General features: G+C 71.8%; 47 protein-coding genes, 2 tRNA genes and 1 pseudogene (1 of these 50 cut by a window edge). 21 read left to right on the top strand and 29 right to left on the bottom strand.

Annotated elements, in window-relative coordinates; translation table 11 throughout:
• Window positions 1-425: the 3' portion of a YoaK family protein gene (locus N5D62_RS08355; RefSeq protein ID WP_279757233.1), read on the top strand. The gene continues 337 nt to the left of window position 1, outside the view; 425 of the gene's 762 nt are visible here — the last part of the coding sequence; its start codon lies off the left edge, out of view; its stop codon occupies window positions 423-425.
• An 82-nt stretch (window positions 426-507) separates the two neighbouring features.
• Here the strand turns inward: N5D62_RS08355 and N5D62_RS08350 are convergent, their stop codons facing one another.
• Both N5D62_RS08350 and N5D62_RS08345 read right to left on the bottom strand, forming a co-directional pair.
• Window positions 508-1,134: a DUF4124 domain-containing protein gene (locus tag N5D62_RS08350; protein WP_279757232.1), complete on the bottom strand. Its 627-nt coding sequence runs from the start codon at window positions 1,132-1,134 to the stop codon at window positions 508-510.
• Window positions 1,135-1,249: 115 nt separating this feature from the next.
• On the bottom strand, window positions 1,250-1,738 hold the full coding sequence (locus N5D62_RS08345; protein WP_279757231.1) for a spore coat protein U domain-containing protein: 489 nt from the start codon (window positions 1,736-1,738) through the stop codon (window positions 1,250-1,252).
• A 153-nt stretch (window positions 1,739-1,891) separates the two neighbouring features.
• Here N5D62_RS08345 and N5D62_RS08340 point away from each other — a divergent pair, with 153 nt between their 5' ends.
• Window positions 1,892-3,535 carry a hypothetical protein gene (locus N5D62_RS08340; RefSeq protein ID WP_279757230.1) on the top strand — a complete coding sequence of 548 codons (1,644 nt, stop codon included), beginning with the start codon at window positions 1,892-1,894 and terminating at the stop codon, window positions 3,533-3,535.
• A 112-nt stretch (window positions 3,536-3,647) separates the two neighbouring features.
• Here N5D62_RS08340 and N5D62_RS08335 read toward each other — a convergent pair whose 3' ends face one another.
• From N5D62_RS08335 to N5D62_RS08315, 5 genes are all read right to left on the bottom strand, one after another.
• Window positions 3,648-4,199 carry a PEP-CTERM sorting domain-containing protein gene (locus N5D62_RS08335; RefSeq protein WP_279757229.1) on the bottom strand — a complete coding sequence of 184 codons (552 nt, stop codon included), beginning with the start codon at window positions 4,197-4,199 and terminating at the stop codon, window positions 3,648-3,650.
• A 254-nt stretch (window positions 4,200-4,453) separates the two neighbouring features.
• Window positions 4,454-4,529: transfer RNA gene (locus N5D62_RS08330), tRNA-Asn, on the bottom strand.
• A gap of 103 nt (window positions 4,530-4,632) precedes the next feature.
• Window positions 4,633-4,708, bottom strand: a tRNA-Asn gene (locus N5D62_RS08325).
• A gap of 36 nt (window positions 4,709-4,744) precedes the next feature.
• A complete protein-coding gene (locus N5D62_RS08320; RefSeq protein ID WP_279757228.1) occupies window positions 4,745-6,940 on the bottom strand; it encodes a TonB-dependent siderophore receptor in 2,196 nt (731 codons plus the stop codon).
• Between the two features lie 311 nt (window positions 6,941-7,251).
• On the bottom strand, window positions 7,252-7,587 hold the full coding sequence (locus N5D62_RS08315; RefSeq protein ID WP_279757227.1) for an SMR family transporter: 336 nt from the start codon (window positions 7,585-7,587) through the stop codon (window positions 7,252-7,254).
• 211 nt (window positions 7,588-7,798) lie between these two features.
• On the opposite strand from N5D62_RS08315, the gene N5D62_RS08310 reads away from it, so the two are divergent.
• The 6 genes from N5D62_RS08310 to N5D62_RS08285 all read left to right on the top strand — a co-directional run bounded on the left by N5D62_RS08310 (window position 7,799) and on the right by N5D62_RS08285 (window position 15,871).
• Window positions 7,799-7,951, top strand: a complete 153-nt coding sequence (locus N5D62_RS08310) for a hypothetical protein (RefSeq protein ID WP_279757226.1) — start codon at window positions 7,799-7,801, stop codon at window positions 7,949-7,951.
• Window positions 7,952-8,165: 214 nt separating this feature from the next.
• Window positions 8,166-11,126, top strand: coding sequence for an AAA family ATPase (locus tag N5D62_RS08305; RefSeq protein WP_279757224.1), 2,961 nt, complete (start codon window positions 8,166-8,168; stop codon window positions 11,124-11,126).
• Window positions 11,127-11,279: 153 nt separating this feature from the next.
• The gene (locus tag N5D62_RS08300; RefSeq protein WP_279757223.1) at window positions 11,280-12,719 is read left to right on the top strand and encodes an efflux transporter outer membrane subunit; all 1,440 of its coding nucleotides are present in this window, start codon (window positions 11,280-11,282) and stop codon (window positions 12,717-12,719) included.
• Between the two features lie 49 nt (window positions 12,720-12,768).
• Window positions 12,769-14,088, top strand: coding sequence for an HlyD family secretion protein (locus tag N5D62_RS08295; RefSeq protein ID WP_279757222.1), 1,320 nt, complete (start codon window positions 12,769-12,771; stop codon window positions 14,086-14,088).
• Between the two features lie 22 nt (window positions 14,089-14,110).
• Entirely contained in the window at window positions 14,111-15,649 is a 1,539-nt protein-coding gene (locus N5D62_RS08290) for a DHA2 family efflux MFS transporter permease subunit (protein ID WP_279757221.1), read from the top strand.
• Window positions 15,650-15,664: 15 nt separating this feature from the next.
• Complete coding sequence (locus N5D62_RS08285; protein WP_279757219.1) at window positions 15,665-15,871, top strand: hypothetical protein; 207 nt, start codon at window positions 15,665-15,667, stop codon at window positions 15,869-15,871.
• Between the two features lie 33 nt (window positions 15,872-15,904).
• Here N5D62_RS08285 and N5D62_RS08280 read toward each other — a convergent pair whose 3' ends face one another.
• The 10 genes from N5D62_RS08280 to N5D62_RS08235 all read right to left on the bottom strand — a co-directional run bounded on the left by N5D62_RS08280 (window position 15,905) and on the right by N5D62_RS08235 (window position 25,947).
• The gene (locus N5D62_RS08280; protein WP_279757218.1) at window positions 15,905-17,008 is read right to left on the bottom strand and encodes an NAD(P)/FAD-dependent oxidoreductase; all 1,104 of its coding nucleotides are present in this window, start codon (window positions 17,006-17,008) and stop codon (window positions 15,905-15,907) included.
• A 27-nt stretch (window positions 17,009-17,035) separates the two neighbouring features.
• Entirely contained in the window at window positions 17,036-17,359 is a 324-nt protein-coding gene (gene fdxA / locus N5D62_RS08275; protein ID WP_279757217.1) for a ferredoxin FdxA, read from the bottom strand.
• Between the two features lie 107 nt (window positions 17,360-17,466).
• Complete coding sequence (gene cobA, locus N5D62_RS08270; RefSeq protein ID WP_279757216.1) at window positions 17,467-18,315, bottom strand: uroporphyrinogen-III C-methyltransferase; 849 nt, start codon at window positions 18,313-18,315, stop codon at window positions 17,467-17,469.
• Between the two features lie 20 nt (window positions 18,316-18,335).
• On the bottom strand, window positions 18,336-19,676 hold the full coding sequence (locus tag N5D62_RS08265) for a GTP-binding protein (RefSeq protein WP_279757215.1): 1,341 nt from the start codon (window positions 19,674-19,676) through the stop codon (window positions 18,336-18,338).
• Window positions 19,676-20,635 (bottom strand): sulfate adenylyltransferase subunit CysD, encoded by a 960-nt coding sequence (gene cysD / locus N5D62_RS08260; protein WP_279757214.1) that lies wholly within the window; start codon window positions 20,633-20,635, stop codon window positions 19,676-19,678. Before cysD ends, N5D62_RS08265 begins: the two co-directional genes overlap by 1 nt.
• Window positions 20,632-21,474, bottom strand: coding sequence for a phosphoadenylyl-sulfate reductase (locus N5D62_RS08255; protein WP_279757213.1), 843 nt, complete (start codon window positions 21,472-21,474; stop codon window positions 20,632-20,634). The genes cysD and N5D62_RS08255 overlap by 4 nt, the downstream gene beginning before the upstream one ends.
• A 1-nt stretch (window position 21,475) precedes the next feature.
• The gene (locus tag N5D62_RS08250; protein ID WP_279757212.1) at window positions 21,476-21,967 is read right to left on the bottom strand and encodes a DUF934 domain-containing protein; all 492 of its coding nucleotides are present in this window, start codon (window positions 21,965-21,967) and stop codon (window positions 21,476-21,478) included.
• 11 nt (window positions 21,968-21,978) lie between these two features.
• The gene (locus N5D62_RS08245) at window positions 21,979-23,670 is read right to left on the bottom strand and encodes a nitrite/sulfite reductase (protein ID WP_279757211.1); all 1,692 of its coding nucleotides are present in this window, start codon (window positions 23,668-23,670) and stop codon (window positions 21,979-21,981) included.
• Between the two features lie 198 nt (window positions 23,671-23,868).
• On the bottom strand, window positions 23,869-24,789 hold the full coding sequence (gene ybiB / locus N5D62_RS08240) for a DNA-binding protein YbiB (protein WP_279757210.1): 921 nt from the start codon (window positions 24,787-24,789) through the stop codon (window positions 23,869-23,871).
• A gap of 93 nt (window positions 24,790-24,882) precedes the next feature.
• A complete protein-coding gene (locus N5D62_RS08235; RefSeq protein ID WP_279757209.1) occupies window positions 24,883-25,947 on the bottom strand; it encodes an ornithine cyclodeaminase in 1,065 nt (354 codons plus the stop codon).
• A gap of 204 nt (window positions 25,948-26,151) precedes the next feature.
• On the opposite strand from N5D62_RS08235, the gene N5D62_RS08230 reads away from it, so the two are divergent.
• Window positions 26,152-26,577 (top strand): Lrp/AsnC family transcriptional regulator, encoded by a 426-nt coding sequence (locus N5D62_RS08230; RefSeq protein WP_279757207.1) that lies wholly within the window; start codon window positions 26,152-26,154, stop codon window positions 26,575-26,577.
• A 70-nt stretch (window positions 26,578-26,647) separates the two neighbouring features.
• On the opposite strand, the gene N5D62_RS08225 is transcribed toward N5D62_RS08230, so the two are convergent.
• The gene (locus tag N5D62_RS08225; protein ID WP_279757206.1) at window positions 26,648-27,475 is read right to left on the bottom strand and encodes a hypothetical protein; all 828 of its coding nucleotides are present in this window, start codon (window positions 27,473-27,475) and stop codon (window positions 26,648-26,650) included.
• Between the two features lie 59 nt (window positions 27,476-27,534).
• Between N5D62_RS08225 and pncB the strand changes: the two genes are divergently transcribed.
• Complete coding sequence (pncB, locus tag N5D62_RS08220; protein WP_279757204.1) at window positions 27,535-28,749, top strand: nicotinate phosphoribosyltransferase; 1,215 nt, start codon at window positions 27,535-27,537, stop codon at window positions 28,747-28,749.
• 11 nt (window positions 28,750-28,760) lie between these two features.
• On the opposite strand, the gene N5D62_RS08215 is transcribed toward pncB, so the two are convergent.
• Complete coding sequence (locus tag N5D62_RS08215) at window positions 28,761-31,220, bottom strand: penicillin acylase family protein (RefSeq protein WP_279757203.1); 2,460 nt, start codon at window positions 31,218-31,220, stop codon at window positions 28,761-28,763.
• Between the two features lie 132 nt (window positions 31,221-31,352).
• On the opposite strand from N5D62_RS08215, the gene N5D62_RS08210 reads away from it, so the two are divergent.
• Window positions 31,353-32,297, top strand: a complete 945-nt coding sequence (locus N5D62_RS08210; protein WP_279757202.1) for a patatin-like phospholipase family protein — start codon at window positions 31,353-31,355, stop codon at window positions 32,295-32,297.
• A 13-nt stretch (window positions 32,298-32,310) separates the two neighbouring features.
• On the opposite strand, the gene N5D62_RS08205 is transcribed toward N5D62_RS08210, so the two are convergent.
• The 3 genes from N5D62_RS08205 to N5D62_RS08195 form a co-directional block, all read right to left on the bottom strand.
• Window positions 32,311-33,606 (bottom strand): hypothetical protein, encoded by a 1,296-nt coding sequence (locus N5D62_RS08205; RefSeq protein ID WP_279757201.1) that lies wholly within the window; start codon window positions 33,604-33,606, stop codon window positions 32,311-32,313.
• A 125-nt stretch (window positions 33,607-33,731) separates the two neighbouring features.
• Entirely contained in the window at window positions 33,732-34,301 is a 570-nt protein-coding gene (locus N5D62_RS08200) for a YdeI/OmpD-associated family protein (RefSeq protein ID WP_279757200.1), read from the bottom strand.
• Between the two features lie 25 nt (window positions 34,302-34,326).
• Window positions 34,327-35,865: a methyl-accepting chemotaxis protein gene (locus N5D62_RS08195; protein WP_279757199.1), complete on the bottom strand. Its 1,539-nt coding sequence runs from the start codon at window positions 35,863-35,865 to the stop codon at window positions 34,327-34,329.
• A gap of 175 nt (window positions 35,866-36,040) precedes the next feature.
• On the opposite strand from N5D62_RS08195, the gene N5D62_RS08190 reads away from it, so the two are divergent.
• Window positions 36,041-36,781, top strand: a complete 741-nt coding sequence (locus N5D62_RS08190) for a TetR/AcrR family transcriptional regulator (protein WP_279757198.1) — start codon at window positions 36,041-36,043, stop codon at window positions 36,779-36,781.
• Window positions 36,782-37,105: 324 nt separating this feature from the next.
• Here N5D62_RS08190 and phaP read toward each other — a convergent pair whose 3' ends face one another.
• Complete coding sequence (phaP, locus tag N5D62_RS08185; protein WP_279757197.1) at window positions 37,106-37,666, bottom strand: TIGR01841 family phasin; 561 nt, start codon at window positions 37,664-37,666, stop codon at window positions 37,106-37,108.
• Window positions 37,653-37,868 (bottom strand): hypothetical protein, encoded by a 216-nt coding sequence (locus tag N5D62_RS08180; RefSeq protein ID WP_279757196.1) that lies wholly within the window; start codon window positions 37,866-37,868, stop codon window positions 37,653-37,655. The genes phaP and N5D62_RS08180 overlap by 14 nt, the downstream gene beginning before the upstream one ends.
• Between N5D62_RS08180 and N5D62_RS08175 the strand changes: the two genes are divergently transcribed.
• From N5D62_RS08175 to N5D62_RS08150, 6 genes are all read left to right on the top strand, one after another.
• Complete coding sequence (locus tag N5D62_RS08175; RefSeq protein WP_279757195.1) at window positions 37,867-38,814, top strand: histone deacetylase; 948 nt, start codon at window positions 37,867-37,869, stop codon at window positions 38,812-38,814. The genes N5D62_RS08180 and N5D62_RS08175 overlap by 2 nt on opposite strands.
• Before the next feature lie 45 nt (window positions 38,815-38,859).
• Complete coding sequence (locus N5D62_RS08170; RefSeq protein WP_279757193.1) at window positions 38,860-39,339, top strand: thioesterase family protein; 480 nt, start codon at window positions 38,860-38,862, stop codon at window positions 39,337-39,339.
• On the top strand, window positions 39,336-40,055 hold the full coding sequence (locus N5D62_RS08165) for a nitroreductase (protein WP_279757192.1): 720 nt from the start codon (window positions 39,336-39,338) through the stop codon (window positions 40,053-40,055). Before N5D62_RS08170 ends, N5D62_RS08165 begins: the two co-directional genes overlap by 4 nt.
• 131 nt (window positions 40,056-40,186) lie before the next feature.
• Window positions 40,187-41,170 carry a D-glycerate dehydrogenase gene (locus N5D62_RS08160; protein ID WP_279757191.1) on the top strand — a complete coding sequence of 328 codons (984 nt, stop codon included), beginning with the start codon at window positions 40,187-40,189 and terminating at the stop codon, window positions 41,168-41,170.
• A 12-nt stretch (window positions 41,171-41,182) separates the two neighbouring features.
• A complete protein-coding gene (gene rmuC, locus N5D62_RS08155; protein WP_279757190.1) occupies window positions 41,183-42,619 on the top strand; it encodes a DNA recombination protein RmuC in 1,437 nt (478 codons plus the stop codon).
• Window positions 42,616-43,818, top strand: coding sequence for an MFS transporter (locus tag N5D62_RS08150; protein WP_279757189.1), 1,203 nt, complete (start codon window positions 42,616-42,618; stop codon window positions 43,816-43,818). Before rmuC ends, N5D62_RS08150 begins: the two co-directional genes overlap by 4 nt.
• A gap of 42 nt (window positions 43,819-43,860) precedes the next feature.
• Here the strand turns inward: N5D62_RS08150 and N5D62_RS08145 are convergent, their stop codons facing one another.
• The gene (locus tag N5D62_RS08145) at window positions 43,861-44,796 is read right to left on the bottom strand and encodes a hypothetical protein (RefSeq protein ID WP_279757188.1); all 936 of its coding nucleotides are present in this window, start codon (window positions 44,794-44,796) and stop codon (window positions 43,861-43,863) included.
• A 387-nt stretch (window positions 44,797-45,183) separates the two neighbouring features.
• On the opposite strand from N5D62_RS08145, the gene N5D62_RS08140 reads away from it, so the two are divergent.
• From N5D62_RS08140 to N5D62_RS08130, 3 genes are read left to right on the top strand one after another with little or no spacing between them, the layout of a single operon-like run.
• Entirely contained in the window at window positions 45,184-48,219 is a 3,036-nt protein-coding gene (locus N5D62_RS08140; protein WP_279757187.1) for a CHAT domain-containing protein, read from the top strand.
• A gap of 50 nt (window positions 48,220-48,269) precedes the next feature.
• Window positions 48,270-48,965 carry a FecR family protein gene (locus N5D62_RS08135; protein ID WP_279757186.1) on the top strand — a complete coding sequence of 232 codons (696 nt, stop codon included), beginning with the start codon at window positions 48,270-48,272 and terminating at the stop codon, window positions 48,963-48,965.
• Window positions 48,965-52,345 carry an EAL domain-containing protein gene (locus N5D62_RS08130; RefSeq protein WP_279757185.1) on the top strand — a complete coding sequence of 1,127 codons (3,381 nt, stop codon included), beginning with the start codon at window positions 48,965-48,967 and terminating at the stop codon, window positions 52,343-52,345. Before N5D62_RS08135 ends, N5D62_RS08130 begins: the two co-directional genes overlap by 1 nt.
• 19 nt (window positions 52,346-52,364) lie before the next feature.
• Here N5D62_RS08130 and N5D62_RS08125 read toward each other — a convergent pair whose 3' ends face one another.
• From N5D62_RS08125 to N5D62_RS08110, 4 genes and pseudogenes are all read right to left on the bottom strand, one after another.
• Window positions 52,365-52,742, bottom strand: coding sequence for a hypothetical protein (locus N5D62_RS08125; RefSeq protein ID WP_279757184.1), 378 nt, complete (start codon window positions 52,740-52,742; stop codon window positions 52,365-52,367).
• A gap of 40 nt (window positions 52,743-52,782) precedes the next feature.
• The gene (locus tag N5D62_RS08120) at window positions 52,783-53,685 is read right to left on the bottom strand and encodes an endonuclease/exonuclease/phosphatase family protein (protein WP_279757182.1); all 903 of its coding nucleotides are present in this window, start codon (window positions 53,683-53,685) and stop codon (window positions 52,783-52,785) included.
• 117 nt (window positions 53,686-53,802) lie between these two features.
• The gene (locus N5D62_RS08115) at window positions 53,803-55,863 is read right to left on the bottom strand and encodes a M3 family metallopeptidase (RefSeq protein ID WP_279757181.1); all 2,061 of its coding nucleotides are present in this window, start codon (window positions 55,861-55,863) and stop codon (window positions 53,803-53,805) included.
• Window positions 55,864-56,017: 154 nt separating this feature from the next.
• Window positions 56,018-56,260: pseudogene (locus N5D62_RS08110) on the bottom strand (hypothetical protein); the annotation flags it as partial.

Raw genomic sequence — 56,260 nt, 5'->3', positions numbered from 1 at the left:
GGCTGATGGGCGCGATCACGCTGACCTGGCACACGCCGTTCGCGGTCCCGCTGACGGTGCTGCTGCTGGCCTTCATCATGGGCCTGCAGAACGCGGTCGGGTCGAAGACCTCGGGCGGCAGCATCCGCACGACCCACATGACGGGCAACATCACCGACCTCGGGATGGAGCTGGGCAAGCTGCTGTACTGGAATCGCCGGTCAGGCGCGCCGCGGCCCGCCGTGCGGCATGACCGCCAACGCGCGCTGCGCGCCGGCGGGCTGCTGGCGGCGTTCGTGCTCGGCGGCGTCGCGGGCGCGCTCGGGTTCAAGCACCTGGGCTTCGTCTGCGTGGTGCCGCTGGCGGCGGTGCTGTTCGTGCTGGCGCTGCCGCCGGTGTCGAAGGACTGGGGACGCTGGCGGGCCGCGTGGGCCCGGCCGCGATGAGCGCCGGGCCCCGAGGCGATGCGCCTGAGCGGGTCGCGCCGGAGGCGGCCGGGATGAGTCCGGGAGACGCTGCCGGCGCGCCTCAGCGCGCGGCGCCGCGCTGCAGCCGGCGCTGTGCCTCGCGGTCCTCGACCTCGCGTTGACGCGCGATGCGGTCGCCCTCGTTGGCGTTGGCGGCGCTGTGCATCGCCTCGGCGCGGCGTCGCGCGTCGGCGCCGCCGGTCAGGCTGCTCTGCGCGTCGACGGCCTGCTTGCTGACGTTCCAGTCCGCGGCCGAGTAGTTGCCCTGGCCCTTCTGGCATTGCCGCGCGCGGCGGATCTCGTCCTGGACGAAGCGCTTGGCCTCCGGGCTCAGCGAGATCGAGCTCGCCTTGGTCTCCATGCCGGCGATGTCGCGGTCGCTCGGGCAGACGTTGCTGGAAGCCGCCGGCGCGTTGGGAGCGGCCGGCGCGCCGTTGGGCGGGGTCGCGGCCTGCTGGTCCGCGGCCGCCTTGGCGCGCTCGGCGGCGGCGCGGTCGGCCGAGGTGTCGATCACGTTGCCCTGCAGCGCGCTGGATTTCAGCGGTTCGCCCTTGGTGGGGCAGGGCTGGTCCGAGTAGTGGGTCTTGCCGTCGACGACGCATTTCCAGACTTGGGCGTGCGCGGCGGTGAAGCCCGTCGCGCCGGCGACGAGCAGGCAGGCGAGGGCGGCTTGGCGGATCGCAGGCATGTGTGTTCTCCCTGAAAGCCCATCGAACGCGCTGACTTTCGCATGTGTTGACCGCGTGAACGCTTTCGCGGGGACAGGGCGGCACGCGATCGCCGCTGCTCGCCCACGGGCGGGGTCAGTAGAACTCGAGCGTCACCGGGATCGCGTCCGCGTAGACGCCGGGCGGCGTGGTGACCTGGCGGGACGGGATGCGGCCGAACATCGTGTATTCCAGGCCGGGGGACAGCCCGAGCAGGTCGAGGTCGACGTTCCCCGCGATCGTCACCGTGCCTTGCGTGCCGTCGCCCAGCGGCACGGTGAAGGTCGGATCGGCGTACAGGCCGTACTGGAGCCGGTTGGCACCGGAGGCCATCAACCGGGACGCCACCGTGCCGTTGCCCGGGCCGAGGTAGACGGTGAGCGGGATCGCCAGGCCGACGACGCCGCCGCACTTCACCAGGACCTTGGCGGTGCTGACGACGTCGGCATGGGCGAGCGGGTTGTAGGTGCCGAACTGCAGCGAGGTCGTCGTGACCGTGCAGGTGCACAGCAAGGTGCACAGCGCGAAGGCGGACGGACTCGCGATCAGGCCCGCGGCGGCCACGCACCATGACAGCTTTCTCACTCGACACCTCGCTCTTCCGGGGGATGGGTCCCGGGAGCGGCAAGGCCGATGCCGGGTCAAGTCCCATTCGAGCGCTTCACCGTTCGGGCTGTGGCTGGATCCGAAGGAAACGGGGAGGATGCGAAGCTCCCAAGGCGCGGCAAGGCAGGTGTCATGCGTTCGACTTCCTTTGGCGCGGCGATGGCCGCATGGATCGCAGTGGCGCTCGCCACGAACGCGCTGGCGGCGGGGGATGCCCGCTCGATCGCGACCGACCCCGCGGCGATGAAGCAACTGGTCGAGGCGGTCAGCCTGGACGTGATGTCGGAAGCCGCGCTGGGCACCTGCCAGGACCTCGGCGTCGGCGCGGCCGCCCAGATGCGCGAGGGCTGGGTCGCGTGGCGGGGCCGTCACCAGATCGCGCCGTTGCGGGTCGTACTGACTCGCGTGATGCAGCGCCGCAGCAGCGATCCACCGTGGGAAACCATCACCGAGTCCACGCGCAAGCGGCTGCTGAGCGAGCCCTCGCCCGAGCAGGCTTGCGCCGAACTGGCGCGCGCCTGGCAAGGGCCCGGGATGGACATCGGCGCCAAGTACCCGCAGGCCGGCGCCGTGGCGCGCGCGTTGGTGCAGGCCAACCTCGTGATGCCGACGACACCGCTGCCCGTGGCCGTGGAGCCGGCGCGGGGCCAGGTCCTGCTGCCCAGCCAGGTGATCGCGCTCACGACGCAGCGCGGCAACTGGCTGGTGATCTCCGAGGAGGCCGCGCGGCGAAAGCTCGGCACGGTGTACGTGCGAGGGCTCGTGGCGCGTGACCTGCGCCGGCCGGAGCAGTTCTTCCTCGTCCAGGAGCAGGGCGACCGGCGCGGTGAGCAGGTCATCTTCCTGAAGTTCAACGCCGAGCCCTGGGTGGGACGCGAGGTGGTGCTGCGCGGCGTGGTCACGTCGCTGAGCCGCCTGTCGATGGACCTGGCCGACGCGGCGCTGGTCAACGATGCGTCGGGGCTGACGGTGTCACCGCTGGCCCAGGCGCCGCTGGCGCGCCGGGAGGTGATGCTGCAGCGTGTCTCGACCGCGCCCGGCAAGGGGCTCGGCGACAAGGACCTGGCGGCGGTGGTGGTCCATGGCCATGCCAACAACAACTTCGGCACTCGCTGGGAGGAGGACGTGCGTTTCCTGCTGCGCGATGGCAGCGTCTACCGCCGCACCGAGATGCCGCCGGATGAACTGGACGTCTCGGCGTCGCGCCGGCTGGAGCCGCAGCAGTGGGGGCGGTGGCGCAGCGCGGGCAAGGGCTACGAGATGCAGGCGCAGGACGACGATGGCCGGCCCGCCGGCGAATGGGCCTCGGAGCAACACCAGGCGGTGCGCCCCTGGCCCAAGGACACGCGGCTGGAAGGCAGCTTCACGCGCAGCGCGTTCACCGGGAGCATGGTGACCGGCGGCACGTCGTCGACGCGCGGGATCCGCTTCACCAAGGACGGCCGCTTCGAGCGCAGCTTCAGCGCCCTGTCGAGCACCGGAAGCCTGCAGGCGATCACGGGCACGGTGATCGCGGGGTCGTCGCATGGCGATGGGAAGGGCAGCAGCCGCACCGGCGGCGGCACAGTGGGCACGGGGCTCGGCACGGTGGGCGCGACCAGCGGCACGCGCACCGCCGATGACGGCGCCAGCCGCAGAGGCCGTTATCAGCTCGAGGGCTATGTGATCTCGCTTGAGTACGACGACGGGCACAAGGAGCGGCTGCTCAGCTTCCCGGTGGATGGGGACGCGAAGAGCGTCTACATCGGGAGCGGGAGCTACGACCGCGAGAAGTGAAGTCCGCGGCGTGAGCCCGCGAGCGTCGCGGCCAAAGAAAAAGCCTCACCCGCGATGGCGAATGAGGCGTTGACGGTCCTTCCGCCTGGACAGGACCGGATGCCGGTGTGGCTCAGGCGTGCTTGCGACGCGAGGCGGCGATGCCGAGCAGTCCCAAGCCGACCAGCGCCAGCGACAGCGGCTCGGGCACGTCGTTCACCAGCAGGTTGTTGGCGCGCTCGATCGCGGGGCCAGTCGTGAAGCCGACCTGGAAGCCGAGGCCGTCGACGTGGAAGTTCGCGAGGTTGAAATCGCCGACCAGGTTGTAGTGCAGGGCGATCACGTCGCCGATGACCCAGCCGCTGGCCGAGCTGGTCCACACGCTTTCGCCGAAGGTGCCGGTCAGGTCGTAGATGGACGAGACGGGCTGCTTGGTGGCGCCGCTGACGGTGACCGACGAGGCGCTGTCATTGAAGTTGTTGATCCAGTCCAGGCTCGGATCCGAGACGTGGCCGAAGCCGAACTGGTGCTGGAAACCGCTGCCCAGCTTGGTGACCGTTCCGACGATGTCGAACGAGATGTTGGTCGACGTCGCCGACAGGTTTTGCAGCACGACATCCGCCTGCGCCGCCAGCGAAGCGCCGGCCAGGACGAGTCCGGCGACGACCTTTTGAAGCTTGCTCATTTCCCTTGCTCCCCGTTGTGAGATTCCGGGACGGCATTCGCATGAAGCGTGCCAGCGCGAAAGATGGGTTGCGCGACAGGGAGTTGCGGCGATCCGGTCGGCGTCCGACGCGTACGGTGTAAGAAGCGGCGACAACGAGACAACAACGCGCCGACAACGCGGCGATAGCGGCCCGCGCGGCCATGGCCCGCTTGAAGGGAGGCCCAGAGGACAAAGAAAAAGCCCCACTCGCTTGCACGAATGGGGCTTCAATTTGGCTCCTCGACCTGGGCTCGAACCAGGGACCTACGGATTAACAGTCCGGCGCTCTACCGACTGAGCTATCGAGGAAAAGTCTGCTCAGATCCAATCGATCTGAATTCTTGGGCCAGCACCTTCGGTAGGGCACTGGCTAAAAAAGAACGAAGGTCCGAAGACCTTCGTTATCTGATCTTGGCTCCCCGACCTGGGCTCGAACCAGGGACCTACGGATTAACAGTCCGGCGCTCTACCGACTGAGCTATCGGGGATCAGAGCCTAAGAGTATACACAGAAAAACCAGTGCCTCACAAGACCCACTCCACCGAGGCCCGCCATGTGCGATTGGCGAGCGGGTAGAGGTACACATGGTTGTACTGGTAAGGCGACTCGCGCCACGCGCGGCGGTCGGTCACGTTGTCGATCCCGACACGCCAGATCAGCAGCTGCCGGCCGATGCCCTGCTCGTACCGCGCGCCCAGGTCCAGCCGCGTCCAGCTCGGAATCGACAGCGAGTTGTCAGGCAGCACCATGCGCTTGCCCTCGTAGACCACGCCCGCCTGCAGCTCCAGGCCTGGCAGCCACAAGGCCTGGCGCGCCTGCAGCTTCAGCACCGTCTCCGGCACGTTGGTCGGCTTCAGGCCATTGAGCGTCGCGTCGCTGCTGCCCTCGCGGCGCGCATGCAGCTTCATCGCGCTGGCCATCAGGCCGCCGCCGGTCCACTTCAGGTCCGCCTGCGCCTCGAGGCCGCGATGGTTCTGCTCGCCGTCGATGCGGCTGTCCAGCCGGTCCTCGCCGCCCACCACCAGCGCCACGTCGCGCGTGGCCGGCTTGCTGATGTCGAAGTAGTTGATCGACCAGTCCACCGTGCGGCTGCCCGACTTCAGGCCGATCTCCCATTGCTTGCTGCGGATCGCCGGCAGCGCGCGGCCGCCGTTCAGGTAGATCGGCAGGTTGGGCGTGACCGAGGACTCGATGCCCTGGCCCCAGCTCGCATAGGCCAGCAGCTGCGGATCGATCGCATAGCTCAGGCCGAGCCACGGCGTGGTGAACGACTGGTCGTACGACGTGGGCGTGCCGATCTGGCCGGCCTCGGGACCGACCGCGACGCTGTCGCGATGCAGCCGCGTGTGGCGCAGGCCGAGCCAGCCTTGCCAGCGCGCGTTGAACTGCACCGCGTCGCGCAGGTAGAGCTCGGTGCTGCGTTCGGTGCGATTCGTGTTGGTGCCGGTGAGCGTCGGATCGGCGACCGTCGGCGACGTGCCCCAGATGTTGCCGGTGCCGGCCCAGTTGTAGGCCTGGCCCTGGAAGCGGCTCTTGAAGCGCGAGAACAGCACGCCGGTGCTCAGCTCGTGCGTCAGGCCGGCGACGGTCAGCTTGCCTTGCGCCGACAGGTCGAGCGCGTCGCTGTTGCGGTGCTCGTTCTCGCTGCGGAAGTCGTACTGGTCGAAGGTGCCGTCGGGGCAGTAGGTGCTCGCGTAATAGGTTCCGTCGGCGGCGGTGCAGCCGAAGGGGTAGGCGAGGCGGTCATCGGTGGTCAGGCGCTGGATCGCGGCATGAGCCTGCAGCTTCCAGTCGGCGTTGAGCCGATGCTGCACGCGCAGCGAGGCGGTGCGGCCCTCGAAGACGACCGGCTGGCTCCACGACTGGTTGTTCAGGTTGGTGCGCGGGTCGATGGCCTTCGCGTCCGGGAGCCGGTCGCCGAGCAGACTGAAGCCCGGCTGGCTGGGCTGGCTGCGGCGGCTGAGCTCGACCTCGGCCTCGACCAGCGTGTCGCGGGTGACGCGCCAGTCGCCCGCGACGGCCATCATCCAGCGGTTGCCGTCGGCGTCGCGCAGTTGGGGACGCATCTTGGCGGCCTCGACGTTGACGCGCAGGCCGAAGGCCTTGTCGTTGCCGTGGCCGTCGCCGAAGCGGTGGCTCCAGTCCATCGCGGAGTCGACGGTGCCGCGCTCGCCGACGCCCAGCCGCACGCTGGTGAGCTCGACGGTCGGCCGCTTGATGACCAGGTTGACCAGGCCGCCCGGGGCGCTGGTGCCGGCCTGGATGCCGCTGGTGCCCTTGAGCACTTCCAGGCTGCTCTTGTTGGAGAGCGGGAGGTAGGTCTCGGCGTTGATCGGCAGGCCGTCGCGGCGGAAGTTGAAGCGGTTGTCGAGGTCGTAGCCGCGGATCTTCAGGTAGGAGACGTAGCCGGCGGAGTTGTAGGAGTCGCCCACGCTCGCGTCGAGCAGCGTCAGCCCGGCCAGGCTGAGCAGGCCGCGGTCGGTGAGTTGCTCGGCGGTGACGACGCTGGCCTGCAGCGGCAGCTTGGCCACGGGCGTGTCGCCGAAGCCGCCGACGGTGACGGCGGCTTCCGAGTTGCCCTTGACGACGACGCTGGGGAGTTCGGGGCCGGTGGTGGACTGGGCGGCGGCCAGCAGCGGGAGGCCGCCGGCGACGAGCGCGGCCGCGGCGATCGCGAGGCGATGCGGCGGGAAGGGAGTCAGAGGGGACGAAGTTGCCATCGATGTGCCGAAGCCAGAAGGACGATGGCAGGTCGGCAAACCGGACACGCCGATGAGAAGGCGGCGTGCGAGGACACGAGGTGTCGAAGGCATGCTTCCCTGCGCGAGGATTACCTCGGGCCGCGGTGGTCGCCGCGGCCTGACGGCCGGAGCCGTCGATCAGGTTCAAAGGGACTTTCTCAGCCGGTCCGGGAGGACCAGCACCCCTAGCGAGGCTCGCCGGACAGGCCGGCGAGCGGGTGGGATTCTAGTTCCGTCCGGAAAGCCGCTGGCCACAAGGCCCTGCGATGCCATCGGCGGACCAGTCCCCCTCAATGCGCCGACGACTTCGACAGCAGATTGATCACCAGCACCCCGGCCAGGATCAAACCGATGCCGACCAGCGCCGGCAGGTCGAGCTTCTGGTCGAAGAGGAACAACCCCAACACCGAGATCAGCACGATGCCGACGCCCGACCAGATCGCATAGGCGATACCCGTCGGGATGGATCCGAGCGTCTGGGACAGGCAGTAGAACGCCGCGCCGTAGCCCAGCACCGTGAGCGCGCCCGGCACGAGGCGGGTGAAGCCTTCGGAGTACTTGAGGCAGGTGGTCGCGAAGACTTCGCAGACGATGGCGATGGCCAGGTAGAGGTAAGGCTTGCTCATCCGCGGATTCTGATGCGGCGCGCTGGCGGGGTCATGTCCCGCGTCGCCGCTGGAACCTGAAGAACTTGCCTGCCGGTGGCGCCAATCCCTGTTCGAGCTCCCTCCGCGATCGCGGTAGAGTGCCGCATTCGCCGCGGAGGTCCGGCCATCGAAGCCGATGAGCGACCCGCGGCGATGACCGAATCACATTGAACGCTGAGGAGTTTTCGACATGCCCAAGGGTGAACAACGCAACGACAAGGCCAAGATGAAGCCGAAGAAGGACAGCGGCAACTCGAAGGAGTCGTCCTTCGTCTCCGACCGGCCCGTCGCCCCGACGACTTCCGTGATGCCGAAGGGCAAGCTGAAGAACAAGCCGGGCTGAGCCCCGCGCGCCGCGAGGCGCCCGACGATCGACGGCCCCTGGCCCGATCGTCGACGCTGAAATGAAGAAGCCCGCTGCCGAAAGCCAGCGGGCTTCGTGCTTCCGGGCGAGGTCGAGCCCGAAGGGCACTGTCTTGTACCGGCGCAAGCGCCATGTTTCCGTGTCCATCGACCTCCAGCGCCGTCCCCCACCCCGGCCGATAATTCCGGCCGCCATGGACGATCCCCGAGCTCCCCTGTCGTTGCGCTTCGGTCCGTTCGCCTTCGATGAGGCGAATGCGCGGCTCATGCTCGACGGCCGGGCGCTCGCGCTGGCGCCCAAGGCGTTCGGGGTGCTCGCCGAGCTGCTGCGGCATGCCGGGCAGCTCGTCACCAAGGACGCGCTCCTAGACAGCGTCTGGGGCCATCGCCACGTCAGCGAATCCGTCCTCAAGACCACCATCAGCGAACTCCGCGCCGTCCTCGGCGACGACGCCAAGAGTCCCCGTTGGGTCGAGACCGCCTCGCGTCGAGGCTATCGCTTCATCGGTCCGATCGACGGCCAGGCGGCTTCGGCGGCGGTCGGTGCCGCGCCGACCGCCGCGTGGGCCTCCGTTGTCGCGCCGCGCGCTGCGGAACCCGAAGCCGCGACCGCGGCGACCAGGGCCCCGCCGGCTTTCCTGCCCGCCGCCGACGACGGCCTGATCGGCCGCCAGACCGAGCTCGACCGCCTGCGCGGCGCCTGGTCGCGCGCCGCCGGCGGCCAGCGGCAGCTGTGCTGCGTCGCCGGCGAGGCCGGCATCGGCAAGACCGCCCTCATCGATGCCTTCGTCGCGTCGCTCGGCGACGCCGCGACCGCGCACGGCCAGTGCATCGAGCAGGTCGGCGAGGGCGAGCCCTATCTCCCGGTGCTGGATGCGCTCGCCGGCCTGGCGCGCAGCGACGCCACGCTCGTCGCGCAACTGCGCCGCGTCGCGCCCACCTGGCTGCTGCAGCTCCCCTGGCTGATCGACCGCGACGAGCAGGAACGCCTGCAGGCCGGCCTCGCCAGCTCGACCCAGGACCGCATGCTCCGCGAGTTCTCCGAGCTCGTCGAACAGCTCACCGCCGCGCGGCCGCTGCTGCTGATCACCGAGGACCTGCACTGGTGCGACGAAGCCACCGTGCGGCTCATCGACCACGTCGCCCGCCGCCGCCCGCCGGCGCGGCTGATGTGGCTCGCGACCTACCGCACGCCGGAGCTCGTCGCCAACGACCACCCGCTCAACGGCCTGCGTCACGAGTTGCGCGCCCGTCGCCTGTGCGAGGAACTGCTGCTCGATCCGTTCAGCGAGACCGAGCTCGCCGCCTACCTCGCGCGCCATCGCCCGGGCCTGGTGGCCGACGAGGCCCATGTCCGCCGCCTCCATCGCCAGACCGACGGCCTGCCGCTGTTCGTCGCCAACGCGGTCGACGAACTCTCCTCCTCGACGGGCGCCGCGGCCGGCGAGGCGCCCTCCGACGACTGGGCGGTGCCGGACTCGCTGGCCGGCGTCATCGAGCGCCAGCGCGCGCGCCTGGCGCCGGAGGCCGTGACCCTCCTCGAAGCGGCCGCCGTCTGCGGCGTGGAGTTCGAATGCTCCGTCGTCGCCGGCATGCTCGGCCACGACGCGGCCGCCGTCGCGGCGGATTGCGAGGAGCTGGCGCGGCGTCAGGCCTGGCTGGCCCCCTCGACGCTGGAGACCCTCGCCGACGGCTCGCTGGAGGCGCGATTCACCTTCCGCCACGCGCTGTACCGGCAGGCGCTTTACCAGCGCATCGCGCCGTCCGCCCGCGTGGGACTGCACCGCCGCGCGGCCGCCGCGCTCGGCCAGCTCCGCGCCGACCGGATCGAGACGATCGCCGCGGCGCTCGCGCTGCACCATGAGCGCGGACTGGACGCGCTCGCCGCCATGGGCGCCTACGCCGCCGCCGGCGAACGCGCGCTCGGCCGCTTCGCGCCGCGCGAGGCGCTGTTGCTCGTGACGCGCGGGCTGGCGTTGCTGGAGCGCTGTCCGGACGGCGAGGCGCGCTGCGAGGCCGAGCTCGCGTTGCAGCAGCTGCGCGGCGCGGCGCTCGCGCAGTCCACCGGCGTGACGACGCCGGGAGGCCGCGCGGCCTACCTCCGCTGCGCCGAGCTGTGCGAGCTGCTCCCGCCGACCCAGCCGCGCGCCTGGGTGATGACGGGGCTGGTCTGGATGTTCACCGCCTCCGGCGAGTACCAACAGGCCGAGGCGATCGCGCTGCGGCTGTGCGCCGCGGCCGACGCCTTCGACGACGACCTGCTGCGCGCCGCCGGCGCCGTGTCGCTGGCCGTGACGCTGCTGCAGCGCGGGCGGATTCAGGAGGTGATGCCGCTCGTGCGCCGGGCCCGCGCGCTGACCGAGGCGCTCGGCCATCCGCGCCTGCCGCCGATGGTGCTGCATGACCCGTCCTCGCTGGCGCTCGGCGTCGGCGCCGTTTCGCATGCCTACGCGGGCGAGGTCGACATCGCCCGGTCCTGGGCCGAGGCGGGCACCGCGCGCGCCACCCAGATCGGCCTGCCGGTGATGCGTGGGTTCGCGGCGCGCTGCGCCAACCTCGTCGACGTGCGCTTCGAGCGCGCGGAGGCGGTGCTCGCGCGGACGCAGCGGATGCGCGAGCTGGTGCGGGAGCATCAGCTGGGCCAGGGCGAAGGCCCGAGCCGCGCGATGCTGGGCTGGGCCCGCGCCCGGACCGGCGACGCGACCGGCCTGCGCGAGGTCGAGGAGGGCTGCGCCGCCCATGCGGCGACCGGCGCCTGGTTCGAGGCCTCGGGCCTGCGGTGGATGGCGGCGGACGCGGCGTTGGCCGTCGGCGACCTCGCGGAGGCCCGGCGTCACCTCGACGACGGCTTCGCGATGGCGGAGCGGTTCGGCGAGACGCTGCACCTGCCCGACCTGTGGACCGCCCGCGCCGCGCTGGCCGCGCGCGAGGGCGATTCCGCCGGCGCGCGCGAGGCCGCCGGGACCGCCGCGCGGCTGGCGCGGGAGCAGGGCGCGCTGACGGCGGAACTGGTCGCCCGCCTGGCGCTATGCGAGTTGCCGGGAGCCTCGCCCGCGGACGTCGACGCCCTGCGAGCGCTGCGCGCCCGCTGGCATGACACGACGCCCTGGCCGGCCCTCGCGCGCGTTGACGCGTTGCTCTCCGCCGACGCCTGACGCCGGCTTCCGTGGACCGGACGGATCCGGCGCCGACCGCGATCCCGACCGTTTCCCGACCGTTCCCGAACGACTTCCCGGATCCTCGTCCCTACGCTTCAGTCCATGGCCGATGCGCCCTCCGCGCCGGCCGCCACGACTGGAGAAAAGACGATGTCCCCCTGCCCACGCCGCTTCGCCCGCCTCGCGCTGGTCTCGGCCGTCGCGCTCGCCCTGGCCGCTTGCGCGGCGCTGCCCGACACCGGCCCGCTGGCCACCCCGCGCCCCGTCGACGGCTACGCCGCGACCCGGGCCCTCGAGGCCGCCCGCGCCGACTGGCCGGCCGACGCCTGGTGGCGCGCCTACGGCGACGCGCAGCTCGACCAGCTGGTCGACGAGGCGCTCGCCGGCTCGCCCTCGATCGCGACCGCCCAGGCCCGCCTGGCTCGGGCCGAATCGGTGGTGCAGACCTCGCGCGCCGCCACCCGCCCGCAGCTCAAGGCCAATGCCTCGATCACCGGGCAGAAGCAGAGCTACGAGTACCTGACGCCGCGCGCCGTGACGCCCGACGGCTGGAAGGACTACGGCCGCGCGACGCTGGACTTCTCCTGGGACCTCGACTTCTGGGGCCGCAACCGCGCCGCGCTCGCCGCCGCGCTCTCCGACGCCGAGGCCGCCCGCGCCGACGCCGCGCAGGCACGGCTGATGCTCGCCGCGTCGATCGCCTCGGGGTATGCCGAGTTCGCCCGCCTGTGGGCGCTGCAGGACACCGCCGAGGCCGCGCTCGCCGTGCGCGCCAAGACGGTCGACCTGTTCCGGATGCGCCGCGAGAACGGCCTGGAGACGCTCGGCAGCGTGCGCCAGGTCGAGGCCCGCGCCGCGATGGCCGAAGCCGATTTGCTGTCGGCCCGCGAGCAGCTGCAATTGCAGCGGCATCGGCTGGCGGCGCTGGCCGGCGCCGGTCCCGACCGTGGCCTGGCGCTGGCCCGGCCGCAGCTGGACATCGCCCGCGACTTCGGCCTGCCGGAGCAGCTCCCCGCCCAGCTGCTCGGCCGCCGGCCCGACATCGTCGCCGCCCGGCTGCGCGTCGAGGCGGCGCTCGGCCGGGTCGACTCGGCCACGGCCGCCTTCTATCCGGACGTCAACCTGACCGCCTTCGCCGGCATGCAGTCGCTGGGCCTGTCCAAGCTGACCGATGGCGGCGCCTTCACCGGCAGCATCGGCCCGGCGATCTCGCTGCCGATCTTCGACGGCGGCCGGCTGCGCGGCCAGTTGCGCGGCGCGCGCGCCGACGCCGATGCCGCCGTCGCCAGCTATGACCAGGCGGTCGTGCAGGCGCTGCAGGAGGTCGCCGACATCGCGGCGAGCGAGCGCGCCCTCGGCGGCGAGCTGACCAGCACCGATGCCGGCGTCGACGCCGCGCGCGAAGCCTGGCAGATCCAGCAGCGCCGCTACGCCGGCGGCCTGTCCACCTACCTCGAGGTGCTGACGGCCGAGGACGCCTGGCTCGCCAACCGCCGCACCCAGACCGATCTGCGCTCGCGCGCCTTCACCCTCGACGTCGCATTGAAGCGCGCATTGGGCGGTGGCTACGGCGCCGCGCCGCGTTCCTGATTCCGCCCCGACCGACCCGACAAGAACCCCGAGAGAAAGCGAGTTCCCCATGTCCGAAGCCACCCTGCCGCGCGCCGCGGCCACGCCGTCCGCGAAGTCCGCCCTGCATCCCGCCGATCCGGCGCATGACCTGCCGGCGCCAGCCCCGGCGCGTCCCGAGGCGCGCAAGAAGCTGTTCACGGTGCTGGCGCTGACCGTCGTCGCCGCGGCGGCCGGCGTCTTCGTCTACGAACACTTCTTCGCCTCGCACTACGTCACGACCGAGAACGCCTACACCGCCGCCGAGACCGCGCAGGTCACGCCCTTCGTCGGCGGCATCGTCCGCGAGGTGAAGGTCTCCGACACCCAGGCCGTGCGCCGCGGCGACGTGCTGGTCGTGCTCGACGACACCGACGCCCGCCTCGCGCTGGAACAGGCCGAGGCGGAGCTCGGCCGCGCGCAGCGGCGCGTGCGCGGCTACGTCGCCAACGACGCCAGCCTGGCCGCGCAGATCGCCGCGCGCGACTCCGACCGCAGCCGCGCCGACGCGCAACTCGCCTCGGCCGCCTCGGACCTCGAGCGCGCCAAGGTCGACCTGCAGCGCCGCGAGGCGCTGGCCGACTCCGGCTCCGTCTCCGCCGACGAGGTCACCCGCGCCCGCAACGCCTTCCAGACCGCCAGCGCCGCGCTGGCCGCCGCCAAGGCCGCCGCCGCCCAGAGCAGCGCCAACCGCGTCGCCGCCGTCGGCCAGCGCGAGGCCAACGCCACGCTGATCGCCGGCACCACCGAGGCCGCCAACCCCGAGGTCGCCCTGGCCCGCGCCAAGCGCGACCAGGCTCGCGTGAACCTGGAGCGCATGGTCGTGCGCGCCCCGGTGGACGGCGTCGTCGCCAAGCGCGCCGTGCAGCTGGGCCAGCAGGTCGCCGCCGGCGCGCCGCTGCTGGCCATCGTCCCGCTCGGCCAGGTCCACGTCGACGCCAACTTCAAGGAAGGCCAGCTCGACAAGGTCCGCATCGGCCAGCCGGTCGAGGTCGAGTCCGACCTCTACGGCCGCGCCGTCGTCTACCACGGCACCGTCCAGGGCCTGTCCGGCGGCACCGGCTCCGCCTTCGCCGCGATCCCGGCGCAGAACGCGACCGGCAACTGGATCAAGGTCGTGCAGCGCGTGCCGGTGCGCATCGCGCTGGACCCCAAGGAACTCGCCGCGCGCCCGCTCCAGGTCGGCCTGTCGATGACCGCCACCGTCGATACCCGCGCCGACAGCCGCGCCAAAGCCCGCGCCGACGGGGAGGCTCGTGCCGACAACAACGCCGACGACAACGCCGACAAGAGCGCCGACAAGAGCGCCGACAAGAGCGCCGATATCCGGGCCACGGGCGCCGGCCAGTGACCCGCCGACAAGGAACCTCGCCATGAACGCCGCCGTCCCCGACGACCAGCGCCCGCTCGAAGGCGGGCAGCTGTGGCTCGCCGCGATCGTGCTCGCCGCCGCGAACTTCATCGCGGTGCTGGACATGACGATCGCCAACGTCTCCGTCCCCGACATCGCCGGCAGCCTGGGCATCAGCTCGAGCCAGGGCACCTGGGTCATCACCTCCTACGCGGTGGCCGAGGCCTGCATCGTGCCGCTGACCGGCTGGATCGCCGGCCGCTTCGGCGCGGTCCGCGTCTTCGCCACCGCGATGGTGCTCTTCGGCCTGTGCTCGATGCTGTGCGGCCTCTCGCCGACGCTCGGCATGCTGGTCACCGGCCGCGTGCTGCAGGGCCTGTCCGGCGGCTCGCTGATGCCGCTGTCGCAGACGTTGCTGCTGCGCATCTTCCCCAAGGAGAAGGCCGGCGGCGCGATGGCGCTGTGGGCGATGACGACGCTGGTCGCGCCCATCCTCGGCCCGATCCTCGGCGGCTGGCTCTGCGACGCCTTCGCCTGGCCGCTGATCTTCTTCATCAACGTGCCGATCGCGCTGATCGTCGCGCCGGTGGCCTGGCGCATGCTGCGCCGCTACGAGACGCCGCTGGAGCGCAAGCCGATCGACCGCGTCGGGCTGGTGCTGCTGATCGTCTTCGTCGGCGCGCTGCAGCTGATGCTGGACCTGGGCAAGGAGAAGGACTGGTTCGAATCCACCGAGATCATCGCGCTGGCCGTCGTCGCCGCCGTCGGTTTCGTCGCCTTCCTGATCTGGGAGCTCACCGAGCCGTATCCGATCGTCGACCTGCGGGTGTTCCGGCACCGGGGCTTCGCCGTCGGCGTGCTGACGATCGCGCTGGGCTTCGGCGCGATGTTCGGCGCCAACGTGCTGACGCCGCTCTGGCTGCAGAGCTACATGGGCTACACGTCGACCTGGGCGGGCCTGGCCACGGCCTGGTCCGGCGTGCTCGCGGTCGCCGCCGCGCCGATCGCCGGCAAGCTCGCCGGCAAGATCGATCCGCGGCCGCTGGTGTTCTTCGGCCTGGCCTGGCTGGGCGCCGTCATGGTGCTGCGCACGGTGGGCACCACGCAGATGGGCTACTGGCAGGTCTCGATCCCGCTGCTGCTGATGGGCGTGGGCATGCCCTTCTTCTTCGTGCCGCTGACGGCGCTGTCGCTGGGCAGCGTGGAGCCCCAGGAGACCGCCTCCGCCGCCGGCCTGCAGAACTTCGTGCGCACGCTGTCGGGCGCGGTCGCGACCTCGCTGGTCACCACCAGCTGGGAGAACCGCACCACCGCGATCCACGCCGACCTGGTCGGCGACCTGGACCGCTCGGGCGAGGTGATGCGCTCGCTGACCGGCCTGGGCCTGGCGCCGGACGCCCGCAACGGGATGCTCGACAGCCTGCTGACCGGCCAGAGCGTGATGCTGGCGACCAACCAGATCCTGTGGATCGTGGCGGCGCTGTTCCTGGTCTCCGCCTTCGCGATCTGGCTCGCGCCGCGGCCCACGCGCACGGTGGAGATGAGCGAGGCCGGTCACTGAGCGCGCGGGGACGCGATGACCCTCGACCCCGATGTCCCGCATCCCGCCCGCCGGCAGTACGTGCTCAAGCTCGACCGCGACGCCGCGCCGGGGCAGGGCGCCGTCAGCGGGCGGCTCGAGAACCTGGCCACCGGCCGGGCCTTCGAGTTCCGCGACGTGGCCTCGCTGCTCCAGGGCCTGGCCAGCGAGCTCGAGGAGCAGCAAGAAAGCCCGCCGGCGTGAGCCTGGCGGGCTTTTGTCCTTGGGTCGCGAGGTTCAGTCGAAGACCGGCGTCTCCACGCCCAGCACCTTGTGCAGCTTCGGGCTGGTGGTCGTGTACTGCAGGTGGACGCGCTTCTCGGGGTTGATGATCGGCATCGCGCCGAACGCGGCCAGCGCGGCCTCGTGGAAGCCCGACAGGATCAGCTTCTTCTTGCCCGGGTAGGTGTTGATGTCACCCACCGCGAAGATGCCGGGCACGCTGGTCTGGAACTTCTCGGTGTCGACCTGGATCTGCTTCTTCTCCAGCGCCAGGCCCCATTCGGCGATCGGGCCGAGCTTGGGCGACAGGCCGAAGAACACCAGCACCTGGTCCGCCGGCACGACGCGCGTGACGCCGTCGCCGCCGGTGATCTTCAGGCCCTTGAGCGCGTCCTCGCCCTCGTCCACGTCCGCCACCTGGCCGACCATGAACTGCATCTCGTAGGCCTCGCACAGCTCCTTCATCTTGGCCACCGAGGCCGGCGCGGCGCGGAAGCCGTCGCGGCGGTGCACCAGGATCACGCTCTCGGCCTTGTGCGGGTTGCCGTCGGCATTGCCGGCGCAGAAGTTCAGCGCCCAGTCCAGCGCCGAGTCGCCGCCGCCGATGATCACCAGGTTCTTGCCGGCGAACTGCGCCGGGTTGCGCACCCGGTAATGGACCTGCGAGCCCTCGTACTTGTCGATGCCCTCGACCTTCAGCGTGCGCGGCTGGAACGAGCCCACGCCGCCGGCGATGAAGATGGTCTTGGTCAGGAACTGCGTGCCCTTGCTCGTGGCGACGAAGAAGCGGCCGTCCTCCTGCTTCTCGACGGTCGTGACCTCCTGGCCCAGATGGAAGGTCGCGCCGAAGGGCTCGATCTGCTTCATCAGGTTGTCGGTCAGTTCCTTGCCGGTCACCACCGGCAGCGCCGGGATGTCGTAGATCGGCTTGTCGGGATAGAGCTCGATGCACTGGCCGCCGGGATAGGCCAGCGAGTCGATGATGTGGGCCTTGATCTCGAGCAGGCCCAGTTCGAACACCTGGAACAGGCCCACCGGGCCGGCGCCGACGATGACGGCATCGGTTTCGATCACGCCCGCGTGCGGGGCCGAGGTCGCTTCAGTCACTTGCGTTTCCATTCTTTTTCGAGAGGAGGGGAAGATCGGTCAGCGCACCAGCTGGTCGATCTTGCCCGTCTTGTCCTTCCACTCGTCGGCGTCGGGCAGGGGCGTCTTGCGCTTGGTGATGCTGGGCCACTTCTTGGCCAGGTCCGCGTTCAGCTTGATCATGATCTGCTGGTCGCCGGGCACGTCTTCCTCCGGCACGATCGCGTTCACCGGGCACTCCGGAATGCAGACCGCGCAGTCGATGCATTCATCGGGATCGATGGCCAGGAAGTTCGGGCCCTCGCGGAAGCAGTCGACGGGGCAGACATCGACGCAGTCGGTGTATTTGCAGCGAATGCAGGCTTCGGTGACGACGTGGGTCATAGCGGCTCTTCTAGTGGCGGGGCCGGCTCGGGGCCCTGGAAAATCAGCGATCCCCGGGCGATCCCCTGACGACGGGACCGGTCGGCGCTGACGGAAAACGGGAGATTTTAATCGTTCGGGCTTTGCGCCCGGGCTGACGGCCCCTTGGCGCCAAGGTCTTGGGCCGAGGCCTCGGTCGCGTATTCGCCCACCGCGTCCCCGGCGCCCTGGGCGCCCGCCGCGTCGGTGAGGCCGGCCGCGGCCAGGCCTCGCGCCGGCGTCGACCCGGTCGGCGCGGCGCCGGCGCCCACGATCACGACCGTCGGCCGCCCCCGGTGCAGCATCGACGCGGCGCCCAGCGAGGCGACGTCATGCTCGCTGGCCAGCGCGTCCGCGCAGCCGGCCCGCGACACGACGCTCACCGGCGTGCCGGCGTCCCAGCCGGCGGCGACCAGCCGGCGCGACAGCGCGGCCAGCTGCTGCCCGGCCATGTAGAACACCTCGGTGTCGGCCGACTTGCCGGCCTGGAGCTCGCCTTCGCGCGTCATCGCGGTGGTCAGCGCGACGCTGCGGCCCGCGCCGCGGCGCGTCAGCGGCCGGCCGGTCTGCGCCGCCGCGGCGATCGCGGCGGTCACGCCGGGCACGACCTCGTAGGCGATGCCGGCCTCGGCCAGCGCCTGCAGTTCCTCTTCCAGCCGGCCGAAGATGCTGGCGTCGCCGCCCTTGAGCCGCACGACGACCGCATGCGCCCGCGCCTCGCGGACCAGCGCCGCGTTGATCGCCGTCTGCTTGGTCGAGTGGCAGAAGCCGCGCTTGCCCACGTCGATCCAGGTGGCCCGCGGCGCCATCTCGCGCAGCGCCGGATCGGTCAGCGCGTCGTACAGCACGACGTCCGCCGCGGCGAGCGCGCGCGCGCCGCGCAGCGTGATCAGGTCGGCGGCGCCGGGTCCGGCGCTGACGAAGAGGACGCGTCCCATGGCGGTCTCCGGGCTCCGGCTCAGCGCACCAGCAGCGCGCCGCTGGTGCGGTTGCTGGTGGGGTCGACGACGATCAGCGCGCCGCCGACGCGGTTGTCCGCGTAGGGCTGCAGCGGCAGCTCGGCCTGCAGCTCGACGGTGACATGGCCGATCTCGTTGACGGACAGCTCATGCGCCTCGGTCTCGGCCAGCGTCTGGATGTCGACGCGGTGATCGATCGCGGCGATGCGGGCCTGGACCCAGCGGTTGCCGTGACGCACCCAGTACTTGCGGCCGATGACGGCCGGTTCGGTGTCCAGCCAGGCCAGCGTGGCCTCGAACGCGCGGCGCGGCGTGGCCGCGCCCGGCGCGACGACCCAGTCGCCGCGCGACACGTCGATCTGGCGGTCCAACAGCAGGCCGGCCGATTCGCCGGCCACGCTCGCGGCCACCGCCTCGCCGGCGCGGCGCAGCTCGGCCACGATCGCGGTCTGGCCGTTGGGCAGGACCTGCACCTCGTCGCCGACCTGCACCTGGCCCTGCGCGATCCGTCCCCACAGCACGCGCGGGTTGTTGCCGGTGCCGTCGCCGTCCTTGGCCACGTACTGGATCGGCAGCGCCAGCGGCGCCTCGACGGTTTCCTGCACGGTGGGCAGCGACTCCAGCACCTGCAGCAGCGACGGGCCGTCGTACCAGTCCGCCTCGAGCGGCTGGGTCACGTTGTCGCCGCGCAGCGCGGACACCGGCACCACCGCGGTGACGCGGATGCCGGCGGCCTGGGCGAACTTCTCCAGCGCGGCCGAGACCTTGCGGAAGGCGTCGCCGGGATTCGCCGCCGCGTCGATCTTGTTGATCGCGAAGACGATGCTCGGCACGCGCAGCAGGTGCGCCAGCAGGCTGTGGCGGCGCGTCTGCGGCAGCAGCGGCACGTCCTCGACCGACAGGTCCAGCTTGGTCACGTCCACCAGCACGACCGCGGCGTCGCTGCCGGCGGCGGCGGTGACCATGTTGCGGGTGTACTGCTCATGGCCGGGGGCGTCGGCGATGATGAACTTGCGCTGCTTGGTCGCGAAGTAGCGGTAGGCCACGTCGATGGTGATGCCCTGCTCGCGCTCGGCCTCCAGGCCGTCGGTCAGCAGGCTCAGGTCGATCGGCTGGCCCGCGGCGCGCTTGGCCAGCGTGTCGAGCTGGTCCGCCAGGATCGCGCGGCTGTCGAAGAGCAGGCGCCCGATCAGCGTGCTCTTGCCGTCGTCGACGCTGCCGGCGGTCAGGAAGCGCAGCGCGCGGTGCGTCGTGTCGACGTCGGATTGATGGATCTTGTTCACGGTGCTGGCGGGGCTCGGAGTGCTCGCGGTGCTCGGGGCGTTCAGGACGGCGCTCATCAGAAATAACCTTCCTTCTTGCGGCGCTCCATCGAGGCGTCGGAGGTGCGGTCGTCCATGCGGGTCGCGCCGCGCTCGGAGACCGTGACCGTCAGCGTCTCGGCCACGATGTCCGCAGCGTTGGCGGCCGGGCTCTCCACCGGGCAGGTGCAGGTCATGTCGCCGACGGTGCGGAAGCGCACCTGCGCCGTCTCGACGGTCTCGCCCGCTTCCGGCGGGGTCACCTCGGTCAGCGGCACCAGCAGGCCCTTGCGGCGGATGACCTGGCGGTCATGCGCGAAGTACAGCGACGGCAGCGGGATGTTCTCGCGGGCGATGTAGAGCCACACGTCCAGCTCGGTCCAGTTGCTGATCGGGAAGGCGCGGAAATGCTCGCCCGGGCGGATGCGGGTGTTGAACAGGTTCCACAGCTCGGGCCGCTGCTCCTTGGGCTGCCACTGACCGAAGCTGTCGCGGTGGCTGAAGATGCGTTCCTTGGCGCGCGCCTTCTCCTCGTCGCGGCGGGCGCCGCCGATGAGCACGTCGAAGCGGTGCTCCTCGATCGTCTCCAGCAGCGTCACCGTCTGGTGGCCGTTGCGCGACTCCAGCGGATGCGACAGGCGGATCGTGCCCTTCCTGATCGAGTCCTCCAGGTGGCCGACGACCAGGCGCTCGCCCATTTCCTCGACGCGGCGGTCGCGGAACTCGATCACCTCGGGGAAATTGTGGCCGGTGTCGACGTGCACCAGCGGGAAGGGCAGTTTGCCGCTGAAGTCGTTGCCGGCGATTCGGCGCTTGAAGGCCTTCTCGGCCAGGCGCAGCACGACGCACGAGTCCTTGCCGCCGGAGAACAGCAGGGCGGGGCGCTCGAAGGCGGCGGCGACCTCGCGCAGGATGAAGATGGCCTCTTCCTCGAGGTGGTCGAGGTGGCGGTGGTCCGCCAGCGGCAGCAGTTGTTCGAGGTTCACGGGGGCGTTCATGCCGGAGCTCCGGAGGTCTCTGGGGATTCGGGGGTGTGGGTCGCGTGGAGACCGCATTCCTTCGAGCTATCTTCCCACCACCACCGGCCGGCGCGGAAATCCTCGCCGACGGCGATCGCGCGGGTGCAGGGGGCGCAGCCGATGCTGGGCATGAACTGGTCATGCAGCGGGTTGTAGGGCACGTCGTGCTGCTGGACGTAGTGCCAGACGTCGGCCCAGGTCCATTCGGCCAGCGGATTGACCTTGACGCGGCCCGGGCCGTCGGCGGTCGTCTCCGTCTCGCGGAAGGGCACCTCGGCGCGGTTGGCGCTCTGCTCGCGGCGCAGGCCGGTGATCCAGGCGGTGCGGCCTTGCAGCATGCGCGCCAGCGGCTCGAGCTTGCGCACGCCGCAGCAGGCCTTGCGCAGCTCGACGCTGCGGAACATCGGCTCCTCGCCGTTGGCGCGGACGAAGTGGACGACCTGCTCGGCCACCGGCGCGAAGACCTCGACCGCCAGGCCGTAGCGCTCCTGGATGCGGGGGATCAGCGCCAGCGTCTCGCCGTGCAGCTTGCCGGTGTCCAGCGTCGCCAGCGCGATCGGCAGGCCGTGGCGGGCGATCAGGTCGGTGATGACCATGTCCTCCACGCCCAGCGAGGTCGACTGCAGCGCGCCCGGGCCGAAGTCGGCCGCGGCCTGCCGCAGCACCTCGACCGTGCGCGCCAGGCGCTCGTCGAAGCCCGCGGTCTTGCGCGCGTAGAGGCCGATCGCCGAGCCGGCGCCGCCCGCGCCGGGCAGGGCCGAGACCGCGTCCGGGCCGGCGATCGGCGTGACGTCCAGCGACGACACCTCGCCGCTCATCTCAGGCCTCCGCCTTGCGGGCGAACAGCGGGCGCGTCTCGTTGACGTCCGCCTGGTAATGGCCGGGGAAGAAGCCCAGCGCGCGCTCGGCCGCTGCCTGGTTCTGGTCGCCGCGCAGCTGGACCGCGTCGACGCCGCAGCGCTGCAGCAGCGGGAGCATGTCGACCAGCACCTCGCCGATCGCGCGGACCTCGCCGGCGAAGCGCAGCCGCGAGCGCAGCACGTGCGCCTGGCTGTAGGCGCGGCCGTCGACCCACTTCGGGAACTGCAGCACCACCAGCGCCAGGCGCGGCAGGTCGGCCTTGAGCTCCATCACGTCGAGGTCGTTGGGCAGGATCACGCCGGTGGCCAGGCCGTCGGGCCAGGTGTCGCGCACGGCATGCCACTGCTCGAGCGTCAGCAGCTTGTGGTCGGCGGCGGCCGGATGCGGTTGCGGGCCGTCCTCGCCGGCGCAGGTGTGCCAGGGGTCTTGGGCCTTGGAGACGAACTTCATGATGACGGCGCTCAGTGTTGGACAGCGGTGGAGCGGCGGATCGCGTTGGTCGCCTGCTTGAAGGCGTCCAGCCCGATGCGGCGGACCGTCTGGAGGAAACGCTCGCCGGCCTCGCGCTCGCGGCGGTAGGTGGCGATCACGGCCTCGACCGCGTCGGCGGCCTCGTCGGCGGCGAAGGACGGGCCGATCACCTTGCCCGGCACCGCGGTGCCCGACAGCGTCGAGCCGTCCGAGCCGCCCAACGTGATCTGGTACCACTCGCTGCCGTCCTTGTCGACGCCGAGCACGCCGATGTGGCCGCTGTGGTGGTGGCCGCAGCTGTTGATGCAGCCGCTGATGTGCAGGTCGATGTCGCCGATGTCCCAGAGCTCGTCCAGGTCCTGGAAGCGCTCGGTGATCTCGGTCGCCACCGGGATCGAGCGCGCGTTGGCCAGCGCGCAGAAGTCGCCGCCGGGGCAGACGATCATGTCGGTCAGCAGGCCGATGTTCGGGGTCGCGAAACCGTGTTCCTTCGCGGCCTCGAACAGCGCGGGCAGGTCGCTCTCGCGGACCCAGGGCAGCAGCAGGTTCTGGTCGTGGGACACGCGCAGCTCGCCGTGGCTGTAGCGGTCGGACAGCGCGGCGGCGGCGTCCATCTGCGCGTCGGTGATGTCGCCCGGCGGCAGGCCGACGCGCTTGAGCGACAGCGTCACCGAGCGGTAGCCGCCGACGCGGTGCGCGTGGACGTTGCGCTCGAGCCAGCGGCGGTAGGCCGGGGACGCGCCTTCGAGGATGTCGATCGAGGCGGCCGGCGCGACGCCGGCCGGCTCGACGAAGCTCGCGGCGACGCGCGCCAGCTCGGCCTCGGGGATGCGCTGCTCATGGCTGCCGGCGTCGTCGCTCAGGATCGCCTGGTACTCGGCGTTGACGGCGTCGAAGAAGGCCTGGCCCTCGGCCTTCACCAGGATCTTGATGCGCGCCTTGTACATGTTGTCGCGGCGGCCGAAGCGGTTGTACGTGCGCACGATCGCCTCGAGGTACAGCAGGATGTCCTGCCACGGCACGAAGGCGTGGATCTCCTGGCCGACGATCGGCGTGCGGCCCATGCCGCCGCCGACGAAGACCTGGAAACCGACCTGGCCGGCGTCGTCCTGGCGCAGCTGCAGGCCGATGTCGTGCCAGGCGATGGCGGCGCGGTCTTCCTTCGCGCCGGAGATCGCGATCTTGAACTTGCGCGGCAGGAAGGCGAATTCCGGATGCAGCGTCGACCACTGGCGCAGCACCTCGGCATAGGGGCGCGGGTCGATCAGCTCGTCGGCGGCCACGCCGGCGGTGACGTCGCTGGTGATGTTGCGGATGCAGTTGCCGCTGGTCTGGATGCCGTGCATGTCGACATCGGCCAGCAGGTCCATCACGTCGGCCGACTGCGGCAGCGGGATCCAGTTGAACTGCAGGTTCTGGCGCGTGGTGAAGTGGCCGTAGCCGCGGTCGTGCTCGCGGGCGATGCGGGCCAGCTGGCGCAGTTGCGTCGACGACAGCACGCCGTAGGGCACGGCGATGCGCAGCATCGGCGCGTGGCGCTGGATGTACCAGCCGTTCTGCAGGCGCAGCGCGCGGAAGTCGTCGTCTGGGAGCTGGCCGGCCAGGTGGCGTTCGAGCTGGTCGCGGAATTGCGCGGCGCGGGCGTGGACGAACTGGCGGTCGAAATCGGTGTAGGCGTACATGGCGTCAGCGGGTCCGGCGGGGTTTCATGAAGGGCCCGCCGCGTCATCTGACACCGCGGCTGGCGCCCTGGGCTGGCCGGGAGTCTGGACTCTATGAACGCTTTATATATATGAGAACTACAAATTCGTAGATTGCTTATGGGTGAATAAGCATATGAGCGGGGTTGCAAAGCGCCTCATCCCGCCCGCTTTCGCCCCTCAGCCGGTGGCCAGCCGACGCAGCGCCGCGATCTGATCGGCGATGCGGGGCGGCAACGGCTCAATCCCGTCGAGGATCGCCCGGATCAACGCCGCGTTCGCCGCGGGCTCGCAGGCGGGGGAGAGCGGCCAGTCCAGGTCCTCGTTGCTTGCCGGGTTGAGATCGAGCGCTTGCCCGTTCGCGAAGCCTTGCAGGTGGGCCTTGCGGCGCAGGTGCAGGTAGGCCTCGCCCTCGCTGGCGCGCATCAGCAACGCGCTGCCGCCGTCGGCGCTGAGCGCCGGAAGCGCCTCGCCCATGCTGTCGACGTACTCGGGATGGGTGACCGCGACCACGCGCACGCTGCGGCCGGGCAGCGGATCGAGCAGCTTGGCCACGCTGTGGCTGCTGTTGCGCAGGCCCAGGCGAGGGCGCAGCGCCATCATGGCGTCCAGGCCGGGGTGGATCGCGGCGGTCGGCAGGATGGCCAGGCGATCGGCGGCCAGCCGCCGGCCCGCTTCGGCGACGTCCGCCGCCACCGGCAACCCGAGCGCCTCGAACAGTTCGAAGGGGCTGATGCGGCTGTCGAAGTCGTGCCGGCCATGGATCAGCACCGGGATGCCGTCGCGCGCCAGCAGCATCGCCACCAGCGGCATCAGGTTGGCCTGCTTGCGGGCGCCGTTGAAGGTCGGCAGCACGACGGTCCGGGGACCCGCCGGGGCTTCGACGCGGGCCGCGCCGGCCTGCATCGCCTCGACGAAGCCGAGCAGCTCCTCGAGGCTTTCGCCCTTGATGCGCATCGCGATGAGGATCGCGCCGCGCTCCAGGTCCGGCACCGTGCCGTCGAGCAACTGGCCGAACAACTCGCGGGCTTGGTCGCGCGTCAGGTCGCGGGCGCCTCGGGCGCCGCGGCCGATTTCCTTGAGGAGAGGGGCATAAAGCATGAGGCGCGCATCTTACGAGCGCGCCTCATGGGGTGGGTGCCGTCCGGGGCTCGTCAGCGGAGCCTCCCGATCACGGCGCGGGTCGCCGCGACCTCAGGCGGCGACGGCCGCCGGGCGGGCTTCCGCGGCCGCCGGCGCGGTCGGCAGGCCGAGCTCGCCGAACAGGTCCTTCGGATCGGCCATGTCCGGCACCAGCGCCAGCTGACGGCCCAGTCCCAGCGCCTGGGCGCGGTCGCCCAGCCAGCGCAGCGTCGCGAAGTCCTCCAGCGCGAAGCCGACCGAGTCGAACACGGTGACCTCCTCGGCCGAGCGGCGCGCCGGGGCCTCGCCGCGCAGCACGCGCCAGAACTCGGTGACCGGGAAATCGGCCGGCATCTGCTGCACGTCGCCCTCGATGCGCGACTGCGGCTCGTACTCGACGAACACGCTGGCGCGCTCCAGCACGCCGCGGTGCAGCTCGGTCTTGCCCGGGCAGTCGCCGCCGACGCCGTTGATGTGCATGCCGGGCTCGACCATCTCCGGCGTCAGGATCGTCGCGTTGCGCTTGTCGGCGGTGACGGTGGTGACGATGTCGGCGCCGCGCACCGCCTCGGCGGTGTCGCGGGCGCGGACCAGCGTCAGGCCGTCGATGCGCGACAGGTGGCGGACCAGCTTGTCGGTCGCGGCCGGGTCGACGTCGAACAGGCGGATCTCGGTGATGCCGAGCAGGTAATGGAAGGCCAGCGCCTGGAACTCGGCCTGCGCGCCGTTGCCGATCAGCGCCATCGAGCGCGATCCCTGGCGGGCCAGCGAACGCGCCGCCAGCGCCGAGGTGGCCGCGGTGCGCAGCGCCGTGCTGAGCGTCAGTTCCGACAGCAGCGTCGGCGTGCCGGTGGCGACATCCGCGAGCACGCCGAAAGCCATGACGGTGGGCAGGCCCACGCGGTGGTTTTTGGGGTGACCGTTGACGTACTTGAAGCTGAACTGCGAGGTGTCGGAGATCGGCATCAGCTCGATCACGCCGTCCTCGGAGTGGTTGGCGGTGCGGGCGCTCTTGTCGAATTCGCTCCACCGGACGTAGTCGTCGGCGATGTAGCGGGCGAGGGTCTCGAACGTGGTGGCCAGGCCGTCGTGGCGGACGACGCGGGCGACGTCGAGGGTGAGCAGGAGGGTCGTCATCGGCGATCTCATCGCAGTGGGAATGCCTCCATTCTTCGGATCCGCCTGTCAGCAGGAAGCCAAAGAACTGATCAATAATCGAAGACGCCTGTGCATTTCGTCAGAGTCGATTGACGTTTTGACGTGAAATCCGGGTTAACCCTGGGCGCTGTGCGCGCGATGCGCCATCGTGGTGCATCCAGCGAACAGCGTGGACGGAGCCCCATGGACACCCTCGACCATCAACTGATCGCGCTGCTGCGCCAGGACGCGCGGGCCAGCATCGCCACGCTGGCGCACAAGCTCAAGGTGTCGCGCGGGACGGTGACCAACCGGCTCACCCGGCTGGAGGACAGCGGACAGATCGTCGGCTACACGGTCAAGCTGCGCGCGGACGTGGCCCAGCCGCACATCGCCGCGTGGATGAGCATCGCCGTGGAGGGCAACCGCACCCGCGAAGTCGTCGGCATCCTGCTGGGCGAGCCCGGCGTGGCGGGCCTGTTCGACACGAATGGACGCTGGGACCTGCTGGCCGAGTTGCGCGCCGACAACCTCCAGGAGCTGGCGGAGATCCTGGAGCGGGTGCGCCTGATCAAGGGCATCGGCGCGACCGAGACCAGCATCCACCTGCAGACCTACAAGCTGGGATGACGGGCATGAGCCCGCGGGCGCCAGAGAGGCAGCCGAGGGGCGCCGCGATCGACGTGTGATCAGCGCGGGATCAGGGCGGGGGCGCCGACGCGGCGGGGCCGGGGTCGTCGTCCGGCTCCGGGGCGTCCGGCACGAGTTGGAAGCGGTCGTCGATCAACTCGATCCGCGTGCGCTGCACCACCGGCCGCGGCGACGGGCAGTCGCCCTCGTTGAAGCGCAGCACGATCTCCACGCGCGGCCCGCGGCCCGGACTCAGCACGCTGACGCCCGAGGTCTGCGGCGCCGCGCCCGCGCCGCAGGCCAGCGGGCCGGGCTTGTCGTCGAAGCCGAGCTCGGCCGCGAGCTGCACCTCGCCGCCGCGTTCCAGCAGCAGCCGCTCGCCGCGCGATTCGCGGCCGCGGTCGATGTCGTGCCGGCGGCTGCGCAGCGCCCAGCGCTGGTCGTCGAGCTGCAGCAGCTGCAGGTCCTCGTCGCCCGAGCCCGGCGCGCCCGGCATCAGCAGCAGTCCCTTGGCGCGCAGCTGCCAGCGGCCCTGCGCGTCGGCGGCCAGCACCGCCGCGCCGAGCGCCGGCACGCACGCGGCGCAGCGGAACTGCTCGCGCGGCCCCGGCGTGAGTTGGTAGACCAGCATCAGCTTGTCGACGTCGCGTTCCACGTAGCGGGCGCGGAAGACCTCGCGCACCTCGGCGCGCAGCGTCGGCGAGCGGCCGCCGAAGAAGGCGGCGACCTTCGCGTCGCGCCAGGCGTTGCCGCCGTAGACCATCTTCATCGCGACGTCCGGCTTGGGCGGCGAGTCGATGGCGATGGGCACCTGGGCCTGCGCGGCGGCGGCGGCCAGCGGCGCGAGTGCGCGCAGGAGCCGCGCGGCGCGGCGGGCGAGGGCAGGGGGAGGCGGCACGAGGGTCTCGTCGGTCGGGCGAAGGCGCCATCATCGCCGAGCCGCTACATTCCCCGCCCATGAGCCGTCCCTCGACCGATGCCCCGGTGATCCGCAGCCTGCTGGAGACCGACCTCTACAAGTTCACGATGTGGCAGGCGATGCTGCATCGCCATCCGCAGGCGCAGGCCGAGTACCGCTTCGCCTGCCGCAACACGCCGCAGTACCCGCTCGCGGAGCTGGTGCCGGACCTGGAGCGCGAGATCGACCACCTGTGCGGGCTGAGCTTGCGCGCCGACGAGCTCGACTACCTGCGCGGCCTGCGCTTCATGCGGCCCGACTTCATCGACCTGCTGCGCATCTTCCGGTTCCAGCGCGACTTCATCTCGGTGCGCGCCGACGGCGAGCGGCTCGAGATCGTCGTGCGCGGGCCGCAGGTGCACGTGATGGGGTTCGAGATCTTCGTGCTGGCGATGGTCAACGAGCTGTACTTCCGGCGCTTCGACCACGGCGCCGCGATCGAGGAGGGCCGCCGCCGGCTGGCGCGCAAGATCGAGACGATCCGCGCCTTCGAGCGCGACGAGGCGCCGCGCCGCCACCCGTTCCTGTTCTTCGACTTCGGCCTGCGCCGGCGCTTCTCCGGCGCCTGGCACGAGGAGGTGTTGCGCACGTTGCGCGACGAGCTGCCGCAGACCTTCCGCGGCACGTCCAACGTGCTGCTGGCCAAGGAGCTGGGCCTGATCCCGATCGGCACGATGGCGCACGAGTACCTGCAGGCCTACCAGGCCACCGGCGTGCGGCTGCGCGACCACCAGAAGGCCGCGCTCGAGGACTGGGTGCAGGAGTACCGCGGCGACCTGGGCATCGCGCTGACCGACGTGATCGGCATGGACGCGTTCCTGGCCGACTTCGACCTGTACTTCGCCAAGCTGTTCGACGGGCTGCGCCACGACTCGGGCGATCCCGTCGAATGGGGCGAGAAGGCGCTGGCGCACTACGACAAGCTGCGCATCGACGCCAACACCAAGCGCCTGGTCTTCTCCGACGCGCTGGACATGCCCAAGGCGCTGTCGCTGTACCGGCACTTCGCGGACCGGGTGCAGCTCGGCTTCGGCATCGGCACGCAGCTCAGCAACGACGTCGGGCTGCCGACGCTGAACATCGTCATCAAGCTGACCCACGTCAACGGGCAGCCGGTGGCCAAGCTGTCCGACAGCCCCGGCAAGACGATGTGCGAGGACCAGACCTTCCTGGCCTACCTGCGGCAGGTGTTCAACGTGCCGACGCCGACCTAGCGCGGTCCCCTTCAGTCCCGGTGCGCCGTGATCCGATGGACGATCGGCCCGGCCAGCAGCGGCGTCGGCTTGCCCTCGACCCAATCCTGGTGTCCCGCGCCGTAGAACGGCGACATCGGATGGCCGCTCTGCCCGCCGGGCATCGACAGCCTGCCGTGTTCCTCGCGCCCGGGCGACACCACCAGCCGCTCCGACTGCCCGAACGCCGGGCCCGCCACGTGCGGCAGGTTGCTGTCGCCCGACTGCGGCACCGACGGCATGTCCAGCCAGCGCGACAGCAGCGGGATCGCCTTGGCCAGCGGATGCTGGATGCGGCTGGCGTTCTGCGCGCCCCAGGTCGCGGCGCCGAGGTTGCCGTCCGGCGCGATCTCCCGGGCCGCGCCGTCCAGCTGCGCCAGCAGCAGCGCGTTCCAGTCCGCGAAGGCGCCCGGCAGCAGGTGGGCGGGCCGCTCGTCGACAGCGCGCGCGGCGCTGTACTCGAACTGCCCGCGCCATCGGATGTGGCGCTTCGGATCGAGCTGCCGTTCGCCCAGCGCCGGCAGCGTCCAGGCGTCCCACAGCGTGTCCAGCACCCGCAGCCGCGCCTGGCGCACCAGCCGGTAGGCGGCGGAATCGGCATCGGCGCGGCCGTTCCAGTTCTCCAGCAGCTGGACGAAGGCCTTGTGCGTCGGGTGCGTGGCCGCGTCGGTGCGCGCGGCCGCGAGCAGCCGCGCCGCCCAGGTCTTGAGGAATCGCGCCTCGTCGTCCGCGTGGATCGCGCCGATCGAGGCCTCGTCGTGCTTGTCGCGCTCGGACAGCCGGTCGCGGATCTGGCGCGCGCGGGCGCCGAGGTCGAAGCCGCCGTCGCCGATCAGCTCGCCCGGCGTGCCGTCGAGCTGCCGGTTGTTGGCGGTCCACAGCTGGCCCCGGGCCGGCGACAGCACCTGCGGCGCGCGGTCCGGGTCGAGCCAGTCGCGCCGCATCGCCGACGGCGCGACGAAGCGGCCGTAGGCCTCGGGCAGGCCCGGCTGCGCCCACAACCGGCCGGCGATCGTCCAGCCGATCTGGCCGTCGCGGTCGGCCGCCAGCAGGTTCTGGTGCGGCATGCCGGCGCGCTGCGCCAGCGACAGCGCCTCGCTGACGTGCTTGACGCCCAGCATCCGGTCCAGCTCGAGGTTGTAGGCCGCGCCCTGGTGGCCGATCCAGTGCAGCGCGAAGCGGCGCTGGCCGTCGACCGTCACCACCGGCGCGCCGCCGATCTCGCGCACCTCCATCGTCACCGCCGGCCGGCCCTGGACCTCCAGCGTCTCGGTGCGGGTCTCGAGCTTCGCGTCGGCCGGCACCTCGACCCAGTCGAACCACTGGCCGTAGGCGTTGGTGAAGCCCCAGGCCACCGTGCCGTTGGAGCCGGCCACCAGCGCGGGCAGCCCCGGCAGCGTCACGCCGGCGGCGCGCACGCCGCTCGCTCCGGCGCCGATCTGGAGCTGCGCGCGGTACCAGATGCTGGGCACGCCCAGGCCCAGGTGCATGTCGTCGGCCAGGATCGCGCCGCCGTGCGTGGTGCGCGAACCCGCCACCGCCCAGTTGTTGCTGCCGATCACCGGCGGCTCGTCGTCGCCGTCGCTGTCGTCGTCCTCGGTCGCGGTCAGCATCGCGGCGGACGGCGCGCCGGAGCGCGTGACCGCGCTCGCCGGGCCGCTCGCACCGGTCGCGCCGGTCGCTCCGGCGGGGGTGCTGGCGCCATCGAGCGGCGCCTCCACCTTGCGGCGCACGTCCAGTTGCGCCGGCGTCGGGATCGCCGGCGGCGGCAGCTCGCTGCCGTCCAGCGCCGCGTCCCAGCGCCCGCCGCGCGGATACAGCCAGTCGAAGACGGCGTCGCCGGCGCGCTCGCGCAGCAGCGCGCGCTCGAAGCCGACCTCCACGCTGCCGGACTGCAGCATGAAGTACATCTCCGCGATCACCAGCAGCGAGTCGACCGGCGTCCAGTCCTGCGGCCGCGCGCGCAGCAGCAGGTACTGCCAAGGCCGCATCGGCAGCGCGTGCAGCCCGGCGTTGACGCCCTCGGCGTAGGCCAGCAGCAGCAGCCGGTCCTCGCCGGAGAGCTGCTCGAAGCGGTCGGTCAGCCGCGCGCGCAAGCGGTGCACGCGCCGCGTCCGGTCACGGTCCAGCGCCTTTTCCCCGAACAGCGCCGACAGCTCGCCGGCGGCCGAGCGCCGCGTCAGGTCCATCTCGAAGAAGCGTTCCTGCGCATGCGCGTAGCCCAGGCCCCGGGCGACATCCAGCCGCGTGCGGCCCTCGACCACCAGCGTGCCCCGCTCGTCGCGGCCCAGGCTCACCGGCGCGCTCAGGCCGGGGATCTCGGCGTCGCCGTCGAGCTGCGGCAGGCTCGCGCGCACGGACGCCCAGGCCGCGATCGCCGCGGCGATCAGCAGGATGGGCAGCCCGATCAGGCCGCGGACGGTCCAGCGCCGCAGCGCGCTCGTTCGACTCATGTGCACTCCAGTTGGGCGCGCGATTGTGCGTGCGGCCTGCAACAGGCCTGCTACAGCGTTTCCCTAGAATCGCGCGCCATGTCCCGAGACGACCGCGACCCTACCGCATCCCCTGTCCCTCAGCCTGCCGTCATGCCGCCGACCCACCCGTCCCGCCGCCGCTGGCTGGGCGCCGCCGGCGCGCTCGGCCTGACGCTGCTGGGCGCCTGCTCGACGCCGACGACGACCTCGTCGCCGCCACCGGTCGTCGCGACGCCCGATCCCGGGCTGCCCACGCCGGTGACGCCCAAGCCCGTGCCCAAGCCGCCGCGCGTGGGCCTGGCGCTGGGCGGCGGCGCGGCCCGCGGCTTCGCCCACATCGGCGTGATCCAGGTGCTGGAGGAACAGGGCATCAAGGTCGACCTGGTGTGCGGCACCTCGGCCGGCAGCCTGGTCGGGGCGCTGTACGCGGCGGGCCGCAGCGGCAAGGAGCTGCAGGCGGTGGCCGAGCAGATGGACGAGGGCGCGATCACCGACTGGACCTTCCCGATGCGCGGCCTGATCCGCGGCGAGGCGCTGGCCCGCTACGTCCGCCAGATGACCGGCAACCGCGGCCTGGAGCAGTTGCCGCTGCCGCTGGGCATCGTGGCGACCGACCTGGGCGACGGGTCGCCGATCCTGTTCCGCCAGGGCGACGTGGGCACCGCGGTGCGCGCGTCCAGCGCGGTGCCGGCGGTGTTCCAGCCGGTCAAGATCGGCAACCGCGAGTACGTCGACGGCGGCCTGGTCGCGCCGGTGCCGGTGCGCTTCGCGCGCCAGATGGGCGCGGACCTCGTCATCGCCGTCGACATCGGCGAGCCGCCCGATCCCAAGATCCCGGGCGACGCGATGCGCATGCTGATGCAGACCTTCTCGATCATGGGCAAGTCGATCAACCAGTACGAGCTGCAGGGCGCCGACGTGGTGCTGCGGCCCAAGCTGGACGGCTTCAGCGGCGCGGACTTCACGACGCGCCGCCGCGCGATCGCGCTGGGGCGCGACGTGGCGACGGCGATGCTGCCGGAGATCCGTCGCAAGATCGCGGCGAAGACGCGCTGAGCGCGGCGGCCGGTCAGCGCGTCCCGGGACGCGGCCGCTGGCGCGTCACCAGGATGTCGTGCAGGACCGGCAGCCGCGCGGGCAGCAGGTCCGACGCGTCCAGCGTCCGCCGGCGGCCCTCCGCCGGCCAGAACGAGGTGACGATGTTCAGCGCCATCGCCGGGCTCTCGGGCCAGCGGACGCGCTCGTGCAGCGGCAGCAGCCGCCCTTCCTGGTCCAGGTCCAGCCGCGACAGCGTGTCGTGGTGCCAGCCGCTGTCCTGGAAGAAGCGCACGCGGCCCGGATCGTCGATGCGCAGGGCCAGCATGCCCCGGCCCTGCCTGTCCAGGACCGGCATGCGGCTTCCGCCGCTCTGGCCGTCGTCGTCGATCACCACCTGGCGCTTGCCGCCGGTCATCTCGACGCTGGCCGTCCGGACCTTGCCGCCCTGGCGCAAGTCGTAGAACGGAAGGCGGTTGCCGCTCTCCGGTTGCCACGACAGGAGCTTGCCGGACGCTTCCAGGTGGACGCCGGAGCGGTCAGGGTGAGGCATCTTGAAACGGACGATCCAGGTCGGTTGCTCGTGCGCCTGCCAGCCCGGCAGCGTCACCTGATACCGCTGGGTCAGCACCCTGCGGTCCTTGCTGACCCACAGCGGGCCGCCTGCCGGCGCCTTGATCCTGCGCACCAGTTCCGGCGACGCGCACCAATGGCCGGGCTGGTGGTAGCCGGTCATGCCGGCGCGCCGGCTCAGCGGGGCCCCGCAGACGACCGGCCGCAGCACCTTGGGCGCGAGGGGGCCGTGTTCGCCCGGCGCCAGGCAGGTGGTGGCGTCGAGGGACTTGCACATCACGTCGCCGCGGGGATTGGTGGCCAGGATCACCGGATAGCCCAAGGGCCGGTAGTTCGTCCATTTCGCGAACAGGTTGGCGTACGCGTCGTTGCACCAGTGGTCCAGCCGCTCGTAACCCGTCCGGCGGTCGTCGTCGGGCTGGTCGCAACGGACGGGACGGGCCAGGGCGGGGTCCGGCATGTTCAGGCTGCAGCGCTCGCCGTCCTCGCTGTAGCACTGGACCTCGCCGGTCTCGTCCAGCCGGAAGTGCAGGTTGTTCCAAGGCGTCCACGGGCCCGGGACGGGCGCCGGCGCGCTCGCCGCCGGGGACGGTTGCGGCACCGGCTCGGGCCGCCGGTGCGGCAAGTGCTTCTTGTGCGATTCGACGGCGGCGTCGATCGACGCGAGCTCGTCTTCGGCGGCCGCCAAACCGCTGGCGGCGCCCAGCGACAGCGCCGCCAGGAGGTGGCGCGTGAAAACAGGGGATGGGAAGGGCAAGGTCGGACCTCCAGGGACAAGGAGGCCGATCAGTGGCCGAAGCCGGCGGGCCGACATGGCCAATGCGAAGGTCTGGCGGTTCGGTGGCCCAGAGGTCCGGAGGCCCGGACGAGGAGGCCTCGCCGCTACAGCCGTTCGCCGCGCGCGCTCGCCTCGATCAGCTTGTCCAGCCGGGCGAGCTGCGTCTCGGGTTTCTTCGCGCTGAGGATGTGCCAGATGACGGTGCGGCGGTAACCGTCGGGCTGCGCCTGGAAGAAGGCCCAGGCGTCGCCGTTGCGCATGAAGATCACCTCGTGCGCCGGCGACAGCTCGACCAGCTCCTTGGGCTGCTCGAACGCATAGACGCGGGACTTCTCTTCCTGCCGGCGCTCGAACGCGGCCAGGCCGGCCGCGGTCATCCGGCCTTCCCGGATCAGCGCTTCGGCGCGGCCGATGTTGACCGCGCTCCAGATCGACACCGCCTTGCGCGGCGTGAACCGGATCTTGTAGCGCTTGTCGTCGATGCGGGTGCGCACGCCGTCGATCCAGCCGTGGCACAGCGCCTCGTCGACCGACTCGGGCCAGGCCAGGCTGGGCTCGCCGGTGGCGCGCTTGTGGAAACCGACCACGACCTCGGTGGCCGTGGCGGCGTGTTCATCGAGCCAGGCGCGGAAGGCCGCGGCGTCGACGAAGAAGATCGGGGTGCGGGTGGCCATGGGGCGCGAGTATGCCCCGCGGCCCTCACGCCACCTTGAAGACCGAGACCACCTCGGCCAGGCGCTGCGCCTGCTCGCGCAGCGAGCCCGAGGCGGCGGTCGATTCCTCCACCAGCGCGGCGTTTTGCTGCGTCATCTGGTCCAGGTGCGCGACCGCCTGGTTGACTTGCCCGATGCCGTCGCGCTGCTCGGTCGCGGCCGCGGCGATCTCGCCCATCAGGTCGGTGACGCGGCGCACGCCGTGCACGATCTCGTCCATCGTGCGGCCGGCCTCGGCCACGTCGGAGGTGCCGGCCTCGACCGTCTCGACCGAGCGGGTGATCAGCGTCTTGATCTCCTTGGCCGCCTCGGCGCTGCGCTGCGCCAGCGTGCGGACCTCCGAGGCCACGACTGCGAAGCCCTTGCCGTGCTCGCCGGCGCGGGCCGCTTCCACGGCCGCGTTCAGCGCCAGGATGTTGGTCTGGAAGGCGATGCCGTCGATCGTGCCGATGATGTCGGCGATGCGGGTCGAGGAGGCGCTGATCTCCTGCATCCGCGTCACCACCTGCGCCACCACGCGGCCGCCGCGGCTGGCCGTCTCGGCGGCGCTGCCGGCCAGCTGGTTGGCCTGGCGGGCCGTGTCGGCGGACTGGCCGACCGCGCCGGTCAGCTGTTCCATGCTGGAGGCGGTCTCCTCCAGGTTGGAGGCGGTCTGCTCGGTGCGGGCCGACAGGTCCTGGTTGCCGACGGCGATCTGCGACGAGGCGCTGGAGACCGACTCCACGCCGTCGCGCACCTGGGCCACCACCGACTGCAGCTGGCCGACCATGCGCAGCAGCGCGGTCTGCAGCTGGGCGACCTCGTCGCGGCCGCGCACGCGCAGCGTGCGGGTCAGGTCGCCGGCGGCGACCGCCTCGGCCAGCACGACCGAGTCGGCCAGCGGGCGGGTGATCCTGCGGGTGATCAGCAGGCCGAGCCCGGCGCCGATCGCCACCGCCAGCAGCGTCATGCCGCCGACCAGCCAGCGGCTGCGGGCATAGATCTCGTCGCCGAGCCGGTCGGCCGCGGCGGCGCCCTGGGCATTGAGCTCGACCAGGTCCTCCAGCGCCTTGCCCAGCGCCTCGTAGCGGGGCAGGCCGTCGACGGCCAGCATGCGCTTGGCGGTCTCCTCGTCGCCGCCGCGCGCGGCCTCGACCATCCGGGTGCTGTGCGCGAGGTACTCCGCCCACAGCGCGCGGATCTGGCGCAGCTTCTCGCCCTCGGCCGGCGAGGACGCCAGCTTCTCGTAGGCGTTCAGGCGCTGCTCGATCGACTGGCGGGCCTGCTCGACCTTGTCCGCGTCACTGGCGCGCGAATTGCCCTCGGAAAGGAAGAGCCGGTACTCCCGGGTGCGGAAGCGGGTGACGTCCTGGTTGATCGCCTGGGCGGCGCGGGCCGACGGCAACCAGTTCTCGGCCATGTCGGAGGCGGTGTCGTTGACACGGCTCAACTGGAAGGTGGCCACCACGCCCAGCAGCGCGGTGATCAGGAGGACGCAACAAAAGGCCAGGCTGAGCTTGGCGCCGACGGACAGACGATCGAGCATGACGGACTCTCGGGTGGGGGAAGGACCCGCCAGGCGCGGGCATGCCGTTTGCAGTCATTTTCGTACGCGTACGCGTCCAGCAAACGTCCTTCACAACCAGGGTTCGTGAGGATTTAACGTGACTCCCGGTATGAGATAACGTACGCCGACAATAACCAATTGAGACAGGAACGCCGTGCGAAACACCGATCAGGACTCCGACCGCGAGCGGCCCCGGCTGCGCCGCGGGCCCGCCGAGATGGCGGCGCTCAAGCGCGAGATGCTGGAGCGCGCACGCAAGATCTACCGCGACGAGGGCGTCGAGGCGCTCAGCATGCGGCGCCTGGCGCAGGAGCTGGGCATCTCGACGATGGCGATCTACAGCTACTTCGAGAGCAAGAAGGCGTTGCTGGACGGCCTGTGGATCGAGGTGTTCGAGTCGCTGACCGACGAACTGCTGGACGCGTCCAAGGGCCAGCGCGGGCCGCGCAAGGTGCTGGAGGCCCACACCCGCTGTCTGCTGGACTTCTGGGAGCGCCATCCGGAGCAGTTCCGCATGATCTACATGTCGCTGACGCAGACCGGCACGCTCGAGGAGATCGGCCAGTCGCAGCAGCCGGTCTACAACCGGCTGCTCGGGCTGATGCGCGAGCGGGTCGCGGCCTGCGCGCCGGACGGCATCGATCCCGACGAGCCGGCCATCCGGTCGCTGTGCGACCAGATGTCGGTGCGCACGATGGGCTACCTGATGATGGTGATCGGGCTGCCGCGTTATCCGCTGTTCGACCGCGAGGCGCTGCGCGAGCACACGGTGCAGGGCGTGTTGCGCGACGTCGCGGACGAGTTCGGCCGTGCCTCGGGTGCCGGCGCGCCGCTGGCGTCGGCGACGCAGAACGGCGTCCCGCCGGCCCAGCCCAGCCCGTCGTCCAACGGTTGAATGGGCCTGGCGCGGCCAGGCGCCGGTCCCAGGTCGATCGCCCGCCGGTCGTCACTCGCGCCGGTCACTCGCCGGTCGTCGCGCGCCCGCGTCCCGGGCATCCGTGCGAAGGGCGTCAGCCCGCGGGCACCGCGCAGGTGCTGGTGGTGCCACGGGACGGGGCACCCGAACGCGCGGGCAAAAGCGCGGCTAAAGGCGCGGCTAAAGGCGCGAGCAAAAGCACGGGCAAAAAAAAGCCCAGCGGGCGCTGGGCTTGAAGGGCACTTGGGAAGCCAGGCTTCCGTGGGTACCGAGGAGACAACCGTTGTGGCAACTGTCGTTCGCTCAGGCCGCGGTGCGCTTCGTGGCGGTGCGGGTGGCGTTCTGGGTTGCCTTCACCGCCGTGCTGGTCACGGCGTTGAAATTCGATTCAGCGATCTCGGAGGCCTGCTTGGCGGCCTTGTGCAGGCTTTCGTAAGCGTTGTTGGCCGCGGCGACCGCCGACTTCACCAGAGCAACAGCATTTTCCGTGCCAGCCGGAGCGTTCTTGGTCGCGTTGTCGACGACGGCGCCGAACTTCTGCTGCGCGTCGGCGACTTGGGCCTCGGCCAGGCGGACGAATTCGGAGGAGGTCGAGGACGCGATGTCGTACAGGTGGCGGCTGTAGGCGACGGCCTTCTCGGCGGTCGGTTGCAGCAGCGAGGCCTGCAGGGCCCACAGTTCCTGCGGATCCTTGACCGCGATGGCCTGCTGGGCGGTTTCGGCGACTTCGCCGAGCGCGGTCTTGGCGACCTGCAGGTTCAGCTCGACCAGCTTTTCATAGCCTTCGAACGCCTTGGCGGTCAGGCCGAAGAAAGAGGCTTGCAGGTTCTTTTGTTGGTCGAGCACTTGGTCAGCGGTCAGCATGCGAGATCTCCTTGAGAAATGAGGTCAGCCAGGGAATACGCGGCAGGCTGAGCGCCGTCGCCGCACCTTTGTTGCAGTGCAGCATGAAGGCAGTATAGGACCGTCGCGGGCGATTGCAAGCACTTTTTGTGCAATGCAGCAAAAGTGCTGGAAACGGTGCCGGAAGCGCGGGAAACCGGGCCGGCGGCATGATCCGCACCATGCTCGCGTTCCATTACGACCATTTGACCCTGGCCCTGCCTCCGGGGCACCGCTTCCCGCAGTCCAAGTACCAGATGCTGCGCGAACGCGTCGAGCGCGAGCCCGGCCGGCTGCGGCTGCGCGTGGCCGAGGCGGCGACGCCCGAGGCGCTGGCGCTGGTCCACACGCCGGATTACATCGACGCGGTGCTGCACGGCACGCTGAGCGCCGCCGCGCAGCGCGAGATCGGCTTCCCCTGGGCGCCGGGGCTGCCGCGGCGCTCGCTGTGCTCGGTCGGCGCGACCGTCGCCGCGGCGCGGGCCGCGCTGGAAGAGGGCGTGGCCGCCAGCCTGGCGGGCGGCACGCACCACGCCTGCGCGGACAAGGGCAGCGGCTTCTGCGTCTTCAACGACGTGGCGGTGGCCGCGCGGCTGATGCAGGCCGAATGGCATCGCCGCCATCCCGGCGGCCCCGGGCTGCGCGTGCTGGTGGTGGACCTGGACGTCCACCAGGGCAACGGGACGGCCAGCATCTTCCGGGACGACGACAGCGTGTTCACGCTCTCGCTGCATGGAGAAAAGAACTTCCCGTTCCGCAAGGAAGCCAGCGACCTCGACGTCGGCCTGCCCGACGCCTGCGGCGACGCGGTCTACCTGGACGCGCTCGAGGGCGCGCTGGCCGAGGTGTGGACCCGGATGGCGGACCGGCCGCCGGGGCTGGCGTTCTACCTCGCGGGCGCCGATCCGCACGAGGGCGATCGCCTCGGCCGCCTCAAGCTCAGCGCCGACGCGCTGCTGCGGCGCGACCGGCGGGTGCTGGACGCGCTGCTCGAGCGGCGCATCCCGGTGGCGCTGAGCATGGCCGGCGGCTACGGCGAGGACCTGGCCGTCACCGTCGACATCCAACGGCAGACGCTGAGCGCGGCGGCCGAGGCCTGGGCGCGCTGGCAGGCGGCCGGCGCCCAGTAGCCCGCGCGACACCGGACCGCGCGCGGCGATGGAAGAATCGCCGCCATGACCGCCGATCGCTCTCCCTCCACGGCCCCCGCCCCGGACGCCCGCCCGGCGCCCGAGCCCCGCGCCGCCTTCGCCCGCTTCGTCCCGGTCCCGACCCGCTGGATGGACAACGACGTCTACGGCCACCTGAACAACGTCGTCTACTACTCGCTGTTCGACACCGCCGTGAACCGCTACCTGATCGAGCAGGGCGCGCTCGACCTCCACCAGGGCGAGGTCATCGGCCTGGTCGTCGAGACCCACTGCAACTTCTTCTCCTCGCTGGCCTTCCCGCAGGCGGTCGAGGCCGGCCTGCGGGTCGCGTCGCGGGGCCGATCCAGCGTGCGCTACGAGATCGGCCTGTTCGCCGAGGGCGAGGCGCTGTGCGCCGCGCGCGGCCACTTCGTGCATGTCTACGTGGACCGGGAGAGCCGCCGTCCCGTCGCCGCGCTGCCCGAGTCCTACCAGCGGGCCCTTGCCGCCCTGGAGCTGCCATGACCTTCCCCGATCCGTTCGTCCCGCCCACGCCCGAGCAGACCGCCGCCGTCGACGCGGCCATCGTCACGCGCCATTCGATGCGCGCCTTCCTGCCGACGCCGGTGCCGCGCGCGCTGATCGAGGAACTGCTCGCCGTCGCCGCGCGGGCGCCCTCGGGCACCAACACGCAGCCGTGGCAGGTCCACGTGCTCACCGGCGCGGCCAAGGAGCGGCTCGTCTCGCGCATCCAGTCGGTCTACGACGATCCCGAGGAGCTCGCCACCCACGCCGAGGAGTACGCCTACTACCCCCGCGAATGGGTCTCGCCCTACATCGACCGCCGCCGCAAGGTCGGCTGGGACCTGTACGGGCTGCTGGGCATCACCAAGGGCGACAAGCTGCGCATGCACGAGCAGCACGGCCGCAACTACCGCTTCTTCGACGCGCCTGTCGGGCTGATGTTCACCATCGACCGCGTCATGCAGCAGGGCAGCTGGCTGGACTACGGCATGTTCCTGCAGACGCTGATGATCGCGGCGCGCGGCCACGGCCTGCACACGTGCCCGCAGGCGGCGTTCACGCAGTTCCACCGCGTCATCGCCGAGGAGCTCGGCCTGGACGCGCGCCAGCAGGTGGTGTGCGGCATGTCGCTGGGCTACGCGGATCCGGCGGCGGTCGAGAACACGCTGGTCACCGAGCGCGACGCGGTCGCCGCCTTCACCCGTTTCCACGAGTGAGCTGATCCGCGCCCGGCCCGCGGCGCCCGCGCCACGGCCTGGGCGATCCGCGGCTGCGCCGGGGCCGCCGGCGGACGCGAGGGCGGCGGCGCTGCATACAGTTGGCGATCCCCCGGTTAGGAGATCCGTCCATGAGCAAGCCCCGCGTCCTGGTGGCCCGCAAGACCTTCGGCGACATCGTCGACCGGCTGCGCCCGCACTTCGAGGTCGAAGCCAACGACAACGACCTCGGCTGGTCCCAGGACGAGCTGATCCGGCGGCTGCAGGGCAAGGCCGGCGTGTACATCGCCGGCGGCGACAGGATCGACGCCCGGTTGCTCGACGCCTGCCCGGACCTGAAGGCCGTGTGCACGATGGCGGTCGGCTACAACAACATCGACGTGGCGGCCTGCACCGCGCGCGGCGTCGTCGTGACCAACGCGCCGGACGTGCTGACCGAGACGACCGCGGACTTCGGCTTCGCGCTGATGATGGCCACCGCGCGGCGCATCACCGAGAGCGAACACTTCCTGCGCCGCGGCGAGTGGCAGCAGTGGTCGGTGACGATGTTCGCCGGCGCCGACGTGCACGGCGCGACGCTGGGCGTGCTCGGCATGGGCCGCATCGGCGCGGCCATCGCGCGGCGCGGGCACCTGGGCTTCGGCATGCCGGTGCTGTATCACAACCGCTCGCGGCTGCCGGCCGACCAGGAAGGGCCGCTGGGCGCGACCTGGGTCGAGAAGGACGAGCTGCTGCGGCGCGCCGACCACCTCGTGATCGTGGTGCCGTACAGCGCGTCCTCGCACCACCTGATCGGGCAGCGCGAGCTGCGCCTGATGAAGAAGACCGCGACGCTGACCAACATCGCGCGCGGCGGCGTCGTCGACGACGCGGCGCTGGCCGCCGAGCTCAAGGCCGGCACGATCGCGGCCGCGGGCCTGGACGTGTTCGAAGGCGAGCCGACGGTGCACCCGGACCTGCTGGCCTGCGAGAACGTCGTGCTCACGCCGCACATCGCCAGCGCGACGATCGCCACGCGGCGCGCGATGAGCGACCTCGCGGTCGACAACCTGATCGCCGCGCTCACCGGCGGCGTGCCGCCCACGGCGTTGAATCCCGAGGTGCTCAAGCGCTGAGAGAATCGGCGGATGACCTTTCCCGACCTGCTGCTGCTCGCCCTCTCCGGGCTGATCCTGATCCTGCTCATCGTGGTGTTCGTGACGCTGCGGCGGCAGGCCGGCGGGGACCCGGCGGCGGCGCTGGCGCCGCTGATGCAGCAGTCGGGCGAACGGATCGAGCGCCTGGAGCGCGCGTTGCGCGACGAGATGGGCCGCGGCAACGCCGGCCTGCGCCAGGAGACGCTGACCACGCTGACCCAGTTCCAGCAGGCGCTGCTGACCCAGGGCGGCGACACGGCGCGCTCGCAGAACGAGCAGATCGACGCGTTCCGCGTGCAGCTCGCGCAGCTGCAGCAGGCGTTGGGCCAGCAGGCCGCCACCGCGCGCGAGGCGCAGGACGCCGCCTCCGCCCGCACCAACACGCTGCTGACCGAACAGCTGCAGGCGCTCGCCCAGCGCAACGAGGCCGGCCTGGCCGAGACCCGCCGCACCGTCGAGGCGCGGCTGCAGTCCATCCAGCAGGACAACGAGAAGAAGCTCGAGCAGATGCGGGCCACCGTCGACGAGAAGCTGCACGCGACGCTGGAGCAGCGCCTGGGCGAGAGCTTCAAGCAGGTCGCCGAGCGGCTCGAGCAGGTCTACCGCGGCCTGGGCGAGATGCAGACGCTGGCGCGCGACGTCGGTTCGCTGAACCGGGTGCTGACCAACGTGAAGACGCGGGGCATCTTCGGCGAGGTGCAGCTCGCGGCGCTGCTGGAGCAGGTCTTCACGCCGGAGCAGTACGCGGCCAACGTCGAGACCGTGCCCAACACCGGCGCGCGCGTCGAGTTCGCGCTGAAGCTGCCCGGTCAGCGCGACGACGGCAAGCCGATCTGGCTGCCGATCGACGCCAAGTTCCCGCGCGAGGACTACGAGCGCCTGATCGAGGCGCAGGAACGCGCCGACGCGCCCGCGGCCGAACTCGCCGCCCGCGCGATCGAGACCCGGTTGCGGCTGGAGGCCAGGAGCATCCGCGAGAAGTACCTGGGCCCGCCGCACACGACCGACTTCGCGCTGCTGTTCCTGCCCACCGAGGGCCTGTACGCGGAGGCGCTGCGCCGCCCCGGCCTGACCGAGGCGCTGCAGCGCGAGCACAAGGTGATGCTGGTCGGCCCGACGACGCTGCTGGCCACGCTGTCCAGCCTGCAGATGGGCTTCCGCACGCTGGCGCTGGAGAAGCGCTCGGCCGAGGTCTGGGAAGTGCTGTCCGCGGTGAAGACCGAGTTCGGCAAGTTCGGCGACGTGCTGGCCAAGACGAAGAAGAAGCTCGAGGAAGCCAGCAACACGATCGACGCCGCCGAGGTGCGCACCCGCGCGATGACGCGCCGCCTGAAGACGGTCGAGGCGCTGCCCGAGGACCAGATGTCGCGCGTGCTGCAGCTCGGTGCCGCGGACGCGGCGGCCGATGAGGAAGGCACCAACGGATGAACGACGACGCGCCAGCGCCGCGCGGCGGCTACACCGGCCTGAGCGCCGGTTTCGCCGCGGTGATCGCGTCGTTGGTGGCGGTGCATGCCTGCATGGCGACCACGCGCGTGGCCGCGACGCTGTGGGTGCTGCATGAGGGTTACGGCGGCGGCTACGTCGGCGTGCTGCTGAGCCTGTTCGCGGTCGCGCCGCTGGGGCTGTCGATGTGGGCCGGCCGGTTGGCTGACCGGCACGGTTTCCACCGGCCGGTGGGCATCGGCGTGACGATGGCCTTCGCTGGCGCGGTGCTCGCGCTGGTCGCGCAGCTGCTGGGCTGGCTTTGGCTGCTCGCGCTGGGCTGCCTGCTGTGCGGCGGCGCGGTGGCCGTCTCGGCCGTCGCGATCCAGCGCGAGGCCGGGCTGATGGCGGTCGATCCGGCGCAGCTCAAGCGGGTGTTCAGCTGGGTCGCGCTCGGGCCGGCGTTGTCCAACGCGCTCGCGCCCGTCATCACCGGCATCGTCATCGACACCGCCGGCTTCACCGCCGCGCTGGTGCTGTCGACGCTGTTGCCGCTGGCGGCCTGGGCGGTCGCGCTGCGCGTGCCGCGGCGGCCGACCGATCACGTCGCGTCGTTGGCCAAGCCGCGGCCGGCCTGGGACCTGCTGCGCGATCCGGGGCTGCGCAACCTGCTGATCGTGAACGTCGCGATGTCGTCGTGCTGGGATGCCCACAGTTTCGTGGTGCCGGTGGTCGGCCATGCGAAGGGGCTGTCGGCGTCGAGCATCGGGCTGGTGCTGGGCAGCTTCGCCGCGGCGGCGACGGTGGTGCGCCTGGCCATCGTGCGCTGGGCCCATCGGCTCGACGAGGTCAAGGCGCTGCGCGCGGCGATGACGGTGGCGACGCTGACGCTGCTGGTCTACGCGTGGCTGCCGGGCACGCTGGGGCTGATGCTGGGATCGGCGGTGCTGGGACTGGCGCTCGGCGCGGTGCAGCCGATGGTGCTGGCGACGATGCACCAGGTCACGCCGCCGGACCGCCACGGCCAGGCGCTGGGGCTGCGCATGCTGGCGTCCAACGGCGCGACGGTGGCGATGCCGCTGGGCTTCGGCGTGCTGGCCGCGGCCAGCGTCGCGGCGGCGCCGCTGTGGCTCATGGCCTCGGTGCTGATCGGCGCGCAGTTCGCCGCCCGCCGCCTTGGCGCGCCAACGCCCACGCGCTGACGCTGCTCTTGCCCCTCTCCCGCGCTGCGGGACAACCTCGACTCATTCCCCAGGCGCCACGGCCACCTGACGCCGCGCTTCCTTGTGCTTCATCGCGACGTATTCCTCCAGCGACTGCTCATGCAGTTGCCGCGGATACCGCTCCGTCGCCGCGAACCAGTCGCGCAGCCGCTTGTCCAGGCGCTGGTCCGCCGGTGCCGGCAGCGTGTCGAGGTAGGACTCGATCGCCAGGAAGTAGCGCATCGTGTTGCGCTCGGCGATGCCCTGGATGCCGCCGACAAAACGCGGCTTGCCGTCCTCCCCCTTGCCGACGACGGTGAAGCCGACCTTGTCGCGCCCCGAGGTCGCCAGGTAGGCGGTGGTCGCGACCCGCGCGGCCAGGTTGTTGACGTAGGCATAACGCAGCCGCACGAAGCTGCGCCGCGCATCCAGCGGCACCGCCTCCAGCGTCAGCCGGTAGTTGCTGGTGCCCATCGGGCCCTTGCCCGCGCTCATCTCGACGAGCAGGTACTGCGGCTGCGCCGCGATCACCTGGAAGCGGAAGTCCAGCGCGTAGGCGTCCTCGACCGGCTGATCGAACTTGCGGCCCACCGCCATGTGCAGCTGCGCGCCCGGCGCGGCATCGTCCTCGACGACGCAGCGCTTGACGTTGGCCGGCAGCGTCAGCAACTCGCACCAGGCGTCGGCGCGCTGCAGCGCGCCGGACAGGGCGCCGAAGCCGTGCTGGACGACGGCGTGCATCTCGCCGGTCGGGTGCTCGGTGTCGTCGACCGAACTCAACACGATCGGGCGCTGGAACGGGCTGCTCGACAGCTGCGGCGCGAGTTGGTCGTACTGGGCGCGCAGGCCGGCGCCTTGCTGGGCGGAGACCTCGGTGGCGATCAGCAGCAGCGCGAGCAGCACGGCCGCGTGAGACAGCCAGAACAGCACGCCGTGATGGACGGCGTGCTTCCGGTGGACGTGGGGGATCGAACGCATGGCGAACTCCGTGCCGCTACCCGTGGGCCTTGATTCACCTTAAGTCCGCGGGACCGCCGGATCTGTCGGACAAGACCGCGTCCGGGCGTGCGGCGAGGCTGGCGCTAGGGACGGTCGCGCTCCCGCACTCGCGGTGTTGGGCGGGCTGACGCCATCGCCTAGGATGATCGCCAGCCCGGCGCCCCGGGCCAGGAGCCGAACAATATGTTGGGAACGCGCCGGACACCGACGCGGCGCCGTGGCGCGCCGCCCCGCCGCCAGGCTGCTCGCGTGGCGGAACTGGATATCGGGGGCAGGGTCCCCGCGCGGCGCGTGCCGGCCGTCCCTCGCGGGGGCCGCTCGCTGGTCGCTCTGGCCGCCACGAGCCTGGCTCGCTCGGCCCTTTCGTTGGCCGCCGCGACCCTGCTGATCGCGTCGCCGGTTGCCGTGTTGGCCCAGGAAGACCCCACGCCGGTCGCGGCCGCCGAGGATGGCGACATCGGCGAGGCCTACGGCCTGTCCGCCGACGACGCCCGACGCCTGCTCGCCGAGCCGCTGCCCGATTCCCCCGACGCGCGCTACGCGCTGCTCAAGCGCCAATGGCTGGCGGCGCGCCGGCTCGAGGACCGCGGCCGCCAGATCGAGGTCGCCAAGGCGCTGGTGCCGCTCGGCCGCGGCCGTCCGGACGGCGAGGGCTGGATCCGGCTCTACCTGACCACCGAATTCACCTGGGGCAGCTCCGGCGCCGCGCTCGCCGCCTGCGAGCCGCTGCTGGCCGACAAGCAGCTGAGCCCGGCGGCGCGCGCCGGCGTCGCGCTGCGCCAGACCTACTTCCTGGCCAATGCCGGGCAGGACCGCCAGGTGATGTTGCGCGCCTGGAGCCGCGCCGACGCGCTCGCCGCCGAGGCGCTCAAGCAGCAGCCCTCGCTGCCGCTGACGATCGACCGGCTGCAGGTGCGGGCCGAGACCGAACGGCTCACCGGCGACGGCCCGGCGGCCATCGCCACGCTGCGCCAGGCGGTGGCGCGGTCGCGCGAGCTGGTGGCCGGCGGCCTCGCGCAGCGCGTCGGCGAGGAGCAGTTGAGGCAATGGCAGGGCTGGCTCGACGGCTCTCAGGGCATGCTGATCTACGCGCTGGTCGGCCAGGGCCGCACCCGCGAGGCGGCCGACATCGCGCAGGACAACCTCGCGCTGTGGCGCGCCGGGCAGCTCGACGACGGCCAGGGCGCGCGCTGGAACTACCGCGCGGCGACGGCGCTCAACGCGTCGCAGCAGTACGAGGAGGCGCTGGCCGCGGCGCGGCAGTCGGAGGCGATGCTGGCCCGGGCCAACGCGTCGGCGGCGAGCCAGACGCGCTGGCTGGCGCGCCAGGAGATCCTGCGCGCGCTGCTCGGCCTGAAGCGCTGGACCGAGGCCGACCAGGCCTACCGCCAGTTCCTGGAGGAACTGGGCGGTGACGGCGTCGCGCGCACGCGGGCGCAGGACAACCGGCTCGCCGCGCTGCTCGCGGCCAAGAGCGGCCGGCTGGACGAGGCGCTGGAGACGGCCGAGCGCACGCTGCGCTACCGCACCCGGATCTACGGCCAGGACCATCCGCAGACCCGCGAGAGCGCCGGCGTGCGTGCGGTCGTGCGGCTGCTGCGCGGCGACGCCGGCGGCGCGATGAGCGACTACGAGCAGCTGTTCGCCGCCACGCTGGATCGCAGCGACGGCTGGGTGGACCTGGACGCGCGGGGTTTCCGCGGCTTCGTGCTGGGGTTGGCGTTCGACGAATTCCTGGCGCACGCGGCGCGGCGCGCGCTGGCGGGCGAGGCGCTGCCGCCGGCGGTCGTCGACCGGGCGCTGCAGATCGCCGACCGGCGCAAGCTCGGCAGCACGCAGCGGGCGCTGGCCGACAGCACCGCGCGGTTGCTGGCGGCGACGCCGGCGCTGCGTGCGCTGCTCGACGAGGAACAGACGCTGCGCAAGGCGGCCTCGGGCCAGTACGGGCAGGTGGCCGCGCTGATCGCGGACGAGGACAAGCTGCGCAAGGAGCTGTCGACCGAGGCCTTCAAGGCGCTGCCCAAGGAGCAGCGCAAGCCGCGCGAGGACGCGTTGAAGGCGCTGCGGCAGCAACTGCAGGCGCGCCAGGGCGAGGCGGCGACCGCGCGCGAGGCGCTCGCGGCGCAGCGGCAACGGCTGGCGTCGGCCTATCCGGCCTATGCCGACCTGATCACGCCGGCGACGCCGGGGGCGGTGGCGCTCAGCGGCCGGCTGCGGCCCGGCGAGGGGCTGCTGGTCGTGCAGGCGCTGGAGGACCAGACGCTGGTCTGGCTGCTGCGCGCCGATGCGCCGGCGCAGTTCCGCGCGATGCCGGCGGGCGCGGCGGCGCTGGCGGCGCGCGTGACGGCGTTGCGGCAACGGGTGGACCTCAGCACGATGCCGGCGGGCCGCGAGACGCCGCTGGCGCAGGCACTGCCCGAGCTGCATGCGCTGTACCGCGAGTTGCTGGCGCCGTTGAACCGGCAGGGGCTGAACACGCTGATCGTCGCCGGGGACGGGCCGTTGGCCGGGCTGCCGCTGGCGGCGTTGGTCACCGAGCCGCCGGTGGCTGGCCGGCCGGTCGCCTGGCTGCTGCGGCAGCAGGCGGTGGTGCAGCTGCCGTCCGGCGCGTCGCTGCAGGCGCTGCGCCGCGCGGCCGCGCCCGCGCAAGCGCCCAAGGCGCTGCTGGGCTTCGGCGATCCGGCGTTCGACCGCGCCGGAGGCACGGCGACGGCGACGGCGGCGTCGACGTCGGCGAAGACTGCGAGGCATCTGCTCGCGCCGACGCCGACGCGCGGTTCGGGGCGCTACGACGCGCAACTCGGTTTCCGCTATGCCGACATCCCGCCGCTGCCCGAGACCCGCGCGGAGCTGCTGACGATCGCGCGCGCGCTCGGCGCGGACCCGGCGGTCGACCTGCGGCTCGGCGCCGCGGCGACGCGCAGCGCGGTGCTGGCGACGCCGCTGGCGGACCGCCGCGTGCTTGCCTTCGCGACCCACGGGCTGATGCCGGGCGAGTTGCCCGGGATCTCCAAGCCGGCGCTGGCCATGGCGGCCGAGGCCGACGAGGGCGCCTCGCCGCTGCTGGAACTCGACGACGTGCTGACGCTGCGGATGAACGCGCAATGGGTGCTGCTGTCGGCCTGCAACACGGCCGCCGGCGAGCAGGGCGGGGCGGCGATGTCCGGGCTGGTGCGCGGCTTCTTCTTCGCCGGCGCGCGGTCGGTGCTGGCCACGCACTGGGCGGTGGAATCGGCGTCCGCGGCCGCGCTGACCGGAGCGACACTGGCGCCCGCCGACACACGCGCCGCCGGCCTGCGCCGGGCCCAGCTCGCGATGGCCGACGGCCAGGACGGGCAGGGCCGCTGGACGCACCCGTACTACTGGGCGGCCTACGCGCTGTTCGGCGACCCGGCGCAGTGAAGATGCCCACGACGACACAGATGCCGATGCCGATGATGCGGATGACGCGGATGAACCAAGCAATGAACGAGCGCATGACGATGAAGCGAGGGATGCACATGACGATGACGACGACCGCGTTGGCGGCCCTGCTGGCGGCCGTGCCGCTGGCCGCGCGGGCGCAGGCTTGCGAGGTGGCCGCGCTGGCCGGCGAGGCCGCGCGCGTGGTCGCGGGCCAGGCTCAGCCGCTGAAGGTCGGCGAGGCGGTGGGCGAGGGCGTCCAGCTGCGCACCGGCGCCAACGGCCGCGTCCGGCTGCGTTGTCCGGATGGCTCCAGCCTGGTCGTCGGCGATCGCAGCCAGCTGACGCTGACGAAGCTGAACCTCGGCGCCGGCGGCGCCGGCTACGGCGCGCGCGACGTGTCGCTGCTGCTCGAACGCGGGCTGCTCGGACAGAAGGTCGCGCCCTCGGCCGCGGGCAAGTGGGAGGTGCGCACGCCGTCGGCGGTGACGGCGGTGCGCGGCACCGAGTTCCTGGTCGAGGTCGGCGACAACGAGCAGACCTCGGTCCACGTGCAGTCGGGCCAGGTGGCGGTGCTGCCGGGACCGCGCGCCGCGGGACGCACGCGCGGCCTGGGCGCGCAACTGCCGGTCGTCGTGGAGCGGGCCGGCGGCACCGACTGCGACGTCTCGCAAGGCTGCACCGCCTCGACGCCCTGGCCGGCCGAGCGCGTGCGCTCGGCGATGGACCGGCTGGCGGGGGTCTGATGGCGGCGGACGACCGGCGCCAGCGCGCCACGCCCACGCGCCCGCCACGACGCGGCGATGGACGGCTCGCGCGTGGCGGCGACCTTGCGCCGCGGGCACCGGCTCGACCCGCCGCCCAGCGCGGTGGCTGGCGCTGGCCGTCGCGCTGGGCCTGGGCGCAGGTGATCGTCGCGTTGCTGGTGACGGCGGCGGTGGCCGGCCTGTGGTTCTCGCGTTTCCAGGCCGGGCCGCTGGCGCGCCTGGACGGGCTGGTGCAGGACGCGCAGGCGCAGTGGCGCGGCCGGCTCGCCCCGGGCACGACCTATCCGATCCTGCTGGTGCGCTTCGACGACGCCAGCGCCGCGCGCTTCGGCGGCATGGCGCCGGGCCGCCCGCTGCTGGCCGAGGCGATCGCGCGCGCGCAGGCCGCGAAGCCGCGGCTGATCGCCGTCGACATGCTGCTGCTGGATGCGAAACCGGACAGCGATCCCGCGCTCGCCGCCGCGATGCGCGGCGGCGCGCCGGTGCTGCTGCCGTTCGCGCTGCCGCCGGCGACCGGCGTCTTGCCGCCGCCCACCGGGGGCGCGAGTGCCGGCACTCTCGCTGGCGCTGGCGCTGGCGCGGGTGCTGGTGCTGGTGCTGGTGCTGGTGCTGGTGCGCCGCCGCTCGCGGCCAGCGCGCCGGCCGCCTTGCTCGCGCAGGCCTTCATGCGGTCGGAAGGCACGCCACGCAGCGCGCTGGTGCCCGAACGCGCCGACGCGCCGCCCGAGCCGCTGCTGTCCGCCGCCCGGTCGCTCGGCCATGTGCAGGCGGATCGCGAGGTCGACGGCGCGCTGCGCCACGACCTGCCCGCGCTGCCGCTGGACGGCGAGGTCTATCCCTCGCTGGCGCTGCGCATCGCCGGCGACGCGATGCGCCAGCCCTGGTCCGAGGCCAGCGTGCGCTGGAGCCGCGACGTCCGCTGGGGCTCGCTGCGCGTGCCGCTGGACCTGCTGTCGCGCCAGGGCGTCAACTACTACGGCCCGGCCGGCACCTTCGCCTCGGTGTCGCTGGCCGACCTCGTCGACGGCAAGGTGCCCGAGGACGCGCTCCATAACCGCATCGTGCTGCTGGGCGTGTCGGCGCTCGGCGCCGGCGACCATTTCCCGAGTCCCTTCGACGCCGGCCTGCCCGGCATGGAACGGCTGGCCACGGTCGTCGACAACGTGCTGACCGCGCGCACGCTGACGCGCCCGTCCTGGGCCTCGCTGGCCGAGCTGTCGGCGCTGCTCCTGCTGCCGCTGCTGTGCGCGCTGCTGCTGGCGCGCGGCGCGCTGTGGCGCGGGCTGCTGGTCGTCGCGCTGCTGGTGGGCGGCGGCCTGTACGCCGCGCAATGGGCCTTCGAAACGCAATACCTGGTGCTCTCGCTGGCCTATCCGCTGCTGGCGGTCGCCGCCGCCAGCCTGGGCGCGTTGACCCTGCGCGCGCTGGCGGACCAGTCCCGCCGCCGCGACGCGCTGCGCCGGCTGACGATCAGCGAGGAGCGTTACGCGCTCGCCGCGCAGGGCGCCAACGACGGGCTCTGGGACTGGGATGTCGTCGCCGACCGGCTGGACGTCTCCTCGCGCTGGCGCGCGCTGATGGGCGACGCCGACGGCACGCGCGCCGAGGGCGACGCAGGCATCGGCCGTTTCACGCGCCCGCTGGACGAAGCGGCGGCCGGCCTGTTCCGGGCCGAGCTCGACGCGCATCTGCAAGGCCGGAGCCACCAGTTCCACCACGTGCTGCATTTCGGGCAGGGCGGCCAGGCGCGCGCGCTGCTGGCCCGGGGCGTCGCGGTGCGCCGCGAGGGCAAGCCGGTCCGGATGGCGGGCTCGCTCACCGACATCAGCGAGAACGAACGGCTGCAGGCGCAGGTCGCGCACGACGCGCTGCATGACCGGCTGACCGGGTTGCCCAATCGCTCGCTGTTCATGGCGCTGGTCGCGCAGCGGCTGGCCACGCCGGTGCCCGGCGTGCCGGTCGGCCTGGTGCTGGTGGGCCTGGACGACTTCCGCGCCTTCAACGAGAGCCACGGCCTGCCGGCCGGCGATGCCGTGCTGGTCGAATGCGCCACGCGGCTGGCCGGCGGCACCGGCCGCGCGGCGCGCTCGGGCCGCGTCGTCGCGCGGCTGGGCGCGGACCAGTTCGCGATCCTCTTCGACGCCCGCATCGAGGCCGGCGCCCTGGTCGACCGCGTGCCCGAATGGGCGCTGGCGCGGGTCGAGGATCCTTTCCTGTTCGAGACCGTCGACGCGGGCCGCGCGACCTCGGCCTCGACTTCGACTTCGACTTCGACGGCGGCGTCGTCGCCCGGCGTTGGTCCCGTTGGGCCCGGAACGGCCGCGGCTGCTCCGGCCGATGGAACAACCGCGGACGCGGCCTCAGGCGGACCTTCCCGGCCCTCCCGCACCGGCGCGCACCGCCTCACGGCCAGCGCGGGCTGGGCCTACACGGGGCAGGGCAACTTCAGTCCGGACGACCTGCTGGCCGCCGCCGAGAGCGCGCTGGCCCGGGCGAAGGCGGCGGGCACCGGCCAGGTCGCCCTGTTCGATCCGGCGCGGCAACTGGTCGAGCAATCGCGGCGCTGGGTGAAGGAGAACATCGCGCGCGGCCTGGAGGCCGGCGAGTTCCAGCTCCACTACCAGCCCTTCGTGAGGTTGTCGGACCGCGCGCTGCTCGGTTTCGAGGCGCTGATCCGCTGGAAGCATCCGACGCGCGGCATGGTGATGCCGGGCGACTTCATCCCGGTGGCGGAGGAGAGCGGCCAGATCGTCGAGATCGGCCGGTGGACGCTGATCGAGGCGGCGCTGCAGCTGCGCCGCTGGCGCGACATCGGCTTCAAGGGCGAGATCGCGGTCAACGTCTCGGGCGTGCAGCTCGAACGCGACGTCGAGCTGCTGAACGACGCGCGCGAGACGCTCAAGGCGCTGGGCGACGTGCCGGCGGCGCAGTTGAAGCTGGAGGTCACCGAGAGCATGGCGATGGCCAATCCGCAGCGCAGCGCCGAGGTGCTGCAGGAGCTGGCGCGGCTGGGTTTCAAGCTGTCGATCGACGATTTCGGGACGGGGTACTCATCGCTGGCCTACCTGCACCGGTTCCCGTTCGACACGCTGAAGATCGACCGCAGCTTCGTGATGCGGCTGGGGGCGGGCCGCGAGGCGCGGGAGATCGTGCGCACGATCGTCGGCCTGGCCGACGCGCTGGGCAAGCAGACGCTGGCCGAGGGCGTCGAGGACGAGGCCCAGGCCGTGCTGCTGGAGGAACTGGGCGTGCAGGTGGCGCAAGGCTGGCTGTTCGCCAAGGCCCTGCCGGCGGACGAGGCGAAACGCCTCATCCAGACGGTGCCGTGGAAGAAGCCGCCGGCCTCCATGAGCCCGTGAGGATCCGGACCGTCGCCATTCACTCCGTCCCGACGATGGCCTTGATCGCGAAGCCGACCGCGGGCGTCCTCATCAGGTCGACGAGTTCGTCGCGCAGCGCTTCGGCGTCGCCGCACATGACGTGGCGATCGTCCCAGATCAAGGTGCAGGGAAAGCCGTGCGGAGAGGCGCGCCACCTGGCGATCTGGCGACGGGCCGGCGGATCGCCGCTTGTCTTGAAGACGGCCAGCGCGGTCGGCATGTCGTCGCCGGACAAGGCGATCGATCGCGAGACCTTGTCGTCATGGAAGGGCATGCTCGTGAGCGCGATTCGCGCCCGGCCCCGGGTCGACGCGTCGACCGCCGCATTGAGCTCGACAAAGACCGCGTCGATCTCGGTACGCGCCCGCGCGGCCATGTCGGCGGCCTGGAGCCCGATCTCGAGCGCCTCTTGAAAGTCATTCATTCCCGGTACTCCTGAAGATTCGTCCCAAGATGGGCAGATGGTCGAAGGGGCAGTTCCGCCCGCGCAGCATGGGCATGAGTTCGACGTCCGCCACGACGCGGGTCTCTGCTTCGGAGAGGCGCCACCCGCATCGGCCGGTCAGCAGGGAGGCGCTGACCATCATCTGGTCGAAGGTGCGCCAGCGCGTGACATCGCCCTGGCCGTGGAAGTAGCTGCCCTTGTCGCTGACGCGCTGGCCAGGATCGAGCGGCTCGAAGGACGTCATGTGACGCCAGAAGGGGTTGTAGAGCAGATGGACATGCTGCTCGACGAACTCGCGATCTCGCGAGGACAGCAGGCAGTCGCTCAGCGCGGGATCGAAGGGCTCGTCGTTGAAGTCCCCCATGAGGATCAACGGCGCGCCGGGCGACTCATGGAGCTCGTCGGCCACCGCCGCCCGCAAGGTCTGCCCCAGCATGGATCGCAATGGCGACTGTGCGGCGACATGGATCCTGCTGGGCCAATGCGACGCGTAGAGACTGAGCGCGGTGGCATCGGGCAGGCGCAGCGAGAAACGCTGAGCGGCCCGGAAGGTCCTTGACCCGTGATGAAGCAGTACCGGCGACGACTCGGCCAGGGGTAGGGCACGGCGATGAAGAACGGCGGTGTCGAAGCGGCTGGCTCCGGCGGGACGTTGTGCCGGCAGGACCGAGAAGGCATCGAGCCGATCGAGCAATTGCTGCTCGATCGCGGCGATGTCCCGCTCGGAGACCTCGCACAGGACGATGACATCGGCCTGGGCCTCGATCAGGCGGCGAATCACGTTCGCGGCCGTCGAGAGTTCAGGCGTCGTCGCGCGGTCCCCCTTGCGCGTCGGCGACAACGCGGCGTTCCACCAGGCCAGGGTCAGTTGCATCGACTGTCTCGTCCTTCACCATCCAGCGGTCGATGCTAGCCACCGGATGGTCAGGACGATTCAAGTGCAGCCGATTTGGTACTGGCCCGGATCAGTGGATTTCGAGGTCTTGCTGACTCAAGCCATGCCCTGGTGCCGCAACAACGCGTCGATCGTCGGCTCGCGGCCGCGGAAGGCCTTGAAGTTGTCCATCGCGTCGCGGACGCTGCCCATCGACAGGATCTCGTCCAGGTAGCGGCGGCCGGTGGCGGGATTGAACACGCCTTCCTCCTCGAAGGCGCTCCAGCAATCGGCCGACAGCACCTCCGCCCACTTGTAGCTGTAGTACCCCGCCGCGTAGCCGCCCGCGAAGATGTGCGAGAAGCTGTGCTGGAAGCGGTTGAACGCCGGCGGCTTCAGCACCGAGACCTCGTCCCGCACCTCGTCCAGCACGTCCTGCACCCGCGCCTCCGCGCCCGGCTCCGCATGCAGCCGCATGTCGAAGAGCGCGAACTCGATCTGGCGCAGCGTCTGCAGCCCGGCCTGGAAGTTCTTCGCCGCCAGCATCTTGTCGAACAGCGCGCGCGGCAGCGGCGCGCCGGTGTCCACGTGCGCCGACAACTGCTGGATCACCTCCCACTCCCAGCAGAAGTTCTCCATGAACTGGCTCGGCAGCTCGACCGCGTCCCACTCAACGCCGGAGATGCCCGACACGCCCAGCTCCGCCACCCGCGTCAGCAGGTGGTGCAGGCCGTGGCCGCATTCATGGAACAGCGTGGTGACGTCGTCATGCGTCAGCAGCGCCGGCTTGCCATCGGCGCCTTGCGGGAAGTTGCACACCAGGTGCGCCACCGGGATCTGCTCGGTGCCGCTGCCGGCCAGGTCCGGCCGCGCCCAGCGGCTGCGCACCTCGTCCATCCACGCGCCGGGCCGCTTGCCGTTGCGCGCGTACAGGTCCAGGTAGACCTGTCCGATCAGCTGGCCGTCGCGGCGCAGCTCGCAGAACTGCACCGACTCGTGCCACACCGACGCCTTCGCCGGCACCAGCTGGACGCCGAACAGCCGGTCGACGATGCGGAACAGCCCATCCAGCACCCGCGGCAGCGTCAGGTACTGCCGCACTTCCTGGTCGGAGAACGCGTAGCGCGCCTCCTTGAGCTTCTCCGAGACGAAGGCCGTGTCCCAGGCCTGCAGGTCGTCCAGCCGCAGCGCGGCCTTGGCGAAGTCGCGCAGCTCGTCGAGGTCGCGTTGCGCGTACGGACGGGCGCGGGCGGACAGGTCGCGCAGGAACTCCAGCACCTGCGCCGGCGACGTCGCCATCTTCGGCACCAGCGAGGCCTCGGCGAAGTTCGCGAAGCCCAGCAGCTTCGCCTCCTCCTGGCGCAGCATCAGCAGTTCCTGCATCAGCGGCCCGTTGTCCCAGTCCGGCTTGTCGCCGAGCTCGCTGGCCCGCGTCACGTAGGCGCGGTACAGCCGCTCGCGCAGCGCGCGGTCCTCGGCGTACTGCATGACCGGCATGTAGACCGGGAAGTGCAGCGTCAGCTTGTGCGCGTCGGGATCGGTGTTGCCGTCCTTCTCGGCCGCGGCGCGCGCGTTGGCGACGACGTCGGCCGGCACGCCCTTGAGCTCCGCCGCCGTGGCGATGCAGGACCAGCCGTCGGTCGCGTCCATCACGTGTTCGGAGAAGGCCTGGCCGAGCTCGGCGCCGCGCTCCTGGATCTTGGCGAAGCGCGCCTTGGCCTCGCCCTCGAGTTCGGCGCCCGACAGCACGAAATCGCGGATCGCGTGCTTGAGCAGCTGGGCGCGCTCCGGCGTCAGGCCGGGCTGGGCGGCGATCGCCTTGTACTTGGCGTAGAGCGCCTCGTTGGCGCCCAGCGCCGTGTAGAACTCGGTCACCGCCGGCAGCATCGCGTTGTAGGCCTCGCGCAGCGCCGGCGTGTTGGCCACCGCGTTCAGGTGGCCGACGGCGCCCCACGCGGTGCTCAGGCGTTCGATGGGGACGTTGGCGGTGCGCGACAGCGCGTCGTAGTCGACCGGCGAATCCGGCGCGGTGACCCGGTCCAGCGCCTGCTGGGCCTGGGCCAGCAGCTCGGCGATGGCGGGCTGGATGTGGGAGGGATCGATCGCGGCGAAGTCGGGCAGCGGCGCGGTCGACAGCAGCGGGTTCGCGGCGGGCGCGGCGGCGGTGGAATCGGTCATGCAGGCCTCGTGAGTCTGACGAAATGCCGGGACAGTGTCTCAGCCTTTCGCGCGCGGATGCGCGGGAGATCTCTATCGTGGGGATGCGCCCCGGGCTATCAAGCCCGGAGCTTCCCCGTACGGGGCGCGGATTGTCCGGCGATGGCCGGCAGGGTCAGAAGGTTTCCCAGTCGCCGTCGTCCGCCGCGGCGGGGGCCGGGCGGGGGGCGGGGGCCGTCGCCGGCGCGGTCGTGACCGGCTTGGGGACCGGCGGCTTGACGACGCCATGCGCCGCGCCGTTCGAACCCGGCCGCACCGCGGTCATCGGAGCCCGCGCGGCCGCGGGCCGGGACGCCGCCGGCTTGGCGGCGGACGGCGTGGAGGCCGTCGATCCAGCGGCCGACGTCGACGCCGTGGC

Origin of the sequence: Mitsuaria sp. GD03876, from assembly GCF_029840635.1 — a bacterium.
In the GTDB taxonomy this organism is placed as follows: Bacteria; Pseudomonadota; Gammaproteobacteria; order Burkholderiales; family Burkholderiaceae_C; genus Roseateles.
The sequence above is the reverse complement of the archived record's forward strand: the minus strand, read 5'-3'. Positions and strand labels throughout refer to the sequence as shown.

Bases quoted from the DNA above. Each gene is read 5' to 3' on its own strand.
- N5D62_RS08350 (WP_279757232.1), bottom strand. From the start codon at position 1,134: ATGCCTGCGATCCGCCAAGCCGCCCTCGCCTGCCTGCTCGTCGCCGGC.
- N5D62_RS08340 (WP_279757230.1), top strand. From the start codon at position 1,892: ATGCGTTCGACTTCCTTTGGCGCGGCGATGGCCGCATGGATCGCAGTG.
- N5D62_RS08335 (WP_279757229.1), bottom strand. From the start codon at position 4,199: ATGAGCAAGCTTCAAAAGGTCGTCGCCGGACTCGTCCTGGCCGGCGCT.
- N5D62_RS08320 (WP_279757228.1), bottom strand. From the start codon at position 6,940: ATGGCAACTTCGTCCCCTCTGACTCCCTTCCCGCCGCATCGCCTCGCG.
- N5D62_RS08315 (WP_279757227.1), bottom strand. From the start codon at position 7,587: ATGAGCAAGCCTTACCTCTACCTGGCCATCGCCATCGTCTGCGAAGTC.
- N5D62_RS08310 (WP_279757226.1), top strand. From the start codon at position 7,799: ATGCCCAAGGGTGAACAACGCAACGACAAGGCCAAGATGAAGCCGAAG.
- N5D62_RS08305 (WP_279757224.1), top strand. From the start codon at position 8,166: ATGGACGATCCCCGAGCTCCCCTGTCGTTGCGCTTCGGTCCGTTCGCC.
- N5D62_RS08300 (WP_279757223.1), top strand. From the start codon at position 11,280: ATGTCCCCCTGCCCACGCCGCTTCGCCCGCCTCGCGCTGGTCTCGGCC.
- N5D62_RS08295 (WP_279757222.1), top strand. From the start codon at position 12,769: ATGTCCGAAGCCACCCTGCCGCGCGCCGCGGCCACGCCGTCCGCGAAG.
- N5D62_RS08290 (WP_279757221.1), top strand. From the start codon at position 14,111: ATGAACGCCGCCGTCCCCGACGACCAGCGCCCGCTCGAAGGCGGGCAG.
- N5D62_RS08285 (WP_279757219.1), top strand. From the start codon at position 15,665: ATGACCCTCGACCCCGATGTCCCGCATCCCGCCCGCCGGCAGTACGTG.
- N5D62_RS08280 (WP_279757218.1), bottom strand. From the start codon at position 17,008: ATGGAAACGCAAGTGACTGAAGCGACCTCGGCCCCGCACGCGGGCGTG.
- fdxA (WP_279757217.1), bottom strand. From the start codon at position 17,359: ATGACCCACGTCGTCACCGAAGCCTGCATTCGCTGCAAATACACCGAC.
- cobA (WP_279757216.1), bottom strand. From the start codon at position 18,315: ATGGGACGCGTCCTCTTCGTCAGCGCCGGACCCGGCGCCGCCGACCTG.
- N5D62_RS08265 (WP_279757215.1), bottom strand. From the start codon at position 19,676: ATGAGCGCCGTCCTGAACGCCCCGAGCACCGCGAGCACTCCGAGCCCC.
- cysD (WP_279757214.1), bottom strand. From the start codon at position 20,635: ATGAACGCCCCCGTGAACCTCGAACAACTGCTGCCGCTGGCGGACCAC.
- N5D62_RS08255 (WP_279757213.1), bottom strand. From the start codon at position 21,474: ATGAGCGGCGAGGTGTCGTCGCTGGACGTCACGCCGATCGCCGGCCCG.
- N5D62_RS08250 (WP_279757212.1), bottom strand. From the start codon at position 21,967: ATGAAGTTCGTCTCCAAGGCCCAAGACCCCTGGCACACCTGCGCCGGC.
- N5D62_RS08245 (WP_279757211.1), bottom strand. From the start codon at position 23,670: ATGTACGCCTACACCGATTTCGACCGCCAGTTCGTCCACGCCCGCGCC.
- ybiB (WP_279757210.1), bottom strand. From the start codon at position 24,789: ATGCTTTATGCCCCTCTCCTCAAGGAAATCGGCCGCGGCGCCCGAGGC.
- N5D62_RS08235 (WP_279757209.1), bottom strand. From the start codon at position 25,947: ATGACGACCCTCCTGCTCACCCTCGACGTCGCCCGCGTCGTCCGCCAC.
- N5D62_RS08230 (WP_279757207.1), top strand. From the start codon at position 26,152: ATGGACACCCTCGACCATCAACTGATCGCGCTGCTGCGCCAGGACGCG.
- pncB (WP_279757204.1), top strand. From the start codon at position 27,535: ATGAGCCGTCCCTCGACCGATGCCCCGGTGATCCGCAGCCTGCTGGAG.
- N5D62_RS08215 (WP_279757203.1), bottom strand. From the start codon at position 31,220: ATGAGTCGAACGAGCGCGCTGCGGCGCTGGACCGTCCGCGGCCTGATC.
- N5D62_RS08210 (WP_279757202.1), top strand. From the start codon at position 31,353: ATGCCGCCGACCCACCCGTCCCGCCGCCGCTGGCTGGGCGCCGCCGGC.
- N5D62_RS08200 (WP_279757200.1), bottom strand. From the start codon at position 34,301: ATGGCCACCCGCACCCCGATCTTCTTCGTCGACGCCGCGGCCTTCCGC.
- N5D62_RS08195 (WP_279757199.1), bottom strand. From the start codon at position 35,865: ATGCTCGATCGTCTGTCCGTCGGCGCCAAGCTCAGCCTGGCCTTTTGT.
- phaP (WP_279757197.1), bottom strand. From the start codon at position 37,666: ATGCTGACCGCTGACCAAGTGCTCGACCAACAAAAGAACCTGCAAGCC.
- N5D62_RS08175 (WP_279757195.1), top strand. From the start codon at position 37,867: ATGCTCGCGTTCCATTACGACCATTTGACCCTGGCCCTGCCTCCGGGG.
- N5D62_RS08180 (WP_279757196.1), bottom strand. From the start codon at position 37,868: ATGGTGCGGATCATGCCGCCGGCCCGGTTTCCCGCGCTTCCGGCACCG.
- N5D62_RS08170 (WP_279757193.1), top strand. From the start codon at position 38,860: ATGACCGCCGATCGCTCTCCCTCCACGGCCCCCGCCCCGGACGCCCGC.
- N5D62_RS08165 (WP_279757192.1), top strand. From the start codon at position 39,336: ATGACCTTCCCCGATCCGTTCGTCCCGCCCACGCCCGAGCAGACCGCC.
- N5D62_RS08160 (WP_279757191.1), top strand. From the start codon at position 40,187: ATGAGCAAGCCCCGCGTCCTGGTGGCCCGCAAGACCTTCGGCGACATC.
- rmuC (WP_279757190.1), top strand. From the start codon at position 41,183: ATGACCTTTCCCGACCTGCTGCTGCTCGCCCTCTCCGGGCTGATCCTG.
- N5D62_RS08150 (WP_279757189.1), top strand. From the start codon at position 42,616: ATGAACGACGACGCGCCAGCGCCGCGCGGCGGCTACACCGGCCTGAGC.
- N5D62_RS08145 (WP_279757188.1), bottom strand. From the start codon at position 44,796: ATGCGTTCGATCCCCCACGTCCACCGGAAGCACGCCGTCCATCACGGC.
- N5D62_RS08135 (WP_279757186.1), top strand. From the start codon at position 48,270: ATGAACCAAGCAATGAACGAGCGCATGACGATGAAGCGAGGGATGCAC.
- N5D62_RS08130 (WP_279757185.1), top strand. From the start codon at position 48,965: ATGGCGGCGGACGACCGGCGCCAGCGCGCCACGCCCACGCGCCCGCCA.
- N5D62_RS08125 (WP_279757184.1), bottom strand. From the start codon at position 52,742: ATGGCCGCGCGGGCGCGTACCGAGATCGACGCGGTCTTTGTCGAGCTC.
- N5D62_RS08120 (WP_279757182.1), bottom strand. From the start codon at position 53,685: ATGCAACTGACCCTGGCCTGGTGGAACGCCGCGTTGTCGCCGACGCGC.
- N5D62_RS08115 (WP_279757181.1), bottom strand. From the start codon at position 55,863: ATGACCGATTCCACCGCCGCCGCGCCCGCCGCGAACCCGCTGCTGTCG.